This is a genomic window from uncultured Spongiibacter sp., from assembly GCF_964011655.1.
Taxonomy (GTDB): Bacteria; Pseudomonadota; Gammaproteobacteria; order Pseudomonadales; family Spongiibacteraceae; genus Spongiibacter; species Spongiibacter marinus.
The window spans coordinates 1-48,972 of the sequence record NZ_CAXGPO010000021.1 but is presented as its reverse complement, the minus strand read 5'-3'; the positions used below and the strand labels follow the sequence as shown (position 1 = coordinate 48,972).

At 55.4% G+C, this 48,972-nt stretch carries 49 protein-coding genes; 9 read left to right on the top strand and 40 right to left on the bottom strand.

What is annotated here, in order from left to right:
- From ABNS66_RS10650 to gyrA, 8 genes are all read right to left on the bottom strand, one after another.
- Positions 1–636, bottom strand: a 636-nt coding sequence (locus tag ABNS66_RS10650) for a S1 RNA-binding domain-containing protein (protein ID WP_348655319.1), incomplete at its 3' end; no start/stop codon positions are given.
- Positions 637–776: 140 nt separating this feature from the next.
- Positions 777–1,460 carry a (d)CMP kinase gene (cmk, locus tag ABNS66_RS10645; RefSeq protein ID WP_286694890.1) on the bottom strand — a complete coding sequence of 228 codons (684 nt, stop codon included), beginning with the start codon at positions 1,458–1,460 and terminating at the stop codon, positions 777–779.
- Positions 1,457–2,758, bottom strand: coding sequence for a 3-phosphoshikimate 1-carboxyvinyltransferase (gene aroA, locus ABNS66_RS10640; RefSeq protein ID WP_286836912.1), 1,302 nt, complete (start codon positions 2,756–2,758; stop codon positions 1,457–1,459). Before aroA ends, cmk begins: the two co-directional genes overlap by 4 nt.
- A 21-nt stretch (positions 2,759–2,779) precedes the next feature.
- A complete protein-coding gene (locus ABNS66_RS10635; protein ID WP_027872804.1) occupies positions 2,780–3,676 on the bottom strand; it encodes a prephenate dehydrogenase/arogenate dehydrogenase family protein in 897 nt (298 codons plus the stop codon).
- Positions 3,673–4,779, bottom strand: a complete 1,107-nt coding sequence (gene hisC / locus ABNS66_RS10630; RefSeq protein WP_286836914.1) for a histidinol-phosphate transaminase — start codon at positions 4,777–4,779, stop codon at positions 3,673–3,675. The genes ABNS66_RS10635 and hisC overlap by 4 nt, the downstream gene beginning before the upstream one ends.
- A gap of 31 nt (positions 4,780–4,810) precedes the next feature.
- The gene (gene pheA, locus ABNS66_RS10625) at positions 4,811–5,956 is read right to left on the bottom strand and encodes a prephenate dehydratase (protein WP_286836916.1); all 1,146 of its coding nucleotides are present in this window, start codon (positions 5,954–5,956) and stop codon (positions 4,811–4,813) included.
- A gap of 4 nt (positions 5,957–5,960) precedes the next feature.
- Positions 5,961–7,040, bottom strand: coding sequence for a 3-phosphoserine/phosphohydroxythreonine transaminase (gene serC, locus ABNS66_RS10620; protein WP_286836917.1), 1,080 nt, complete (start codon positions 7,038–7,040; stop codon positions 5,961–5,963).
- A 44-nt stretch (positions 7,041–7,084) separates the two neighbouring features.
- Positions 7,085–9,715: a DNA gyrase subunit A gene (gene gyrA / locus ABNS66_RS10615; protein ID WP_286836919.1), complete on the bottom strand. Its 2,631-nt coding sequence runs from the start codon at positions 9,713–9,715 to the stop codon at positions 7,085–7,087.
- Between the two features lie 242 nt (positions 9,716–9,957).
- On the opposite strand from gyrA, the gene ABNS66_RS10610 reads away from it, so the two are divergent.
- Genes ABNS66_RS10610 through ABNS66_RS10595 form a run of 4 tightly spaced genes read left to right on the top strand, consistent with a single transcriptional unit; the run spans position 9,958 to position 13,445 of the window.
- Positions 9,958–11,286 (top strand): TRZ/ATZ family hydrolase, encoded by a 1,329-nt coding sequence (locus tag ABNS66_RS10610; RefSeq protein ID WP_286836920.1) that lies wholly within the window; start codon positions 9,958–9,960, stop codon positions 11,284–11,286.
- Between the two features lies 1 nt (position 11,287).
- A complete protein-coding gene (gene ubiG / locus ABNS66_RS10605) occupies positions 11,288–12,007 on the top strand; it encodes a bifunctional 2-polyprenyl-6-hydroxyphenol methylase/3-demethylubiquinol 3-O-methyltransferase UbiG (protein WP_286836921.1) in 720 nt (239 codons plus the stop codon).
- Positions 12,007–12,669: an HAD family hydrolase gene (locus ABNS66_RS10600; protein ID WP_286836922.1), complete on the top strand. Its 663-nt coding sequence runs from the start codon at positions 12,007–12,009 to the stop codon at positions 12,667–12,669. Before ubiG ends, ABNS66_RS10600 begins: the two co-directional genes overlap by 1 nt.
- 11 nt (positions 12,670–12,680) lie before the next feature.
- A complete protein-coding gene (locus ABNS66_RS10595; RefSeq protein ID WP_027872811.1) occupies positions 12,681–13,445 on the top strand; it encodes a YciK family oxidoreductase in 765 nt (254 codons plus the stop codon).
- A gap of 12 nt (positions 13,446–13,457) precedes the next feature.
- On the opposite strand, the gene ABNS66_RS10590 is transcribed toward ABNS66_RS10595, so the two are convergent.
- The 3 genes from ABNS66_RS10590 to ABNS66_RS10580 form a co-directional block, all read right to left on the bottom strand.
- Positions 13,458–14,303 (bottom strand): HDOD domain-containing protein, encoded by an 846-nt coding sequence (locus ABNS66_RS10590; protein WP_286694880.1) that lies wholly within the window; start codon positions 14,301–14,303, stop codon positions 13,458–13,460.
- A gap of 84 nt (positions 14,304–14,387) precedes the next feature.
- Positions 14,388–15,563, bottom strand: coding sequence for an alanine--glyoxylate aminotransferase family protein (locus ABNS66_RS10585; protein WP_286694879.1), 1,176 nt, complete (start codon positions 15,561–15,563; stop codon positions 14,388–14,390).
- A 98-nt stretch (positions 15,564–15,661) separates the two neighbouring features.
- Positions 15,662–17,047, bottom strand: coding sequence for an exonuclease domain-containing protein (locus tag ABNS66_RS10580; protein ID WP_286836923.1), 1,386 nt, complete (start codon positions 17,045–17,047; stop codon positions 15,662–15,664).
- A 104-nt stretch (positions 17,048–17,151) separates the two neighbouring features.
- Between ABNS66_RS10580 and ABNS66_RS10575 the strand changes: the two genes are divergently transcribed.
- Genes ABNS66_RS10575 through ABNS66_RS10565 form a run of 3 tightly spaced genes read left to right on the top strand, consistent with a single transcriptional unit; the run spans position 17,152 to position 18,932 of the window.
- Positions 17,152–17,295: a hypothetical protein gene (locus tag ABNS66_RS10575; RefSeq protein WP_204997037.1), complete on the top strand. Its 144-nt coding sequence runs from the start codon at positions 17,152–17,154 to the stop codon at positions 17,293–17,295.
- A gap of 12 nt (positions 17,296–17,307) precedes the next feature.
- Entirely contained in the window at positions 17,308–17,886 is a 579-nt protein-coding gene (locus ABNS66_RS10570; RefSeq protein ID WP_286836925.1) for a hypothetical protein, read from the top strand.
- Between the two features lie 20 nt (positions 17,887–17,906).
- Complete coding sequence (locus ABNS66_RS10565) at positions 17,907–18,932, top strand: DUF3080 family protein (RefSeq protein ID WP_286836927.1); 1,026 nt, start codon at positions 17,907–17,909, stop codon at positions 18,930–18,932.
- A 23-nt stretch (positions 18,933–18,955) separates the two neighbouring features.
- On the opposite strand, the gene gspN is transcribed toward ABNS66_RS10565, so the two are convergent.
- The 15 genes from gspN to ABNS66_RS10490 all read right to left on the bottom strand — a co-directional run bounded on the left by gspN (position 18,956) and on the right by ABNS66_RS10490 (position 31,636).
- Positions 18,956–19,675, bottom strand: a complete 720-nt coding sequence (gspN, locus tag ABNS66_RS10560) for a type II secretion system protein N (RefSeq protein ID WP_286836928.1) — start codon at positions 19,673–19,675, stop codon at positions 18,956–18,958.
- A complete protein-coding gene (locus ABNS66_RS10555; RefSeq protein WP_348655318.1) occupies positions 19,672–20,154 on the bottom strand; it encodes a type II secretion system protein M in 483 nt (160 codons plus the stop codon). Before ABNS66_RS10555 ends, gspN begins: the two co-directional genes overlap by 4 nt.
- The gene (gene gspL / locus ABNS66_RS10550; protein ID WP_286837879.1) at positions 20,151–21,332 is read right to left on the bottom strand and encodes a type II secretion system protein GspL; all 1,182 of its coding nucleotides are present in this window, start codon (positions 21,330–21,332) and stop codon (positions 20,151–20,153) included. The genes ABNS66_RS10555 and gspL overlap by 4 nt, the downstream gene beginning before the upstream one ends.
- Positions 21,329–22,309 carry a type II secretion system minor pseudopilin GspK gene (gene gspK, locus ABNS66_RS10545; RefSeq protein WP_204997031.1) on the bottom strand — a complete coding sequence of 327 codons (981 nt, stop codon included), beginning with the start codon at positions 22,307–22,309 and terminating at the stop codon, positions 21,329–21,331. The genes gspL and gspK overlap by 4 nt, the downstream gene beginning before the upstream one ends.
- Positions 22,306–22,914 carry a type II secretion system minor pseudopilin GspJ gene (gene gspJ, locus ABNS66_RS10540; RefSeq protein WP_286837876.1) on the bottom strand — a complete coding sequence of 203 codons (609 nt, stop codon included), beginning with the start codon at positions 22,912–22,914 and terminating at the stop codon, positions 22,306–22,308. The genes gspK and gspJ overlap by 4 nt, the downstream gene beginning before the upstream one ends.
- Positions 22,914–23,276: a type II secretion system minor pseudopilin GspI gene (gene gspI, locus ABNS66_RS10535; RefSeq protein WP_286694872.1), complete on the bottom strand. Its 363-nt coding sequence runs from the start codon at positions 23,274–23,276 to the stop codon at positions 22,914–22,916. Before gspI ends, gspJ begins: the two co-directional genes overlap by 1 nt.
- Positions 23,273–23,779 (bottom strand): type II secretion system minor pseudopilin GspH, encoded by a 507-nt coding sequence (gene gspH / locus ABNS66_RS10530; RefSeq protein WP_286837874.1) that lies wholly within the window; start codon positions 23,777–23,779, stop codon positions 23,273–23,275. The genes gspI and gspH overlap by 4 nt, the downstream gene beginning before the upstream one ends.
- Positions 23,754–24,197, bottom strand: a complete 444-nt coding sequence (gene gspG / locus ABNS66_RS10525; RefSeq protein ID WP_286694871.1) for a type II secretion system major pseudopilin GspG — start codon at positions 24,195–24,197, stop codon at positions 23,754–23,756. Before gspG ends, gspH begins: the two co-directional genes overlap by 26 nt.
- A gap of 9 nt (positions 24,198–24,206) precedes the next feature.
- Positions 24,207–25,424 carry a type II secretion system inner membrane protein GspF gene (gene gspF / locus ABNS66_RS10520; RefSeq protein ID WP_286837872.1) on the bottom strand — a complete coding sequence of 406 codons (1,218 nt, stop codon included), beginning with the start codon at positions 25,422–25,424 and terminating at the stop codon, positions 24,207–24,209.
- Entirely contained in the window at positions 25,411–26,892 is a 1,482-nt protein-coding gene (gene gspE, locus ABNS66_RS10515; protein WP_286837870.1) for a type II secretion system ATPase GspE, read from the bottom strand. The genes gspF and gspE overlap by 14 nt, the downstream gene beginning before the upstream one ends.
- Positions 26,892–29,078, bottom strand: coding sequence for a type II secretion system secretin GspD (gene gspD, locus ABNS66_RS10510; RefSeq protein WP_286837868.1), 2,187 nt, complete (start codon positions 29,076–29,078; stop codon positions 26,892–26,894). The genes gspE and gspD overlap by 1 nt, the downstream gene beginning before the upstream one ends.
- Complete coding sequence (gspC, locus tag ABNS66_RS10505) at positions 29,075–29,953, bottom strand: type II secretion system protein GspC (protein WP_027872825.1); 879 nt, start codon at positions 29,951–29,953, stop codon at positions 29,075–29,077. Before gspC ends, gspD begins: the two co-directional genes overlap by 4 nt.
- A 183-nt stretch (positions 29,954–30,136) precedes the next feature.
- Positions 30,137–30,304 carry a DUF3012 domain-containing protein gene (locus ABNS66_RS10500; RefSeq protein WP_204997026.1) on the bottom strand — a complete coding sequence of 56 codons (168 nt, stop codon included), beginning with the start codon at positions 30,302–30,304 and terminating at the stop codon, positions 30,137–30,139.
- A gap of 160 nt (positions 30,305–30,464) precedes the next feature.
- Positions 30,465–30,638 carry a rubredoxin gene (locus ABNS66_RS10495; RefSeq protein WP_027872826.1) on the bottom strand — a complete coding sequence of 58 codons (174 nt, stop codon included), beginning with the start codon at positions 30,636–30,638 and terminating at the stop codon, positions 30,465–30,467.
- Between the two features lie 137 nt (positions 30,639–30,775).
- On the bottom strand, positions 30,776–31,636 hold the full coding sequence (locus ABNS66_RS10490) for a hypothetical protein (protein ID WP_286837866.1): 861 nt from the start codon (positions 31,634–31,636) through the stop codon (positions 30,776–30,778).
- Between the two features lie 37 nt (positions 31,637–31,673).
- Here ABNS66_RS10490 and ABNS66_RS10485 point away from each other — a divergent pair, with 37 nt between their 5' ends.
- Positions 31,674–32,630, top strand: coding sequence for a tRNA-dihydrouridine synthase (locus ABNS66_RS10485; protein WP_286694867.1), 957 nt, complete (start codon positions 31,674–31,676; stop codon positions 32,628–32,630).
- A 7-nt stretch (positions 32,631–32,637) separates the two neighbouring features.
- Here ABNS66_RS10485 and ABNS66_RS10480 read toward each other — a convergent pair whose 3' ends face one another.
- The 10 genes from ABNS66_RS10480 to ABNS66_RS10435 form a co-directional block, all read right to left on the bottom strand.
- The gene (locus ABNS66_RS10480) at positions 32,638–33,111 is read right to left on the bottom strand and encodes a DUF2505 domain-containing protein (protein ID WP_027872829.1); all 474 of its coding nucleotides are present in this window, start codon (positions 33,109–33,111) and stop codon (positions 32,638–32,640) included.
- Between the two features lie 77 nt (positions 33,112–33,188).
- Positions 33,189–33,599, bottom strand: a complete 411-nt coding sequence (locus tag ABNS66_RS10475; protein ID WP_204997023.1) for a YeeE/YedE family protein — start codon at positions 33,597–33,599, stop codon at positions 33,189–33,191.
- Positions 33,596–34,036 carry a YeeE/YedE thiosulfate transporter family protein gene (locus ABNS66_RS10470; protein WP_286837864.1) on the bottom strand — a complete coding sequence of 147 codons (441 nt, stop codon included), beginning with the start codon at positions 34,034–34,036 and terminating at the stop codon, positions 33,596–33,598. Before ABNS66_RS10470 ends, ABNS66_RS10475 begins: the two co-directional genes overlap by 4 nt.
- Positions 34,037–34,134: 98 nt before the next feature.
- On the bottom strand, positions 34,135–35,637 hold the full coding sequence (locus ABNS66_RS10465; protein WP_286694865.1) for a DUF3336 domain-containing protein: 1,503 nt from the start codon (positions 35,635–35,637) through the stop codon (positions 34,135–34,137).
- Positions 35,638–35,780: 143 nt separating this feature from the next.
- Positions 35,781–37,091, bottom strand: coding sequence for a serine hydrolase domain-containing protein (locus tag ABNS66_RS10460; RefSeq protein ID WP_286837863.1), 1,311 nt, complete (start codon positions 37,089–37,091; stop codon positions 35,781–35,783).
- Positions 37,092–37,250: 159 nt separating this feature from the next.
- On the bottom strand, positions 37,251–38,912 hold the full coding sequence (locus ABNS66_RS10455) for an EAL domain-containing protein (RefSeq protein WP_286837861.1): 1,662 nt from the start codon (positions 38,910–38,912) through the stop codon (positions 37,251–37,253).
- 10 nt (positions 38,913–38,922) lie between these two features.
- Complete coding sequence (locus ABNS66_RS10450; RefSeq protein WP_286837859.1) at positions 38,923–40,116, bottom strand: ATP-binding protein; 1,194 nt, start codon at positions 40,114–40,116, stop codon at positions 38,923–38,925.
- A gap of 2 nt (positions 40,117–40,118) precedes the next feature.
- Entirely contained in the window at positions 40,119–41,102 is a 984-nt protein-coding gene (locus ABNS66_RS10445; protein ID WP_286837856.1) for a DUF3369 domain-containing protein, read from the bottom strand.
- A gap of 4 nt (positions 41,103–41,106) precedes the next feature.
- Complete coding sequence (locus ABNS66_RS10440; RefSeq protein ID WP_286837854.1) at positions 41,107–42,324, bottom strand: HAMP domain-containing sensor histidine kinase; 1,218 nt, start codon at positions 42,322–42,324, stop codon at positions 41,107–41,109.
- 149 nt (positions 42,325–42,473) lie between these two features.
- Positions 42,474–43,796 carry an AarF/UbiB family protein gene (locus ABNS66_RS10435; protein ID WP_286694859.1) on the bottom strand — a complete coding sequence of 441 codons (1,323 nt, stop codon included), beginning with the start codon at positions 43,794–43,796 and terminating at the stop codon, positions 42,474–42,476.
- A gap of 176 nt (positions 43,797–43,972) precedes the next feature.
- On the opposite strand from ABNS66_RS10435, the gene ABNS66_RS10430 reads away from it, so the two are divergent.
- Positions 43,973–44,803: an acetoacetate decarboxylase family protein gene (locus ABNS66_RS10430; protein ID WP_286694858.1), complete on the top strand. Its 831-nt coding sequence runs from the start codon at positions 43,973–43,975 to the stop codon at positions 44,801–44,803.
- Here the strand turns inward: ABNS66_RS10430 and ABNS66_RS10425 are convergent.
- The 4 genes from ABNS66_RS10425 to ABNS66_RS10410 all read right to left on the bottom strand — a co-directional run.
- Positions 44,793–45,452 (bottom strand): MarC family protein, encoded by a 660-nt coding sequence (locus tag ABNS66_RS10425; RefSeq protein ID WP_286837852.1) that lies wholly within the window; start codon positions 45,450–45,452, stop codon positions 44,793–44,795. The genes ABNS66_RS10430 and ABNS66_RS10425 overlap by 11 nt on opposite strands.
- 4 nt (positions 45,453–45,456) lie before the next feature.
- Entirely contained in the window at positions 45,457–46,485 is a 1,029-nt protein-coding gene (locus ABNS66_RS10420) for a quinone-dependent dihydroorotate dehydrogenase (protein ID WP_286694856.1), read from the bottom strand.
- A 69-nt stretch (positions 46,486–46,554) separates the two neighbouring features.
- A complete protein-coding gene (locus ABNS66_RS10415; RefSeq protein ID WP_286694855.1) occupies positions 46,555–47,184 on the bottom strand; it encodes a phosphoadenosine phosphosulfate reductase family protein in 630 nt (209 codons plus the stop codon).
- 133 nt (positions 47,185–47,317) lie between these two features.
- Positions 47,318–48,972, bottom strand: a 1,655-nt coding sequence (locus ABNS66_RS10410) for a DUF3458 domain-containing protein (protein ID WP_348655317.1), incomplete at its 5' end; no start/stop codon positions are given.

Here is a 48,972-nt window from a genome sequence, read left to right as displayed (position 1 = left end):
GCCCAGATCTACGAATGCACCGTAGTCGGTCAGGTTCTTAACGATACCTTTAACAACCATGCCTTCTTGCAGAGATTCCAGCAGTGCTTCGCGCTCTTCGCTGTTAACACTTTCCAGAACCGCACGACGAGAAACAACAACGTTGTTGCGCTTCTGGTCCAGCTTGATCACTTTAAATTCGAGTTCTTTGCCTTCCAGGTGAGCGGTGTCGCGCACGGGGCGTACATCAACCAATGAGCCGGGCAGGAACGCGCGGATGCTGTTGATGTCGACGGTGAAACCACCTTTTACTTTGCCGTTAATGATACCGGTTACTGTTTCTTCCGCCTCGTAGGCAGCTTCCAGTGCGGTCCATGCTTCGGCGCGCTTTGCTTTCTCGCGAGACAGACGGGTTTCACCGAAACCATCTTCAACAGACTCCAGTGCAACCTGCACCTCGTCGCCAATTTGCAGAGAGAAATCGCCGCCTTCAGCAACGAATTGATCGCGAGGGATAACCCCTTCTGACTTCAGACCAGCGTGTACGGTTACCCAGTCGCTGTCGATATCGATAACTACGCCGGTTACGATAGAACCGGGCTTCATATCGATCGTTTTTAAACTTTCTTCAAACAGTTCAGCAAAGCTTTCGCTCATTAGTCATTACCTGAAATTAGCAGTGGTATAACCACCATATCGCCGCATTACCAGCTAACGCGGGTCAGTTTTTTAAAGTCCTTCCGACGACTAGCTGGCTTTAACACCGCCGGAAACACCCTTAGAAACAACTACTGCGCTCAACACGCAGAAAAACGCGCACTCACTTCCGTGAGTACCCGCTCAAAAACTTGCTCGATCCCCAGTGAGCTGCTGTCTATCAGCACCGCATCGTCCGCTGGCTTAAGCGGTGAATGCTCGCGCTCAGAGTCACGCCGATCACGCTCTTGGATCTCTTTTAAAAGGGTCGCGAGGTTAACACTATCGCCCTTGTCTTTCAACTGCTTGTAGCGACGACGTGCGCGCTCCTCGGCACTGGCAGTGAGAAACACCTTCAATGGTGAGTCCGGGAAAACAACGGTTCCCATATCACGGCCATCGGCAACCAGGCCTGGCGCTTGCACAAAGTCACGCTGGCGCTGCAGCAATGCCTGTCGAACAGCGGGCAGCACCGCAACCTTCGACGCCAGCAGTCCAGTGGTTTCAGTACGAAGCTCACCGCTGACATCCACACCCTCTAGCATCACTCGACTCGGCTCACCGGCTTGGCCAGGCAAGAAAGCAACATCTAAATCCGCCGCCAAAGCCGCCACCGCCTGTTCATCGGAAAAATCCAATTGATGTTTATCAGCCGCCATCCCCACCAGGCGATACAACGCGCCACTGTCGAGTAAATGCCAGCCCAACTTGAGTGCCAGCATCTGACAGAGCGTGCCTTTGCCCGAACCACTGGGGCCATCAATACAAATCACGGGAAGGGTCATTTGCACACCTCAATCCGCATACCGACTTGCGTCGCCAACTCAACAAAGTTGGGGAAGGAGGTAGCGACGTTGTCGCAGTCTTCGATATGAATGGTATCGCTTGCTCGCAGCGCAGCGACAGAGAACGACATAGCAATGCGGTGATCGTGATGGCTATTCACGCGGCCACCGCCTATCGGACCGCCATCGATAATGATGCCGTCAGGCGTCGCCTCCGCATTCACACCCAAAGAGACCAAGCCATCGGCCATGACTTGAATGCGGTCACTCTCCTTTACCCGCAACTCTTCCGCGCCACGCAGCACGGTACGCCCCTCGGCGCAGGCCGCGGCGACAAACAGCACGGGGAATTCATCGATGGCTAAAGGCACTTGCTCTTCAGGAATGTCGATGCCCTTGAGCGGTGCGTAGCGAACACGTATATCGGCAACCGGCTCACCGCCTACCTCGCGCTCATTGCTCAGGGTAATGTCGCCGCCCATTTCCCGCAGAATATTAATAATACCGACGCGGGTAGGGTTAATACCCACATGCTGCAGCGTTAAATCTGCACCGGGAGCAATACTGGCCGCCACCATAAAAAAGGCCGCAGAGGAGATATCGGCAGGCACATCTATATGTACCGCCTTCAAGCGATGCCCCCCGCTCAACGTTGCCGTGGCACCGTTGACTGCCACCGGATAACCAAAGCCTTTCAGCATACGCTCGCTGTGATCACGGGTTGGCGCAGGCTCGGTGGTGCGCGTTTCGCCCTCGGCATACATACCGGCAAGCAAGACGCAGGATTTCACCTGGGCGCTGGCCATAGGCAACACATAGTCTATCGCCTTAAGCTGTTGGCCACCGCGCAGGGTTAAGGGCGGACGCCCGCCTTCTGCGGTTTCAACCACCGCACCCATTTCACGCAGCGGCGCCGCCACACGCTCCATCGGTCGTTTACTTAACGACACATCGCCGGTCATCGTCACGTCAAACGGTTGCCCCGCCAGCAGGCCCGCCAATAGGCGCATGGAGGTACCGGAATTACCCATATACAGTTCGCCCGCTGGCGCCTGAAGGCCGTCTCGGCCGACACCGTGGATCGTCACGCGACCGGCATCAGGCCCCTCTATCTCGACACCCATCGCTTGAAAGGCCTTCAACGTCGACAGCGCATCTTCACCCTCAAGAAAGCCTTCAACGGTGGTTGTGCCGTCGGCGATAGCACCGAACATAATGGAGCGATGGGAGATCGATTTATCACCAGGAACCCGAACGGTACCGTTCACCGTACCACCGGGTTGAGCTAGAAATTCCACAAGTATTGTCTCTGCTGTACGTTAAGATTTAGTTTGCTTGCGCCCGACCATGTACTGCCCGAGAAAGTGCTCATCTCGCGCCTGTTTGGCGCGACTAAAGACTTGTTTAATCGCGGGGCCATCCGAGTCCGCAATAAGCTGGCGAACCTCGGTCAAATGATCGGCAAAGGTATCCAGACCGTTAAGAATCGCTTGGCGGTTCGCCAATACAATATCGTGCCACATCGTTGGGTCGCTGGAGGCGATGCGCGTAAAGTCGCGAAATCCCCCGGCGGCGAAACGGAAGATATCGGCGGCGCTGCCACTGGCAGCCAGCGCGTCAACCAGGGTGTAGGCCAATACGTGAGGCAAATGACTGGTCGCCGCCAGCACGGCGTCGTGCTCATCAACCGCCATATCGACAACTTCTGCCCCGGCGTGTTGCCACATTTCGCGAACTGTCGCGACGGCATCAGCATCATTACTGTCCAGCGGCGTGAGAATCACCCGATGATCGACAAAGAGATCCGTCTTTGCCGCCTCTACGCCGCTTTGCTCAGACCCGGCAATCGGGTGAGCCAATACGAAACGCGCCGGCAGCTCACCGAACACTGACTCCGCCGCGCGAAGAATATTTCCTTTCACACTGGCCACATCAGTGACAATGGTGCGCTCGCTGAGCAGCGGCGCGAGGTCGGCCATCACTTGCTCGGCAACCAGCGTAGGTGTAGCAATCAGCACCACATCGGCATCGTGAACCGCCTCGGCTAAATCCAGCGTCCAGTGATCAATCACACCCAAGGCCAAGCCGCGCTCTAATGAGGCAGCGCGCCGCCCTGTTGCCCAAACATGTTCGACAACGCCCTTGGCCTTCAATGCCTTGGCCAACGAGCCGCCCATTAAGCCAAGGCCAATAATGGTTAACTTGCCAATCTTCACGCCGGAGCCAACACCTCTTTCAGGGCACTAATAAAGCGCTGATTTTCTTGCTCTAGGCCGATCGACACCCGCAAGTGCCTCGGCATACCGTAAACACCAATCGGACGCACAATCACGCCCTTCTCAAGCAAGGCCTGGTAGTACGGCATAGCATCGCTGGGCATTTCCACGGTAATGAAATTACCCACCGAAGGAATATAAGGCAGGCCGAGTTCATCAAAAGCGGCAACAAGCTGCTCTCGTCCCGCGGTGTTTACCTGGCGGCTTTGCTGCAGATACTCGTGATCGCGGTAAGCAGCGGCTGCGGCTGCCATTGCCGGCACACTAACATTGAAGGGTGCGCGCACACGGTTCAGTAAATCGGCAATATCGGGGTGACTCATTGCATAACCTACCCGCAATCCGGCCAGCCCGTAGGCCTTTGAAAACGTCCGAGTGACAACCAAATTTGGGTAGTCCGCCAGCATCGCAATGCTATCTGGGTACGCCGCTTCATCCACGTATTCGCAGTAGGCTTCATCCAACACCACCACAACGTTCTCGGGAACCGCTGCCATAAACCCGCGCAGGGCTTGCTCATCAAGCCAAGTGCCTGTCGGATTATTCGGATTGGCGATAAAAACCAGCCGCGTTGTGTTATCGATCAACGCCGCCATCGCGTCAAGGTCGTGCCCCCAGTCTTTGGCAGGCGCAATTCGCGCTTGGGCACCAGCCGCCTGCACCGCAATGGGGTACACAATAAAGGCATACTGCGAAAACACAGCGCTGCTCTCGGCATCCAGAAATACTCTGCCGAGCAGGTCCAACACGTCATTTGAACCGTTGCCCAGGGTCAGCTGCGCGGACTCCACACCGAGGGACTCCGCCAGCAGCGACTTTAAGGCAAAACCGCCGGCATCCGGATAAAGGTGGAGCTGTGCTGCCGCCGCGGCATAGGCAGACAGCGCCGAGCCAGGCGCACCGAGCGGGTTTTCGTTGCTGGCCAACTTTACTACGTCGCTCAGACCGAGCTCGCGCTCCAATTCCTCTATCGGCTTGCCAGGCTGATAGGGCTGTAAACCCTGAATACCTTCGTTGGCCTGGGCAATAAAATCGCAGGTCATGCTAGTGCCTCTGTAAATCGACTGCCAAGGCTTACAAAGCCGCCTTGGGGTATGAGCCAAGAATTTTACACATCACCGTTTGCTGGGCGATGGTATCGAGAATATCGGCCACTTTCGGGTCATTCTGATGGCCTTCAAACTCGATAAAAAAGACGTAAGTCCAGGTCTCCGTCCGCGACGGGCGGGTGTCGATGCGGGTTAACATGACATTAGCCTGCTCGAAGGGTTCGAGCAGTTTGAACAGGGCTCCGGGGCGGTTGTGGGCAGACACCACAATCGACGTTTTATCCCGGCCGCTGGCAGACACATCTTCCTTGCCAATCACCAAGAACCGCGTGGTGTTGTCAGGCTGATCTTCAATATTCACCGCCAGCTTGCTCAGGCCGTATTGTTGCGCCGCCAGGTCGCCAGCTATCGCAGCAATGCCCTTTTGCTCCGCAGCCATTCTTGCGGCTTCGCCATTGCTGCTGACCGCGACCCGTTCAACATTCGGGAAATTTGCATCCAGCCAGCGACGGCTTTGTGCCAATGCCTGCTGGTGCGCACAAATTCGCGTAATCGCTTGTTCGCTGCCACCTTCACCGACCAACAAATTGAGCCGAACCCGCAGTTCCACTTCACCACAAATCTTCAACGGCGAATTCATGAAGGCGTCGAGGGTATGAGACACCATCCCCTCAGTCGAGTTTTCCACAGGGACAACGCCGTAATGGCACTGCCCGGATTCCACCTGTGAAAACACACCGTCAATGGTCGCCTGGGGGACGCTAATTACCGCATGGCCGAAGTGCTTGAGCGCCGCCGCTTGGGTGAACGTGCCTTCCGGCCCCAGATAGGCCACTTCCATGGGTTTTTCTAAGGCCAAACAGGCCGACATAATCTCCCGAAAGATATAGGCAACCGTATCGTCCGCCAGCGGCCCCTGATTTGCTTCCTTAACCCGCGCCAACACCTGCGCCTCGCGCTCGGGCCGATAAAACAGTAGCTGCTGGGCACTGCTGCTGCCCTTGTCTGACTCAAACTGCTTCGCGGCCTCAAACTCACGCTGCTTTACTTCGGCGACTTGTTGCGCGCACCGTGCTCGTCGATTGAGTAAGGCGTGAATTTGACTGTCGATGCTGTCGATGTCTTGACGCAATGAGTTCAGATCAACCGGCTTATCTTCGGGCTTCGTCATGACCTTAGCCGTTCTCTCTGGCGAAATCTTTCATGTAATCGATCAATGCATCAACTGCGGCCTCGGGCACAGCATTGTAGATGCTCGCACGCATACCGCCGACCGAGCGGTGGCCCTTCAGGTTCAGCAAGCCAGCGTCATCTGCACCGGCCAGGAACGCTTTATCGAGGCCACTATCCGCCAGCACAAAAGGCACGTTCATCAACGAGCGACTCGCCACTTCAACGGGGTTACTGTAGAAGCCGCTGCCATCGATATAGCCATAGAGCTTTTCGGCCTTGCGGCGATTCACCGCTTCCATTGCTTCCAAGCCACCCTGTGCCTTGAGCCATTTAAAGACCAGGCCCGACAAGTACCACGCCAGCGTAGGCGGCGTGTTGTACATGGAGTCGTTATCGGCGGCAGTTTGGTAATCCAGCATGGTTGGCGTGATCGCACGTGACTTACCGAGTAAATCTTTGCGCACAATCACAATGGTCAGGCCTGCCGGACCGATGTTCTTTTGCGCCCCGGCATAGATAACACCAAACTGATTCACATCAATGGGACGAGACAGGATGGTCGATGACATATCCGCAACCAGCGGTGCTTGCACCTCAGGCGTCCAGAAGAATTCGACACCGCCAATGGTTTCGTTCGGGGTGTAATGCAGGTATGCCGCGTCGTCGCTGAGCTGCCAACTGTCGAAAGCAGGAATGCTGGCAAAATTATTAGCCTCTGAGCTGGCAACAACATTTACGTTGGCATAACGCTTGGCTTCTTTAATGGCTTTTTTAGACCACTGCCCGGTGTTCACATAGTCAACCGTGGCACCCTCTTCGCAAAGGTTCAGCGGCACTGCTGAAAACTGTGAGCTGGCGCCACCTTGCAGGAATAACACCGCATAGTCGTCGCCGATGCCCATCAGTTCACGCAAATCTGCTTCTGCTTCACTGGCAATAGAGACCATTTCTTCTGAACGGTGACTCATTTCCATCACCGATAAGCCGCGGCCTCTCCAATCCAGCAATTCATCCTTCGCCTGGCTCAACACTGCCTCGGGAATTGCCGCAGGTCCTGCGCAAAAATTATAAACACGCGCCATTGTTTACTTCGCTCCAACCATGTTTAAAAAATGTGTAATCCGCTTTATTCGGCAGCCGGACTGTTGTTGTCGGCGTCATCAGCAGCAGGGGTCTCACCAGCTGGCGCCTCAGCACTGAGTTCAACATCGTCAACGACATCGTCCACGTCTTGCTCTGCGACACGCTGTACGCCGACTAAATGCTCGTCGTCACGCAAACGAATCACCTTCACGCCCTGAGTATTACGACTGAGCAAGGAGATCTCGTCGGTGCGGGTACGCACCAAGGTTCCCTGGTCGGTGATCAGCATCAGATCATCACCATCAAATACCTGTACGGCGCCAACCAGTGCCCCGTTGCGGTCGCTCATCGTCATGGCGATAACGCCGCGATTTCCTCGGCCTTTACAGGGGAAATCCTCTACATCGGTCCGCTTACCGTAACCGTTTTCTGACACCGTCAGCACCCGCCCACCGGCCTTGGGAATGATCATCGCGATGACCTGCTGGTCCTCGTCCATACGCACGCCGCGCACACCGCGCGCGGTACGACCCATGGCCCGTACGTCGCCCTCAGCAAAGCGCGCCGCTTTACCGCCGCTGGTCAGCAACATGACATCGTTGCTGCCGTCGGTGATCTCAGTGCCAATCAGCACATCCCCTTCATCCAGCGCTAGCGCGATCAAACCAACGCTACGCGGGCGGGAAAAGGCCTCTAGAGGCGTTTTCTTTACGGTGCCGTTGGCGGTCGCCATGAAGATAAAGTAGCCCTCGGTATACTCGTGAACCGGGAGGATAGAGGTAATGCGCTCATCCTCACCCAGTGGCAACAGATTGACCATCGGGCGCCCGCGGGAATTGCGGCCTGCAACCGGAATTTGGTAGACCTTCAACCAATACACTTTGCCGATATTACTGAAGCACAAGATAGTGTCGTGGGTATTGGCCACCAATAGGTGCTCGACAAAGTCCTCTTCTTTTACCGCCGTCGCCGACTTACCCATCCCGCCGCGACGCTGCGCCGCGTAGGCATCAAGCGGCTGCGACTTGGCATAACCGCCGTGGGAGATGGTCACCACACGGTCTTCTTCAGGGATCAGATCTTCGTGGGTTAAATCGAGCTGAGAGGCAACAATTTCGGTGCGGCGATCATCGCCAAAATCCGCAACAACTTGCTCTAACTCGCCGCGAATAACGTTCAGCAGCACCTGCGGATCGGCCAAAATACTCAAATACTCGGCAATTTCTGCCAGCTTTTCCTGGTACTCGGCCAACAGTTTTTCATGCTCAAGCCCGGTGAGTTTTTGCAGACGCAGCTCAAGGATGGCTTGAACCTGCGCCGGCGACAGCCAATAGTTGCCATCGCGAACGCCGTACTGCTCTTCCAGCTCATCGGGGCGGCAGGCATCTTCGCCGGCTCGCTCGAGCATGGCACTTACTTCACCGAGCGCCCAACCGCGGGAGATCAGGTTTTCTTTGGCTTCTTGCGTCGTCGCCGACGCCTTGATCGTGGCAATCACCTCGTCGATATTCGAGATCGCTACCGCAAGACCTTCCAATACATGACCGCGCTCACGCGCTTTGCGCAGCAAGTACACAGTGCGCCGCGTTACCACCTCACGGCGGTGGCGAACAAAGTACTCCAGCAACTCCTTGAGGTTGAGAATGCGCGGCTGATTGTCCACCAAGGCGACAATATTGATGCCAAAAACATTCTGCAGCTGCGTTTGTGCATACAGATTATTCAGCACCACCTCACCGCTTTCGCCGCGCTTCATTTCAATCACAACGCGCAGGCCGTCTTTGTCAGACTCGTCGCGCAGCTCGGCGATACCTTCAATTTTTTTGTCTTTTACCAGCTCGGCAATTTTCTCGATCAAGCGCGCCTTGTTGACTTGGTAGGGCAGCTCGGTGATGACGATGGTGTCTTTGTTGGTTTTTTCATTGCTGATTACTTCAGCGCGAGAGCGCACATAAATCCGACCACGACCGGTTCGGTAAGCGTCTACAATGCCGGCTCGACCGTTAATGATCGCCGCCGTTGGGAAGTCCGGCCCTGGAATATGCTCCATCAACTCATCAATCGAGATGTCGGGGTTGTCCAACAGTGCCAAACAGCCGTTAACCACTTCAGTCAGGTTGTGGGGGGGGATATTCGTCGCCATACCAACGGCGATACCCGAGGAACCATTGACCAACAGGCTGGGAATTTTTGTGGGCAATACGGCAGGGATTTGTTCGGTGCCGTCGTAGTTAGGTACCCAGTCGACGGTCTCTTTATCGAGGTCGGCAAGCATCTCATGGGAGATTTTCTGCATGCGAATCTCGGTGTAACGCATTGCAGCCGCGTTATCACCGTCAATCGAGCCGAAGTTACCCTGACCATCTACCAACATGTACCGCATGGAAAATGGCTGTGCCATGCGGACTATCGTGTCGTAGACCGCTGAATCGCCATGGGGGTGATACTTACCAATCACATCACCAACGACACGAGCAGATTTCTTATACGCTTTGTTCCAGTCGTTGTTGAGTTCACTCATCGCGAACAGCACCCGGCGGTGCACCGGCTTGAGCCCGTCGCGCACATCGGGCAGTGCTCGCCCAACAATTACGCTCATTGCATAGTCGAGGTAGGACTGTTTCAGCTCATCCTCGATGTTTACCGGCAGAATTTCATTTGCATTGTCAGCCATGAATAGCAAGCATCCTTATTGTCAGCGACCGTTGAGCGGCAGTAGCGCCGCCCAATGCGCGTTTTTACTGCCCTGCCGCCCAACCAATCTGGCGGTGGCCAAGCGGAAAACAAAGCGAGAATATTAGCATATTCCAAGTACGCATAGACAGCGTATAAAGGCCGAATATCAGCGCCTTATCGTCACAACTGCACACAGGAACAGGTATACTTGCCGCTTTCACGCTAGGAATGTCTTACACCATGAGCCGTGCCGCCCTCGACCGCATTGACACCCTGATCTCCGCTCGCTGGATATTACCCATGAGTGAAGGCTGCCCTCTGCTTGAAAACCACGCACTGGCTATTACCGACGGCTGCATCAGCGGCATTCTCCCAGAGGCCGAGGCACGTGGCCTTTCCGCACATGAACACATTGCGCTCGGCGACCAGCTGCTGATGCCCGGCCTCATTAATGCTCATGGCCACACCGCCATGAGCCTGTTTCGCGGCATGGCGGATGACCAACCCCTTCAGCAGTGGCTCAACGAGCATATATGGCCGGCCGAAGGCCAATGGGTGGGCGAGGAATTTGTTCGTGACGGAACGGCACTGGCAATTGCCGAGATGCTACGCGGCGGGACAACCACGTTTAGCGACATGTACTTTTTTCCTGAAGCCGCCGCCGAAGTCGCACGGCGCGCCGGAATACGCGCGCAACTGTGCTTTCCCATCTTCGACTTCCCCAGCGCCTGGGGTAGCGGCCCCGACGAGTATTTTCGCAAGGGTTTGGCCTTGCGCGACGACTACAAGCACAGCGACCTTATCAACATTGCCTTTGGCCCCCATGCCCCCTACACCGTCGGTGATGAGGCGATGAGCAAGGTGGTGATGTTTGCCGAAGAACTCGACTGCGCTATACAGATCCACCTCCATGAAACACAGCACGAGGTTGACGACGCACTCAAACAAACCGGCCTGAGACCTATCGAAAGGCTGGCCAAATTGGGTCTATTGGGGCCGCGCAGCCAGTGTGTGCACCTCGCCTGCCTCAACGATGACGATATCGCCCTGCTAGCCGAGCACCGCAGCCACGCGATTCATTGCCCCGAGTCCAACCTCAAGTTAGCCAGTGGCTTTTCGCCGGTGGAAAAAATGCGCAATGCCGGCATTAATGTCGCCCTCGGCACCGATGGCGCGGCCAGCAACAACGACCTGGACATGTTCGGCGAATTGCGCACCGCCGCCCTGCTTGGTAAAGCGGTCGCCGCAGATGCCGCTGCAGTGCCGGACCACTACGCTCTGCAAATGGCCACTATCAACGGCGCCCGCGCACTGGGCATCGACCACATTACCGGCAGCCTGGAACTCGGCAAACACGCCGATGTGATCGCAATCGACCTGACCGACCTGCCACAGCAACCCATTTACACACCCGTTTCGCAACTGGTGTACACCAATATTAGCCATTGCGTGCGCCACAGCTGGATCAAAGGCCGACGTATGCTGGATAATGGCGAACTAACCACGCTGGACAGCCGCGAAGTTATCGAAAAAGCGCAGCACTGGCGGCAAAAAATCAGTGGAGAGTAGCATGCAAGCATCATCACAACACAGCAATGTCGATCCATCAGAAATCGCCAAGTTCGAGGAACTGGCTCATCGCTGGTGGGACCGCAACAGTGAGTTTAAGCCACTGCACGACATCAACCCGCTGCGGGTAAACTACATTGATGAACGCTCGCCGCTCGCAGAGCAGCGCGTGATAGACATCGGCTGCGGCGGCGGCATCCTCTCGGAGTCAATGGCCTTGCGTGGCGCCAAAGTCACCGGTATCGATATGGGTGAGGCGCCGCTGAGCGTTGCGCGCTTACATCAACTGGAGTCGGGCGCCAAGGTTGAATACTTCCAGGCCACCGCAGAAGAAATCGCCGAAGACCAGGCCGGCCACTACGACATCGTCACCTGCTTGGAAATGCTTGAACACGTGCCGAACCCAGCATCGGTCATTCGCGCCTGCGCCAAATTATGCAAACCCGGTGGCAACCTCTATTTTTCAACCATAAACCGCAACCCCAAAGCCTTTGCGCTCAGCATTGTCGGCGCTGAGTATATTCTCGGGCTGCTCCCCAAGGGCACCCATGAATACAGCAAGTTCATACGGCCCTCTGAACTGGCCGACTGGCTGAGAGAAAATGATCTTCAGCTACAGCACATGACCGGGCTGACCTACAACCCGCTGTTCAAGCGCTATCGCCTGAATGAAAACGATGTCGATGTGAACTATATGATTCACGTTAAGAAGCCGCTGTAATGCTAAAAGCCGTTTTATTTGACCTCGATGGCACCCTGCTCGACACCGCGGCCGATTTTACCCGCGTTCTCAACGGCCTGTTAGCCGAGCATCAGCGACCGTTGCAAGACTACAATTCAGTGCGGTGCTGCGTCTCTGAAGGCGCGCGCGCGGTGGTACGACTGGGCTTTGGGCTCGAGCCAGAAGACCCGGCTTTTGCACCACTTCTGAACGCCTTTCTAGACCGCTATGAGGCCTCGCTGTCAGAGGAAACCAGCCTTTTTCCCGGCATGGAGGGCCAGCTCCAAAAATTAGAGAGCCGAGGCATCGCCTGGGGCATTGTTACCAACAAGCCCGCGCGCTTTACCACGCCGCTACTGAAACAGCTGGCCTTGACCAGTCGCTGTGCGACCGCAATTTGCCCGGACGATGTGAGCAACCGCAAACCTCATCCAGAGCCGATGTACCTGGCCTGTAAGCACCTCGGTATTCGTCCCTCAGAAGCCATCTATGTCGGCGACCACCGCCGCGATATTGATGCGGGACGCAATGCCGGCATGAAAACGATCGCCTGTCGCTATGGCTATGTCCCTTTGGGAGAGGATATTAGCGACTGGAAGGCCGATATTATTATCGACCACGCCCAACAACTTGATGATGCCCTTCAGCAACTGCAAGCCTAAGAGGACAATCCGTGCCACAACGCCTACCTGTAAATTTCACTGCCGATGCAGAGTGTTTGAAAGATAAAGTTATTTTGGTCACAGGTGCCGGCGACGGCATCGGGCGCGCGGCAGCACTGAGTTTTGCAAAGCACGGCGCCACGGTCATCTTGCTTGGCAGAACCATAGAAAAACTCGAAGCGGTGTACGACGAAATCGAAGCCATGTCGGCGCCACAAGCCGCTATTTACCCCATGCACCTGCGGGGCGCCGCTGCACACGACTACCAGGAGTTGGCCGACACCATAGAGCGGGAGTTCGGCCGCCTCGATGGCCTGCTTCACAATGCCAGCATTCTCGGCCAGCGGCGCTCACTTGCCCAAACCACGCTGGACAGCTGGGAAGAAGTTATGCAGGTCAACGTGAACGCGCAGTTTATGATGACGCAAGCATTGCTACCCGTACTCGCAGCATCGAAAAATGGATCGCTGGTGTTTACCTCATCGAGCGTGGGACGGAAAGGGCGCGCTTTCTGGGGCGCGTACTCGGTTTCAAAATTTGCCACCGAAGCGATGATGCAAATTCTTGCCGACGAGGAATACGACTTAAATGGTACTCGGGTGAATAGTATTAACCCAGGGGCCACGAACACCGAAATGCGCCGCAGCGCCTATCCCGGTGAAAACCCGACCGATAACCCCTCCCCCGAGGCCATTATGCCGCTCTATCTCTATTTGATGAGCGACGACAGCCGCGAGGTGAACGGGCAACAATTCGACGCCCAGCCAAAAGACTAGGCCAAGGTAGCATTAAGCCCTAAGCAGGTCCTGCATTTGCTCGATCTGCTGTTGGTAGCTCTCGTCCATCTCACCGGGATTGACCGGTAGTCCCAAGCGCTCAAAGGCGGCAACGCCCGCCCATTCAACTTGACCAAAGGGGTGCTCTGTACCGGCGTAGGTGTGCAAATTGGCAACCGTGACGAGGTCAGCGTAGTCGGGCCGCTCCAAGTGACGGCTAAAATCCAGGTGCGCCTCGGGGACAATCACCAGCTCGTCGGGAAAGCCCCACGACTCAAGAATGACCCGCCCCAATTCCGGTGTCAGCGCAATCAACACCTGGTCGAGCAACTGCGGATGGTCACGGATCACCCCCCGCCCCACGGCGTAGGAAAGAATAGGCAATGCACCAATCTGGTGGATCACACCGGCAAGCGTGGCAAGTTCTGGTTTCAGGTGACGCTGTGTTTTCGCCAGGGTATGGCAAATGGCGGCAACATCTGCGCTGTGCACCCACACTGCGCGCATCCGCTTGTTCAATGCATCTTTGTTCGACAGGAAGATTTGCTGCATCGCCAGGGTCGTAACCATGGTCGAGGTATAGGCCAGACCGATTCGCGAAATCGCACCCTTCACATCGTAGGTGGGCTCAAGGCCCCTTAGCAATGAGCTATTCGCAACCCGGATAAGACGCGCGGCGATGGAGCTGTCATGCTCGATGATCGCCGCCAGGATCGGAATCTCAACGTCTGGGTCACTGGCCGCTTCACGAATTTCCAGCGCGACCTCGGGAAGCGTAGGCAGGCTTACCGCATCGTCTTCGATGGCGCGGAGCAGATCTGCGCGAATTTGTTCGATAAATTGTCCGCTAGTGCTCAAGCGACAAACTCCTGTAGACCGATTTTTTCACCTCAAGCCTAGCAGAATCTGTGTTGAGCACTATCGGCATAAACCGAGACGAATTTAGGCCTGCGCGCGTGCTGCCGCGAGCGCTGCCTGGGCGTCACAGTCGTAACCCTGGGCTTGCATGGCCTCGGCCAATGACGCCAGCAGCAGTTCGATGTTCTCCATCCGTGCGCTGTAGCCCATCAGGCCAATTCGCCATACTTTGCCTGCAAAGTCACCCAGCCCGGCGCCGATCTCCAGGTTGTGGTCGGCGAGCAATTGCTGACGCACAGCCGCATCATCCACCCCTTCTGGGATGTACACGCTGTTCAGCTGCGGCAAGCGGCTGTCGGCATCCACAACAAAACGCATACCGAGACTCTCCAAGCCCGCAGCGAGTGCATTGTGCATGCGGCGGTGGCGAGCCCACGCGTTCTCCAGCCCCTCTTCCTGCAGCATGACCAATGACTCGTGCAGGCCATACAGCGCATTGACAGGCGCCGTGTGGTGATAGGCGCGCTTACCGCCTTCTCCCCAGTAACCCAGAATCAGGTTCATATCCAGGAACCAGCTCTGCACGGGGTGCTTGCGAGCCTTGATGGCCGCAATGGCAGCGTCACTAAAACTGACTGGGGACAAACCTGGCGTACACGACAGGCACTTCTGGCTGCCGGAATAGATGGCGTCGATTCCCCAGTCGTCAACGCGCAATTCCACGCCGCCGAGAGAGGTAACCGCATCGACAATACTCAGGCAGTCATACTGACGCGCCAGGGCACAAAGTGTTTTGGCATCACTCAGGGCGCCAGTAGACGTTTCCGCGTGAACAAATGCCACGACTTTTGCTTCGGGATGCGCTTTCAGCGCTTCTTCGAGCTGGGCCGGATCAACAGGCTTCCCCCACTCGCCGTCAACGGTTACCGCCGTTGCGCCGATGCGGGTCACGTTCTCGCGCATGCGGGTACCAAATACACCGTTGATACAAACGATAACGGTATCACCTGGCTCTACCAAGTTAACAAAACACGCCTCCATACCGGCAGAACCCGGAGCGGAAATCGGCAAGGTTAATTCGTTTTCGGTGTTAAAAGCGTATTTAAGCAGGCTCTTCAGCTCGTCCATCATTCCGACGAATAATGGATCAAGATGCCCCAGGGTTGGGCGGCCAAGTGCCTCAAGAATGCGTGGGTGAACGTCTGAGGGCCCCGGCCCCATCAACGTGCGCACAGGAGGGTGGAAAGAAGAAATGCTCATAATCGGCCTTTTCAAAGTCAGTCAAAAATTCAGGGGCACCCCAGCGGGGCGACCAAGGCAAAAACATGGCGCTATTGTAGGGCATCCGCGCACGCGCTTCACGGCTTTAGCGACTGCCATGTCAAACGCTGACGAAAAGACTGCAAAATGCGGTAGTGATCGTAGTCAAAGGGCTGAGCCGCGAGCACGCGTTGTTCGCAGTCATCGCTCTCCGGGCGGCAATCGGTGAAAGTACCGAAATAACGCCAGCGATCAACCAGATGCCAGTCGACACGACTATCATCGCTACTCGGCTCAACAATAAGTACGGGGCCGTCGTAGGGCCAACTCTCCACACAACGCAGGGCAAGCTTCTTTTTAAGCAGCGCATTGTATTGCTCTGGCGATTGCTCGCCACAGCAGGCGCCAGCGCAGTGGCCCAGCTGGTATGAAAAGCAGCTGCCGCCTCGCTCCAAGCCCAGGCGCTGTGGGCACAAGCCATCGCTTTTGACAAAGTCACGAAGCAACTGCTGCGCCTGCTTGCGGTGCTTAAAAAGACAGAATTCCGTCTCTGGTAACGGCTGATCTGCGGCTAAAAACTGCAGGCCGATATAACCATCCTCGTCTGGCTGCAGGCTCGCAGCACAGAGCTCACGCTGGCGGCGCAGCTGGCGGTTGTGCAGCGGCATTGTCGTTTTTATCTCTGCACTTTCCTGAAGCAATGCCCCCAGTTCACCTGCTGTCTCGCTACACTCAATGCGGCGCAATTGCTGAGCCATGCGCATGGCCTTGCCTTGACGGCCGCCCGCACTAAAGTGCGATAACACCCGGCTGCGCATAGCGATACTTTTCCCCACATACAGCAGCGCGTCATTTTCGCCAAAGAAGCGGTACACACCTGGCCGATCAGGGATCTCATCCAGCATTTCAGCGGTGATATGCACAGGCAGGGACGGTATTTTTAACTGAGCGTGCACTTCCGCCGTCACCCGCTCCTCCCCCAGGTCGGCGATCGCAAATTCTAAAAATGCCTTCATGGCAAGCACATCTGCCATCGCGCGATGGCGACAGTCCCGCTCGTAGCCAATTTGGCTGCACAACGCATCCAAACCATGCTTCGGCCAATCTGGGTACAAACTGCGGGCCAGCTTCAATGAGCAAAGCACTTTGGGTTTGTAGTCAAAACCCAAGCGTCGAAATGCCTGTTTAAGGAATGCAGCATCAAAGCGCGCGTTGTGGGCTACCAGCACAGCCCCCTCAAGGTATTCCATCAGCTGGGGCGCCAGCGACTCAAAGCTGGGCGCATCGACCAGCATCTCGGGCGTAATGCCAGTGAGTCGCTGGATAAAAGAGGGAATGTCGCGATCAACACGCAGCAGCGATTGCCAGGCATCTTGCTCTTCAGCGTCGCGAATAATCACCGCAATCTCGGTGATTTCATCACGCGAAGCAGACGCACCCGTTGTTTCCAGGTCCAGCATGGCCAGGCGCATGTTTGACAGCATAACCCTCCCCACGGTGATCGGCGGCGCCACCTTACATCGCAATTACACTAACTTCCGTACACCTCTACGTAACAACTCGCAAACCGATAGCAAAGAGGTACACAATGATTAATAGATTATGCGACTATTTTATCCGATTGTGGCAAGCGGCCCAGCCGGTTAAGCCCGCGGTTGTACCGGTGCCAATCAAGTCGCAGACTGCAGCGAAGAACTGCCATCGCAGCATCGACGAAGATGCAGAATTTTAAGGAGCGCGCGATATGCTTGCCTGCCCAGGGAGACTTCTCACTACCATCGTACTGCTGCTGGGCAGCCTAGCGGTGCAGGCCAAGCCCTCCGCAGAGGAACATTGGCAATGCCCGGCCAGCTTGAACAGCGAATTGGCAACACTCGAAGCGGGCACATTGCAACTTTGCGATACGCTTCGTTCTGCAAAGGCGGTCGTCATCGTCAATACCGCCAGTTTGTGCGGCTACACACCTCAATTTAAGGGTCTGGAAGCGCTATACCAGCGCTTCAAAGACCAAGGGCTACTTGTGCTCGGTGTACCAACAGCAGACTTCGGTAATCAGGAATATTCAGACAGCAAACGCACAGCGAAAGTCTGCCACGCAAATTTTGGTGTGAGTTTCCCTGTTTTCCATCGCGGTTGTATACGCTGCGATTCGCCCCACCCGCTGCTAGCGCTCGCGCAGGACAGTAGTGGAATCTCGCCAAGCTGGAACTTCTTCAAGACTGTATTTGACCCGCGAACCGGTATTGGCCAAACCTTCCCGTCGGCCGTGACGCCGCTTTCTGAGGAACTCGTCAATGCCGTCACCGCCATTTTGGATCAATGAGGGCGGTCCTTCGCGGCCTCGTGGCCGCGACCTTTTCTATTGCCGCCGCATGCAGCAGCCACGACGATCCCCATGCCGCCGCATGGCAGCGCTATATTGACGGATTACAGCGAGTGCTTGAGCGAGAGGCTGAGGCGCTTAGCGTTAGTCGCCCTCGCTACCCTCACCCGGCATCGGTAAAGCTGCCGATCAATGGCGACGACATCAACCTGCTGGAGTTTCTGCGTTTACGCCGCTGCGCACTGTCGCAAACGCTAGCTGAACAGAATAGTATTTTGGGTCGACACCGCGATAGCGCCACCGACCTGGTGTTTAGCTTGCGATTTCTCGACGAGGTAGAACCCTGCATTGCCTATCTGAAATCGGAAGACGATAACGACCTCGCCAACACCCTGGCAGCGGTGAGAGATCACAAACAGCAGCAACTCGCCCACCGGCTTGCCAACGCACTGCTCGGCGGCGGTGAATACCGCCAACTATGGAGCAGCTCACCAGACCAGCGCCAGGCTTACCCCGATGCGACTCAGGATCAGGCCACTCGCGCTTTGCAGCGCTGGCAGCAGCTGCAACAGCAATGGTTGAGCGGGCAAGGCTTCGACGCGCACACCGACGTTGTCGCCATACTGGGAACGCTACGCGCCGGGCTCGGCGGTGAAATGCTGCACTTCCAAGCCCAGGCACTGGCCGGCCTGCAACAGGCCAATGCACTCCTTCAGCAGCGTATTGATGGGCGACCACTGTGCTTGCAAAGCTCACCGACGCCGCGCGCTCAGCGCTACGCCGCGGTGCTGCACAGGCAGTTTATCGGCTCGATTCAAGTGCTCGCAGCGCAGAGCTATCGACATCAGAACGCGCTGCTAACGGCAACGCGGGCCATCGAGACCACGCTAGCCGAACATCTTGGCGGCACCGCCCTGCCCGCCGCCTACCGTCAGTGGCAAACCGAGCGCGACGCGCTGCTCAAGGCGGTGACGGCCAGCCACCGTGAGCATGTTTCGCTAAGCTCGCAACTCCTTAACCAATGTGGGCTTTCTGCAAGCGACTAGCCGCCCGCATAACGATCAATCCCTTACAAACGCAGCGTGAAGTCCTTCCCGTTGCGCGGGCGTCCGAACATCTGGCTGAGGCTGCGATAAATATCACTCTGCGGTGGTGGCGTTAAACTAATTTGACCGCGAGGTACGCCGCGCGCATCAAGCGTTACGGTGCCACGTAGGCGGTGAGGATTCGCCTCATCGATGACGATCCGCAGTCTACCGGCATCGCAACTGACCTGGGCCCGAATCTGCCCCAGGCTTTCCAAACCGTCGATATCACCGCTTAGCTGCCCTATTTCCACATTCCCGGTAAGCGACTGACACCCCTGAGCAGTCAGACTTGCCTCAGATGCCTGCGCATTGAATACGCCGTCAAAGCCCATCGCAGGTACCTGAATCGCCTCGAGCACAGGCGCCAAACGCCCTGTGGCAGTCAGCCCCGAAATCAGTAAGGCATCACCCTTCACACCTGCCGTTAACGATACGTTGGCGGGCTCAGCAACAGATAGAGCAAGAGGCTTGCCGGAAAAACTCTGCAGGGGAGACAGCTGCCAACTTACGCCGCGAAGCGTGACACCCTGAACACCGACATGACTGAATTCCCCTCGCCAAAGCGAGCCCTTGGCAACACCCAGCTCAACGCCAGCTAACTGCTCACCCGCTACATCGCTTAGCAGCCAAGCGGGCGCTCGCCAAACAACGCCGACGATAAAAAACAGTATGCAAACAACAATTATCGCTAAGCGCTTCAAGCCTCGCCTCCTAATACCACTCGCAGCGACACTTTACCCGGCACATCTAATCGGCTCATTGAGACGGTGTGCAAGGGCATGCCCGACGCGACCAGAGCATCGATAAAACGCACAATATTGTTGTAGTCGCTATTGCTAACCTGCACCGCATAGCGGCCACCGCTCTGCGGCTCAATGCGGCTGATGGCAACTGTATATTGCCTGGCAGCGCTGGTGATTTGTTGCTGGGTGGAGCCGGTTACCGCTGTGACTTTACGACCACTGCGTTGCGCCGCGCGCACTTTTGCTGCCGCATCTTGCATCCATAAATACGCCTCTCGACGCTGCTCTAATCGCTCAGACGATTGCTGCTTGGCACTGATAAGAGGCTGCCAGACGGCCAGCCAAATAAGCAGTGGAACACCGGCAATCAGCCCCGCCAGCAGAATCGTGCGCTCTCGCTCATTGCGGCTTTCAAACCAATTCATCAACGCATTCATTGCGCTGCCTCCCGCAGTTCAAGCTGCCCACTGATCCCCTTGTCCAACTGCCCAAAGGCGCCCCGCTCCACCTCAAAGCCCTGAGAGGCGAGTGCCGCTACCCAGCGATCGACGCCGTCGTAGCTATCTGCTTCGACGAGTATTTTGATCGCGCTATTGGCATAGGTCATTTGCTGAATACGCAGGGATACATTGCCTTTACTGGCATTGGCAATCCGCTCCAGCCAGGGAAGGAAGTCACTGTCGCTGCGCACGCCCTCCAGAGCATTTAACTGACTGCGCATTTGACTACGCGCGTTCACAACTCGAGCACCGGGGAAAACATCGCGATAAATATCCACCATGCCTTGCTCGTACAGTTCGATCTGGCGACGGTTGTCACGAACGTCCATGGCCAACTGAATAAAATGGGTGAACAGCACCGTTAATAGCAGTAGCACTGGCCAGCGAAATTGCTTCCATTGCGCCGCACTCTCATCGCGCAACGCATAGGCGCCGCTGAACAAGTTAATTGGCCAGGGCTGCCACAATTTGGCAATCATCGCTAAGCGATGCTCAAAGACCTGATGGTCTTGCTCATTCAAACCCTCAGGCAGCTCAGTACCCTGCAGGTGGTATATTTGCGCGGAGGTATCTTGGCCTGCCGCCAGTTGCCACCAGTAGCTGAGGTTATCTTTGGCGATGGCAATTGCCTGCTGCCCAATATGGGCAACTGCTCGCGTGTCATCGATCAGCGCAACATTGGCGGGCAGCGCGGCGTAGTCGGGTACCACCGATTTAATTTTCAAACCGCTGTTGGCTAGCAGGCCGTGCCACAGATCCATGTATTGCCGGTCAACCACCAGCACATCGGTGGATTCATTGGCACGGATAGCACCACAGGCCAGGTGAACGTTTTCCAGGTCACTGCACAGCTGCTCTTCCAGCAAAAATGGTAGCGCCGATAAGCCAACACGGCCCCCTTTTGGCAGCACAACCCGTTGCCAGCTCACCCACTCGCCCGGCACCACGACAAAGCAAGGCAGCGAAGCGAAGCGCTCGGCCAGTGCGGCAAGTGCGCTGGCTTGCGCATCGACAACACCACTGTCGAGCACTTGCTCGGCCTCGGTGTCCCACTGGAGCCATTGCACCGTAGGCTCATGGGGCGCCGGCATTGATAGCAGTAATCGTTCGCTCAAAAAACTTCTCCATATTCCCGCGCATAGGCATAGGCTTTGCCATTGCGAAGTACAAAGCGACTGTATAAGCGCAGTCGGCGCTGCTCGTAAAACACATCGGCCAGCCCGAGAAAATAACTGGACTTCACCCCCAGTCCCGCCTGGAACTCCGCGGCGACCTGTTGCCCCTCTGGAAGACCCAAGCTGGCAATAAAACTCTCAACGGATGCCCAACCTTCTGCAGGACGCTCAGCAATAAGTCGCTGTATCTGCTCGACGGCCAGCAGGTTGCCAATAGCTGCCGCCAATAATGGGGCATCTTCCTCGCCCAGCGTATTAATATTCAAGCGGGTATCAAACTCGGGCAGCGCACATAAAAAGGGCCGCAGCGCCTCCTGCTCCTCCGCGTCAAAATCGGCGAATAAGCCCAGTTCACTCACCGAATCAATGGCCTGATTGGGCGGTAGGTAGGGATAATCCTCACCACTGTAGCTCAAATCTTCCGCCCCAAAAGGGCCCTCGGGCGAGAAGTCGCTATCCACCCAGTCGCTTAAGCGCTGGCCGATATACTCAGCGCGCTGCACATCGACGTCCACATTCAGCAGCAACAACTCAAACACTTGTTGCGCGCCGCTCTTCTGGCCACTCTGTTCGCTGCCATCAGGCCGGTGCAGGCGATTGACATTAAAGCAAGCCTGCTGATCATCGATAAGCCCTGCGATAGAGCCGCCCTCCACGGGGAAGACAACATCGCGGCGCGCCCAATTCTGGTTCAGCGCAATAACGTCCTCACCCGCCACATCTTCCAGCGACTTCGCTGCGATGTACTCGCCGCCCAACGCATACCAATAGGCCTGATCCATGTAGCGTTGATTCAACAGCCGCTGACTGCTGTAGCGCACTGATTCCACCAGGTTCACTGACAACACCAACATAATGGCGACCATCAGCAATACCATTAGCAGCGCCGCACCGCGCTGCGTCGACGGCAGATTCATGGCACCAGCTCCGGCAGCAAAACGTTCATCTCGATGCCTGGCCACGGGCCAACATCTAACTCGACACGCAGACCCTTGGGCTGCAGGGCATTTAACTGCGTGCTGGGCGGCCAGAAATTGGTCCAGCGACTGCCGTCATAAAAACTGACAACAAAGCGATCCACCCCCTCGAGCATCACGCGTTTTTGCCAGGGGCTATTCTGTGTTGGGTCGGCGACGCCCGCGCTGTGGCGCTGCAACTGCCCGTCTTCAAGGCGGTATTGCACGCGCTCCAGAGTGCTGGCTAAACGCTGCCCCGGCAATACACGGCGGCCACCGTGAACAAACTCCAGCTCGCTGTTTTCACCAATCTGTTCAGCGACGATTCTTGCCCCCATCGCGTCACCTTGTTCATCCCGAGGAATCCGCGGCGTAAGTTGCTCCAAATCCCGGCGCATCATCTGCAGGGCCAGTGCCAGGCGCTCCAGCTGGTATTGGCGCTTAGCGACCTGCTCTTGATTCGACAGTGCGCCATTCAGCATGGCGCTGGCCATCGCGCCCAATAAGGCCATGATGCCAATGGCAATCAGTAGCTCGACAAGGGTAAACCCGCCCTGCCTGCGCATTACTGGTCCACCTTTTTCGGCATATAGGCGCTGCGGCTGGCTAAGGTGTCTTCGTCGCCAGAGAGCTGAACACTGATATCCACTCGGCGGATAGCGGGGTCCGGTGTATCACTCAAGCGCCGACGCCAAACAAAATCGTAACCCGCAAGGCTTTTCTCCCCCAGATTACGGTTCCCGTAACCCTCCCGAAGAATGTCTATCAGCAGGTTTTGTGCGAGCAGGTCGGCAAATTGGCGCTTCTCCAACTCGCCGGTGCTCAGGGTCGCTTCGCTCAGGCTCTTGCTCAAGGCCACCGCCGCCGTGGCAAAAATCATCAGCGCGACCATAATCTCAAGCAGTGTAAACCCGCGTTGGTTCCTCACCCCGCCGCCTCCGGTCGCAAGCGGTCATCAACACTGATAGAGCCGCCATCGGCAGATAATAGGCGCCATTGAAATGGACTGGTCTGGCCGTCGCCCAAAAACAGTATCTGGGGTGTCAATACGCGCCGGTCATCACCCTCAGGCAGATTTAATGGCTCGCCTGCTAACAGGATTTCACTGCGCAAGTCGTCGTCTATCTCCAAAGGCTTGGCCAATGGTCCCTGGGTAATGGCGGACCAGCCGTCGGCATTGCGGCTCAGAAAGCGGCCTTTATCGCCATCCCACAACAAGCCCAAACTGCGGCCACTAAACACCGCCTCTGCCCTTGCTGTGCGCAGCGCCAGCAGAATTACCGCGCGATTCTCTCGCAGCAGTTCTTCGCCACCCCTGCTGGGCAGAGTCAGAACGGCAACACCGCTCATCAGGCCAATAATAAAGATAACGACCAACAGCTCCAGCAAAGAGAAGCCGCGTTGACTATTCCTGCCAGTTGACGATGTCACGGGCTAACTCCTCACCGCCCTCTTCACCATCAGCTCCGGTGGAATACAGGTCGTAGGGGCCGTGCTCACCAGGCTGGATGTAATTATAGGGGTTACCCCAGGGGTCCTCAGGCAGGCGCTTAATATAGCCATTGCTGCGATAATTTTTCGGCGAGGGGCCCGTTTCAGGCCGTTTAACCAGCGCCATCAACCCTTGATCGGTGGTTGGGTAAACGTGGTTGTCCAGCTTGTACATATCCAGTGACTGTTCCAACACCGCTATATCCGCGCGGGCCTTCTCCACCATCGCTCGATCCTGGTTTTGCAGTACGTTCGGAGCAACAACGGCCACCAAGAGCCCCAAGATGACGATAACGACCATGATTTCCAACAGTGTGAAACCCTGTTGGCGGCGAGAACTCAATGCACGCGACTCCACGTCGACCTCCTAAAACTGAGTAAGGTTATTCAATTGCAGTATCGGCAGCAGAATTGCCAACACGATCGCTAAGACTACCAGCCCCAAAACCACGATTAACAGGGGTTCAAAAAGGCTGACAAACATTTGCACACGAGCCTGAAGCTCACGCTCCAGGTTGGCGGCGGCGCGCTGAACCATCTGCTCCAACTCGCCACTGGATTCGCCACTGGCGATCATATACACCGCCATTGGGGGCAATTCCGCTTCATCCTGTAAGCACCGGCTAAAGCTCTTGCCCTCGCGCACCTGCTCGCGCACGCGATCCATACTTTGTTTTAAATGCTCATTGCCCAGCGTTGCACAGGCCACTTTCAGCGTTTCCAAAAACGGCACCCCCGACGACAGCAAAATCGCCAGCGTACGCAGCATGCGCGCCGCGTCCAGCTCCAGCATCAGCAGCCCCCAAAGTGGCACCTTCAATACCCAGCGATGAGCTCGCAAGCGCCGTTGCGGATCGCGCATCCATAGATAAACGCCCGACGCGACGGCCGCTATCGCAAGAATCATCACATACCAGTAGCTGGCGAGGCCGTCGCTGATGCTAATCAGTGCCCGTGTTAAAAACGGCAGCGTCTGATCGTAGTGTTCAAACTGCGCGGTGACCTTTGGAACAACATAGGTCATTAGCGCAGTAATGACGCCGATGGCGACAAAACACAATACCACGGGATAGAGCGCCGCCTGCACAATCACACTGCGCAGCTTTTGGCTGTCTTCGGTGTATTCTGCAAGCTGATTTAACACCTCTGCCAAATCACCGGATTTTTCGCCAGAGCTGACCAGTGCGCGGTAAACAGAATTAAACACGTGGGGGTGATCGTTCAGGCCATCGGCGAGCGAGTGCCCCTCCAATACCCGCGAACGCAATTCCAGAATTATGCGCTTGAGTGCCTCTTTGCGACTGTGCTTTGCCGTCGCCGCCAGGGCCTCTTCGACCGGTATTCCGGAATGTATCAGTGTTGCTAAGTGGCGGGTGAACAGCGCCAGATCGGCAATACCGATACGCGGCCGCGACAACGACAGGCCGCCCTTACCGGAAGATCTATCGCGAGTGGCTTTTACCTCTACCGGAAATAACTGCTGATCCCGCAGGGCTTGCCTTGCCATGCGGATCGAATCGGCTTCGACGATGCCCTTGCGACTGGCGCCGCCAGCGTCGAGTGCGCGGTACTCAAAGGCCGGCATCGGCACCCTCGCGAACGCTGCGCAACAATTCGTCGAGGCTCGTTTGGCCTTCGAGCACCAGTCGCCGCCCCTCTGACATCAGCGTTGTCATTCGGGCACTGGCATAGCGCTGAATCTCCTGCTCGCCGGCGCGATTGTGGATCATTTCCGCCAGTTCCCTGTCGATCACCAACAATTCATAGACGCCCTGGCGACCGCGATAACCAGAGTGCTGACACGCTTCGCAGCCACCGGCATTGTAGGCTTGCTGACCCTCTAACTGGGTATCTCCCAGCAGGCGCGCTTCCGTCGCATCCAGCGTTATTGGCTGGCGGCAGGACTGACACAAACGACGCACCAGGCGCTGTGCTAATACGCCTTTTAAGCTCGACGCAATCAAGTACGGCTCTACACCGATGTCGACCAAACGCGTAATGGCGCCAATGGCGGTGTTGGTGTGTAGGGTCGATAACACCATGTGACCGGTTAACGATGCCTGTACGGCAATTTCGGCCGTCTCTTGGTCGCGGATCTCGCCGACCATCACGACATCGGGGTCCTGGCGAAGAATCGCCCGCAGGCCCCTCGCGAAGGTCATACCCACTTTGGCATGCACTTGCGTCTGACCGATTCCTTCAATGTCGTACTCTACCGGGTCTTCCACGGTGAGAATATTCCGCTTGCGGTCGTTCAAGGCCATCAACCCGGCATAAAGCGTGGTGGTTTTACCGGAGCCGGTCGGCCCGGTCACCAGGATAATACCGTTGGGCTGATGCAACAGGTCGGTCAGTTTCGCCAGTGTTCTCTCGGGCATACCGAGATGAGAAAGATCGATTCGCGCAGCCTGTTTATCCAACAGGCGCATCACCACGCGCTCGCCGTAATTCGATGGAATGGTCGACACCCGCACATCCACCGACCGACCGGCGATCCGCAGTGACACACGACCATCCTGGGGCACGCGTTTTTCCGCAATATCGAGGCGAGACATCACCTTAATACGCGACACCAGCAAGGGGGCGAGGCGGCGGTTGGGTGTTAATACTTCTTGCAGAATGCCGTCCACTCGCAAGCGAACTGACATGGTTTTCTCGTAGGTTTCAATATGAATATCGGAAGCGTCACGCTTTAGCGCTTCACCGAACAAGGCATTAATCAGGCGGATAACAGGGGCGTCATCCTGCGCGTCCAAAAGGTCCTGAGACTCGGGAATCTCCTCAGCCAAGCGGTCAAGGTCCACTTCGTCGCTGATATCGCCCATCGCCGACATCGCATCGCCCTGCTGGCGCTGAAAAGCCTCGTTAATCTTCTCTTGCAGCGCGTCCTCATCACATAGCGCCATTGAAAAAGACGTATTCAGTGCGCGCTGAACCTCGGCCAAGGCAGGCGCTGGCGTGGTGCGGCAAACCAACACCTGAGGGCCGTGCTCGCCGTCCTCCACCAACAGGCGATTAGTGCGTGCAAAAGCGTAACTTAAGGGGCGCGACATCAGGCTTGGCCATCCTCAGCGCCGTCGCAGCGGCGCGGCATCTTCGAACCAGCGCGTACCCGGCGACTGCATTCGTCCTTGCGCCACTCTATGGGCTCGGCCGTAACCGGCGCTTCCTCTGCTGGGCTGGCAGCGGCGCCCTGCTGCGCCGGTGGTTGCGGCGCTGGTGAATTCTGCGGTGCGGATTCAGTGTCGGCGGCTGGCGATGCCTTAACCGGCGGCTCAGCCAGGGTTTCGCGGGGCAGCAAATCTACCGGCGAGGGCTCCAGGCCGGACCATTCTGGCAATACCGATAGCTCTGTGAATGGGAACAAGGAAATACCGGATGCGGCTTTAGCCAACTGCTCGGTGCGAATAAAGTTGTACTTTCTGCCACTGAGTTCAGAGAGTGTTGCCTGGTCACGGACGATAGTTGGCCGGATAAACACCATCAAATTGCGCTTAGACATGCTGGTGTTGTCCGCGCGAAACAATCTGCCCAACAGGGGGATATCGCCCAACAAAGGCACCTTCGCGGTCTGCTCATTGACCTGATCATCAATAAGGCCGCCCAGCACGATTGTTGCACCGTCGTTCACCAGTACTGTCGTTTTAATGGTGCGCTTATTGGTAATAACATCGGCGGCATTGGTTGCCGGGCTGAGCGAGGACACCTCCTGCTCAATCGTCATTTGCACAGCATCGCCATCGTTAATCTGCGGCGTCATCAGGAGCTTGGTCCCCACTTCTTGCCGCTCGATGGTCTGGAAAGGGTTGGTATTTGTGGAACTGGCGGTTGAACCAGTGATCACCGGAATTTCCTGCCCCACCAGAATGGATGCCTCTTCATTGTCCAAGGTGAGCAGGCTCGGTGTAGAGAGAATATTTGACTCTGAGTCACTCGCCAACGCCGAGACCAGGGTAGCGAAGCTAAAGCCATCCGACAGTTTCCCAAGACCGATGGCAGCGCCCTTGACCGTCGATGCCGCTGCCGCCGCAGCATCGCTGCCAGCCAACAGGCTAATAATTCCCGGTGTGCCGCTAGTACCCGATGCACCGCCGCCGAAATTAATACCACCTGCGGGTGTGCTGCCCTCTTGAGACCCTCTGAACAACCACTGCACCCCTAACTCTTTGGCCTTGCTGTCAGTCACTTCAATAATGATGGCTTCGACCAGCACCTGTGCACGACGGATATCCAGGTCGCGAATGATTTTTTCCAAGTCAGAGATAATATGTGGGCTACCCGACATGACGATGGAGTTCGTCTGCTCGTGGGCTTCAATGTTAATTGACGAAGATACGCCCGGCGCCGCATTTCGGCCCGCGCTTTGCTCATCTTTAACAATGGTGTCGCTTATGCTTTTTAAGACCTTCGCCAATTCTTCTGCTTTGGCGTACTTCAAATACCTAACGCGAATATTCGACTGGCTAGACACCTCGCTATCGAGGTCAGCAACTAGCCTTCGCAGATAACTACGCGCCTCGTCGTCACCAAATAGAATGAGCGTATTCGTCCGAGGGTCTGCCGCGACAACAGGCTTGGATGATCCCCGTTTGCGCGTTTGTTGCGACAACACTTTGTTTAAAACGCGCTCCACCTCTTCCGCCGACGAATTACGCAACACCACGGTCTCCATCAACTGGGAGTCGACAGAGTTAACGGCTGAGATGATCGACATCAAACGGCGAACATTGGATTCGCGATCGGTAATCAAGATGATATTGGCATCGGAGTAACTGGTGATTACCCCGACTTTATTATCGACGAGGGGCCGCAATGACTTAACTAGCTCGTCGGAATCCGCATTTTGCAGCTGCGCGATGCGGGTAATGATGGACTCACTGCGCCCCACTGCTGCGGAGGACCGCTGAACCTCAATGCCTTCTATTTTCGCCGCCTGATTTGGAATAACTTTGAGCACACCGTCGCCGGCCTCGACCGCAGAGTAACCCTCTACCCCGAGCTGCAACAGGAAGATTTGATACAGCTCATCGGCGTCGAGTTTCCTGTGGCTCTGAACGCTGACCTTGCCCTTCACTCGGCTGTCTACAACAATGGTTTTGCCCGTCAATTTGGCAACCGTGTCGATAAATTCACCGATATCCACATTTTGCATGTCGAGTTCGAAGCGTTCGGCATAAGCGGCTTGCAGCGGCGCGGCCAGTACCACCAGCAGTGATAGGCTCAGGAGAAAAGTTTTCATATATCCAATCTTTTGCTCAAAATCGTATTGTTGCGCTGCACAAGCAGCTCGAAGGATTGCGTGGTTTCCATCAGCTTCATTAATTCGGTAGTCGGCAACTCCGACAACGACTGGCCATTCACCGATAAAACGACATCGCCTGGCTTCAAATCAAGCAGTTTAAAAAGGCGTGGATCGCGCCCCGGCTTCATCTCGTAGCCAATCAGCTGCTCGCCCTCCATTACCGGGCTAGCGGCAAAAAAGCGCGCCAAACGCAGCGGGCTATTTTGAATTGTCTGCCGCGGGTCGCCGATAAGATCGCGAATTTCAGCACGATTCAGGTCGATCACATCGCCGTTCGCCGCTGAGGGAGTGGCTGTTGCGCTAATCCCCTGGCTCACGCGGCGTTTTTGCAGTTCAATTTTTTCCTGCTTGCGGTTGTTCTCAATCACAATGTGGTCAGGCATTACCGCCAACAGTTTCACGGCCCCGGCGACTTCTATCTTTTCTCCGACACCGTAGGCTTTAGTTTTGCTGCCGTGGCGCAGAATCGCCACGCCACTGTCTTTGCTGCCGGCAACAACGCCAAGCACGGTAATTTTCAGACGGCTGCGCTTGATATCCTTCTGGATCGTCTGTTCATCCACCGCCGCCTTGGGTGGCTCGCCAAACAGCGGGACGGCTAGCAAAGACTGGACACTGTAGTCAGGGCCATTGCCTGTCGCAACATCAACCGTGGCAACGCTGGCTGGAGGCAACGTTGGCGTGCGCAAGATGCTGGCGACACTCCAAAATAGCTCGGTCAGCAACACAATCAACAACACTAAAAGCAAGGCGCTGATGGCGGAGCGCAACTGGGAGCTACGCAAAATTTTTACTACCGCCAATTTATCCACAGTTGTACATCATCCCTACCGTTGTAGCTAAGCGACGCATAGTAGAGAAACAGTGTGACATTTTTCTTACCACGAACGACGCCTTTGCAAGGTTTTAGCCGGAGTCAGCCAGGCTTGCAATGCCCTTTTCATCAAACCGTCATCAAAACCGGGCAAAGCTACCCGGCCTGGACAGACTTATCACTATTTAAATACGCAGTGTTTGGTGTAGTCGCTTGCTTCGTTGACGCTCCAATCACCTTTGGGCTTTTCCTTCATCGCCGCGCACCATGCCTCGGAACCCACTTCGGGAGCACAAGCGGCCGCCAACAACAGTGAAGATAATAACAAGGCTTTTTTTATCATTTGCATAGTTACCTCTGGTCTTGGACAGTTGAACGACGCTTTTGCGCCAAATCCGGCCTAGTGTAACAGAGGCAATGTGCGAGGCGCACAGTGGAAGGTAATTTTTGAGGGGTGCTGCACTCTGCTGAAAATCAGCGGCAGAGTGCAGTGTCGGTGATGCAGGTGGCTAAGCCTCAACCATATCGAAGTCGAACTTACTGATACCACAATCGGGGCACTCCCAGTCCTCGGGGACATCGTCCCAGCGTGTGCCAGCGGGAATACCGTCATCGGGAATACCCTCTGCCTCATCATAAATGAAGCCACAGATAACACATTCCCATTTTTTATAGTCGCTCATCGTTCTCTCCGTACAGTGCTGCGGGGCAGCTGAGTCGCCGCTATTGTTTGGCTCAGTATACTACCCGAGAGGCCGACAAAATATTAAGGAAAGTCAATCATTTCGCAAGAAAATGCGCACTGAATTCTGCAAAGCAACTACTCGGCTGCGAGACGAATCATTGCCTGAACGGTCGCTGGCAAGGACACCAATACTATCTTAGTGCTCTGTTGCTTCTGCGCCAGGGTAATGGTGATCGCCTCCACCTCGTCGAGACGCTCATACAAATCGCTCAACGCCTCGCTATCACTCAGCGCAATGCCATTGACGGCGTGCAAGCGATCGCCGCTACGAAGCGGCAGCTGGGAAAAAAGGCGTTCATCTTTGCCCGGGTAAAGGTAGTACTCCCGCTCACCGGAGTCCGACTTCTTACGCTCTACTTTCACCGCCCCGCGCAGCGACAATGGCGAGGTATACAAGCGCTCAAGGTATTCAGCAACCAATGTGGTGACAGCATTGTTGCCACGCAGATCAATGGTCTCCACCCTCGCTGCTGGCTGGGGCCTGCCAGTCGCCAGCGGCTTATAGTGGAAGCCACTGCCGCCAATGGGCAACAACTGGTACGCCCCACAACTGTCCAGCAAGAGGCTCGCGTCCAGAATTTCTGCAACGCGCAGACAGGGCACCGCCAAGGTATCACCCGACCGCACAAAGCGCTCCTGCCCGTCAACCGCAACCAGGGCCTGTTCGCCCCCCTGCGCTTGTTGCACGGCCAAACCCACGACGACTCTGCGGGTCTCGGGCTCCTCACCAAACCACTGCGCGTCGTCGGCGTTAAAGATTTCTGACTCTTCGGCCAGCGCCTCGGGATCCGGCGCTATCGAGTAGGCCTGAACCACAGCCAGCACTACGCCGGCTATAACGGTCAGTAGCAATATCGACAATATGCCGGAACGTTTAGTCACTGCCATGGTAAATTCCCCAAAGATGCCGGCAAGCTCGCTATAATGCGCCGACATTGATCACCTATTTTACGTTTCTCAGAGCATCCACGCCATGCAAATTCATCTTGCCCCGATGGAGGGGGTCGTCAACGCACGCATGCGCGCACTGCTGACCAGCGCAGGCGGCATCGACCGCTGTATTACCGAATTTGTTCGCGTCACCAACCAACTGCTGCCGCCAAGGGTGTTCCATCGCCTCTGCCCTGAACTGCAACACGACGGCAAAACCCCCAGTGGCGTTCCAGTGTACGTTCAACTGCTGGGCAGCGAGCCGTTACCGATGGCCGACAACGCCGCGCGCGCGGCGGAGCTGGGCGCACTGGGCGTCGATCTAAACTTCGGCTGTCCGGCTAAATGCGTCAATCGCCATCGAGGCGGTTCTGTGCTGCTGGACGAGCCCGAGCTGATCCATAACATCGTGGGTGAAATCCGAGCGGCTTTGCCCAAGCACTGTCCTTTGACCGTAAAAATCCGCCTGGGTTACCGCGACCGCAGCCGCTTTTTGGATGTCGTCGCCGCCATTGTGGACGGCGGTGCCCAGCAGCTTACAGTACACGCTCGCACGCGCGACGACGGTTACACGCCGCCCGCCCACTGGCATGAAATCGCCCCGGCAGGCGAGCGTTTCGCAATTCCCATTGTCGCAAACGGTGAAATATGGAGCCCTACAGATGCCGAAAAATGCCTAAAAGACAGTGGTTGCAACGATATTATGCTGGGCAGGGGAATTCTGTCGCGCCCAGACCTCGCCCTGTCGATTAAAGCCGCGCAGACCGGCGATGGCTACCAGGACAAAGACTGGCAGCAGGTATTTCCAATGGTGCGCGAGCTATTTCAGGACAGCCTGGTCAACTGTGCGCCGCGCCATGTTGGCGGGCCCGTGAAGCAGTGGCTGGGATATTTGCGCCGCCACTACCCAGAGGCCGCAGGGCTATTCGAAGAGATTAAACGCCTGCGCGCGCCGCAGGATCTGCAGGCTGCATTACTGGATCACCAGCAAGCAGCCTGAGAAGGCCTCAGCCAAGATCTGACTTGAGGTAGTTCAACTCATCCACCGCACCGCTATCGGTCTGGGACAAGACGAATTTCTCAACTTTACCGCCAACCAGGGGGATCTTTGCCTTGCAGCGATGGCTGACGCGGTATTCACAACCACTACCTTTTGGCTGAAGCGACATTTCTGCAGACAGCACCACTGGCTGGCCATCTACGGTAATCTGAATAGTACCGGACCATCCGTCACCATCGGCCTGCCACTCTTCGACAAATTTGAGCGTTTGCTTCGGGTTAAAAACCTTAGCCAGCACTGACGGCAGCTCCCTCGTCACTTCACGCGTCATATGCACGGTAAGCGTGTCACCGTGATCCTCAATTTCGCAATCGGCGCTGAGTTCACCCAGCGCTAAACTGCGTTCCACACGAAAATCAGGGTCTTGAAGCCGGTTCCATACCGTTTCCAGATCCTGCTCAAATTGCAAACTTACCGTCATGAGCACTCCCATCGCGCTAGGCGCTTATTTTTTTAAGAGCCTGCAGTTTACACTCAATCCGGCACTTTCCACAGGCGCTATCGCGACATAAACTGCCGCTGAAGGATCATGCCGGCAAGCATTGCCAGGGCAAACACAACAAAGTGACCAATACCGCTGAGTATCGCTACCAGTGCCGGAGCGGGACAAAGACCACTCAAGCCCCATCCCATGCCAAACAGCACGGCTCCGGCCACAAGCTTGCGGTCAATATCCTTGCGTTCGGGCAGGTGAAAACGCTCAGCAAATTTCGGTTTACCCGCTTTAAAAACGAAAAAATAGGCGGGTGTTGCAACAACAAGCGCTGCGCCCATAACAAAGGCTAAACTCGGATCCCACACCCCGAAGAGGTCGAGGAAATTCTGTACCTTGGCCGGATTGGCCATGCCAGAAATCGCAATACCGGCGCCAAACAAGGCCCCCGCCAACACTATGACAATATTCTTCACAGGCCTTCTCCCAGTACGTGGCGCATCACAAATACCGTAACAAAGCCGCTCAACATGAATAGGCACGTGGCGACAATCGAGCGCCAGGAAAAACGCGAGATGCCGCATACGCCGTGACCAGAGGTGCAGCCTGAGCCCATAGACGTACCGACACCAACGAGTACGCCTGCGGCAACCAGCACCGGCGTCGACACCAGGGGCTGAATATCGTCTAGTGCCCCACTTAGCGCCGCTGTTGCGCCCGCGCCAATGAATAACCCCAGCAGGAACAGCAGTCGCCAGTTACGCTCCTCACCGTGTTCCAAGGCCGCCCCGGCAACGATTCCGGATATCCCGGCAATACGGCCCACAGACCACATAAGCAAAACGGCTGACAAGCCAATTAAGGCGCCACCAAAAGCTGATATATAGGGGGTAAAGGTTGTAGCTTCGACCATACTACTCTCCGTTGTTAGGCAGGCCTGAGGAGAGCAAATAGTACGAGCAGCCCCGCTGCGGTTCAAGCTCAAGCGGGGCTTAGCGGGAGATTAATTACTTAGGCGCGACGGCTTCGCGGCATCTCTGCGCCGAGGTGGTGTTGATGATTCTTACCCAGTCGCACCATCTCTTCATCTTCATAGCGTTCCAAAATATCTGCCAACTTCCGGCTGATCTTGGTACTGGTACGAATCATTTCAATTTTCGGCCAGGTCGCTCGCTCCCCTTCTTTGATAAAGAAGCGCAATTGATCCTCTGTCAGCTCATTGAGAAGCTTGCGCGGATCAAAAAAGCGGTAGCGCGGGATAATATTAATGTCCCCTGTGTACTCTTGACTGATGACCGCATTGGCCATATTCGCCAGCCGTCGCACCTTTGGTGAGGACTTAAAGTATTTTTGAATCAGGCCGTTGCTAACCTTGTACCACTCTTTAAGGCTACGCATTGTGAAGTGCCGCAGTGACTTAACGACACCCGCCTGATCCGACTTCGCATCGTGCAACATCCACAACACAATGGGATTGGTCTGGCTGACAATAAAGTGGTTCACGCCGTACAGGCGGGATAAACGCTTAGCAGGCAAATCGTCACTGAAGGAACCATCGATCCAACGGCGCGTCGCCAAATAGGGCTGGGGATGTCCGTGGACGTTTTTCGCCTCCAACATCACTGGCGGGAATACGCCGGGTACTGCACACGATGCGAGAACCGCTTTGCGAATATAGACGTTGGGCGAGGCAACCGCATTGAGTAGGCGAGAAGTCTGGTGAACATCAGACGGCGAGACCGAAATGTTAATGTGGCGACCGGTTTTTTCAAAGGCCTCCTGGAAGGTCATATCCGGTACCAGCTTGGCGATCTTCTCCTTGAGCATACGGTGATTGATGCGGGGAGTCGTGCTGGACAGGTCGTTGTTGACCAGCTCCATTTCTAAGCGCAATTCCTGCAACAAGTTATCGGTATCGAGGAAATACCCCAACTCTTCGTCAGTTTTTGTGCCGAGCACGGCAGCGATCAGCGAGCCGGCACTGGCGCCGGAAATAACGTCGGGCAAAAGGTCTTGTTCGATCAGCGCCTTAACCACGCCAACGTGGAAATTGCCCAGTATCGCCCCGCCACTGAGCATCAACGCCGACTTTCCGTAACACTTATTCGCGCGACGGAAAAAGTCCAAGCGCTCCACAAAGCCGGGCTGATCACAGTCCAAATTACTCAGGTGATCCAGGGCATCGACAATGGCATCGACGTAGTCGCCAATCAGCTCCTTGGTGCCAAATTTTGCACGGGAGTACAGCACGGGCTTACCCATGCCACCCATATTGCCGTGTATCCCTTCATTGAGGGTGAACAGCAGTCCAATATTGTCGTTGTTCTCGCGAAAATACCTGAGACGCTCGAGTCGAGAACGAATCGAGGCGTAATCGTACAAGCTAGTCTTGTCGATCTTCTTCCAGTGAGCCCGACCCGAGCTGCGATCGTGTTCCTGAGCCAGCGACTTCCACTCATCAAAGCTGGAGGCTTCCTGCAATTTCTTGTCGAGCTTCTTAATTGTAGAGGGCATGGTCTTCCTGTTTTGGCCGTGTACCAAGGCAATCACACATCACCGTAGCAGCTTGTGTGCGAACCGAGTATCAGCACTGATGCTTAGTTCACTAGTGCCAGTTAGTTATACAATAATAACAGAGTCGGTGAACAATAAAATGACTAGGTGTTCAACGAAAATCGCGGCATTTTACTGTTCAATATCTCCATGTTCTTGCATGGCGCGCAACGCGTGCTGATTCCGTCCACCAAGCCCAGCAAGCTCAGTATATGATTGCCCACAACGGGCTTGCCGGTATTGAGAATAGACACCGCGATATCCCGCTGGGGGTCTGCCCAACAAAGGATATTAGAAAATCCTAAGTGCCCGTAAGCGTAGGGTGTATTACGCCCGTACACGCCAATGTGACGGCCACCTAACATGGCGCCAGCACTATATCGCATGGGAATAATCAGCGAGCGATCAAATTGTGGGCGCGCCGCCTCCCGTGTAAGGCGGTTGACTGTCAGCGGCGATAACACCTGCTTACCCTGCCATTCCCCTTGTTGCACCAGCATTTGGAAAAAACGACTGGCTTCTTCAGCCGTTGCGTACAGGTTGCCCGCTGGGATTTGCGCGTTTAAGAAGTCTGCGGTGTTGGACAAATGCACAACGGAATCGACATCCGTTCCCAGCACCTTCTCTAAATGCCGGCCTACCGGGCCGATATTCGCCATACCACTAATATAATTTTCAGCGACGTGGTGGTGGTCCGCTTCTTCCAGCCCGTAACGGAAAAAGCGCATGCCCATAGGCTTGCGGATCACTTCATCCAGGTAGGTATTAATGTCTTTGCCCGTGCATATCCGAATAAGCTCGGCGAGCACGAAACCACCGGTGATTGCATGGTAGGCAACGACCCTGCCGTCTTCACATAAGGCTGGTTCCGCGCAGATTTTCTCCAGCGCGGCCTGCGGATCAAAAAGAATCTCCGTTGGCGTGCCCGGTGGCACACCCGGAACGCCCGCGCGATGTGCCAATAGCTGGTAAATGGTGATATTCGCCTTCCCGCCCTGAGCAAATTCGGGAATGTAGTGGCTGACCGGATTGAGGAGGTCAATCAGTCCATCTTCAGCAAGCTTGTGGATCAGTACCGCCGTTACCACCTTGGAGGCGGAAAATAAGCACACGGGGGTATCCAGCTCGGCAACCTCTGGTTCGCCGCTTTCCAAGCCGCGCGCGTAGCCAATACTGCGATTAATCAAAAGCTTACCGTTGCGCCGAAGGGTCATGCTAACCATCGGGTGCATACCACTGCGGTGTAAAGCCTCGGCTTTCTGCCATATCGCATCGACATCGCCTGCTTCCATTCCCGTCCCTTCGGGAGAAACTTCAGCGCTATCAATAATCGCTTTACTCGTGGCGAGGTACTCGGCACCCGGCGCACGAAAAATCTTGTTACTCAATGACTTGCATTGCTTGGAAAGCAGCATAACTACACTCTTTGGTCGACACAGCGCCCCGGAAATCAGGTTACTGCACAATAACGCACAGTTATAGCATGCCAAAAGAGTGTGAACTAGAGCCGAAATGGAGTAGAAATCCGGGCATTTGAGCAAACTGTGGCAGGAATTTCAGGCAAACAAGGCTTATCAGGAGTTCGCCTGTGCCCTGCCATCTAACAGCGGCGCAGGGCGACCGTGCAAATACCCCTGACTAAAATCGACACCTAAGTCACGCAGCTTGTCTTGCACTGACTCTCGCTCGACAAACTCAGCGATTGTGCGCTTACCCAGCACATGACTGATGTCATTGATAGATCGAACCATGGCCTCGTGCACGGGGTTGGTGTCCATATCGTGGACAAAGAGCCCATCTATTTTGACAAAATCCACCGGCAGCTCTTGCAGATACCCGAAGGACGACATGCCCGTACCAAAGTCATCGAGTGCGAACTGCCCTCCCAATTCATGCACGCGCTCAATAAAGCGCGTCACTACTGAGTAATTGGTGATCGCAACCGTTTCAGTAATTTCGAAACAAATCAGCCCCGGATCAACATGACCACGGCGAAGTTTTCTATAGACAAACTCAAGGAAGGCCTCCTGACACAGTGACTGCCCGGAGATATTAACCGAAAACATATTTTCGCCAGGCGTTAACTGTGGATTCGCGCGAAGGTACGCAATGGCGGCATTGACAACCCATCGGTCCACCTGCGGCATAAGGCCAAAGCGCTCCGCCGCTGGCATGAATTGCCCCGGGCTGAGCAGCTCGCCTTTGTACTTCATGCGAAGCAACAACTCACTATAGCTTAGCGCTGAGGTGTCATCACCCAGCGATACGATGTGCTCGCGCACCAGACAAAAGTCGTCGTTGCTCAGGGCTTCGTTTATACGATGCACCCAATCCATCTCGTCATGCAGGCGACTAAGGTTCTTATCTTGTACATCGTATATGTGAACGCGATCTCGACCATTATCCTTAGCCGAGTACATCGCCACATCGGCCTGACTCATCACGGTCTGACGTTCCAGGGAATACTGGTCAATAAGGACAACGCCAATACTTACCGATACGCGGTGGCTGATATTGCCCCAGTTGAAATTGATGCGCTTAACGGCCTTAACCAAGCGCGCGGCAATAGCGCGTGCTTCAAACGCGTCAACATTGCTCAACAGCACACCAAACTCATCGCCCCCTAAACGGTAAAGTAGGTCGCCGGTAAACAATTCATCTTGAATACACTCCCCAACCACCTTAATCAGGTTGTCACCCGCGCCATGCCCACTGGTGTCGTTGATCAGCTTAAACTGGTCAATATCGATGTAGAGCAATGCATGAGTGCGGGAGCTGGTGGCAGCATCATTCACCAAGTTATCAATACGGTGCTCGAATTCCTTTCGCCCCTCCAAAGAGGTTAATGGGTCGAGGTGGCTCACCGCACCGGCGTTGTCGAGATTCGACAAGGTATGAGATGCAAGCATGAGACTGTAACCCACCTGCTCTCCCGCCCCATCGTGGACGGGCGACACACCCGCCGCTAGCTCGGCTTCGGGCGCACCGCCATCTGCCAATAAACGCAGTCTCGCCTCATGACCCTGCGAGCACAGGTCTTTCAGCGAGGCCGCCGTTAACATGCCGCCGGCCTCATCCTTTAACCCGAGCGCTTCGCTGACCGGCTTGCCACACACATCGCTACTCTTTACCGCTAATAGCTGCTCAGCCGCGGGGTTGAGATAACAGATATTAACCTCGCTATCCGTGCACAGTATCGCCTGTGAGAGGCCCGAAACGATCCAGTCAGCACGCATCGCTCGCCCCTTACTCGCTCAGAGGGATGGTGAAGTAAAATGTCGACCCCTTGCCGACCTCAGACTCCAACCAGATTTTCCCACCGTGCCAGCGCACGATTTTTTCGCATATCGCCAGCCCCACACCAGATTCCTTGGAGACACCCTCGGTGCTATCGCGATGGAACAGGTTAAACAAGCTACTGTGCTGCTCAGGGCTGATACCTCGACCGGTATCCGTCACCGAAAACAACCAGTTCCGCTCGTGGGTAACGGCATTGATATAAATGTCCGGTGCATGACCTTCTGTGAAGCGAATGGCATTGCTGATCAGGTTCTGAAATAGCTGAACCATTTGCCGGTGGCAGGCGTGAATCGTGGGCAATGCCTCACAGTGGAGATTGGCGCTGCTAGCGCGAAACTCAGCATCGAGATTCACCAACACCTCGTGGATCACCGCATTGCAGTCTACGGTTTCGCGGCTCTCGTTGAAACGCCCAACCGACGTCAGGGCAACGAGCTTATTCAACGCCGATTGCATCGCATAAATATTTTCCCGCATATCCATGACATCCTCGGCAATCGCAGCAGGCAATGCCTCCTGCTTTTGCGAGGACAGGCGACGGATCGTACCGACTACTTCGTTTAAAGGCACCTGTAGGTCTCTTGCAGCCAAGTGAGACAACTGCTCAATTTCATTGACTAAGCCGATAAGCTGGTGACGACTTCGCGCCAGGGAAACCAGGTCGCGATAGGATGACAACGCCGTGTAAATGACCGAGAACAAACGGTCTTGAGTGAGCTCGGTTTTCGCGCGGTAGTCATTGATATCATAGACTTTCAGCACCCGCCTTTCCGGAGCCAGACCAGGCTGCCCGGTTCGCAGTACAATGCGAACAAAATGGTTGCCAAGGTCCTGGCGAATATATTGCGCCACATCCAAACCGGCACTGTCCGTCTCCATCACAACGTCCAGCAAAATAATTGCCACATCGGGATTGTCGCGAACCATGGTCTTCGCTTCAGCACCCGAATAGGCGCTGATAAACTCCAATTGCCGACCGCCGAAGGTAAAGTCATGCAATGCCAAACGCGTCACCACATGGATTTCTTCTTCATCGTCGACAATCAGGATCTTCCACGTTTTTGATGCCTGATTGGGTGTCTGGTTCTCACCCTGTATCGCGGTGTCTGCCGCCAGCATTAGGGGGTCATCGATAGCCACTGTTATCTCCCACTCCCGTCATCGCACTTTCCATCTCGCAGGCTGTCTATTAATTCCACGTTATCGTGCGCGATAGCGACGTTCCTTACAAATAATTCAATCATTTGGATATCGGGAACCGAAAAATTATCTCGCGCGGAAACGTACAATAATTGTTCGGTTCCTGCCTGTGTTTGGTAATAACTCACCCAGTAATTGTCGCCATAGTTATTGGACTTTTTCTCAAACGCTGCACGCAAGCGCTCACGAGTCACCTCATCAAATTCAGTGCAGCTCACTTCGCCTTCAAAATCTGTGAATTTACCTGCCGAGGCCAGTATCTGCAGTTTACGTGCATTTGCTTCGGCTACGATTCCCGACGCACGAATCAGCATCGCATCACGATTTAGGTATAACAAAGCGATCATCTGCTCGAGTACGCCATCATAAAAAGCGTGCATTTGCCTGCGCTCAAAAATTGCCGCAGATGCCTCAATGACCCGCAATAATCCGCGTCGATTATTATCTAACGCGCTGAGGTCCCTGAAGGAGCGCAGGGCGGTATAGACGGTGGAAAATAATTTCTGTCGGGTAAGTTCGGTTTTTTCCTTGTAATCATTGATGTCGTAGCGCGTAATCACCTCGTGCTCAGGCGCCTGTCCCGCTTGCCCCGTACGCAGGATGATTCGCACCAAGTTATTGCCGAGCTCTTCACGAATATAGCGTGCCAACTCCAGCCCGGCATGATCAGTTTCCATGACCACATCCAACAAGATCACGGCGATATCGTCGTGTTGTTGAAGTAGCGTCTGCGCTTCGGCAGCCGAATACGCGCTGATCATCTGCAAACCGCGCCCGCCTAGCTCAAAATCTTCCAGGGCGAGCCGCGTGACTGAGTGCACGACTTTTTCATCGTCCACTACCAGCAACTTCCAGGGGTCACTATGTCTGCTGCTAGCCGCAGGACTATCGGCCGCCAGTTGTAATTTATCGTTTTCTTGCGACACGCTTTTATCCATTTTCAGTTTGCGCTCCCGGGTGGATATTCGCGGGGAAGCGGATTTTCACCTCCACACCACAACCAGGCTCGCTGTGCAATTCAATGCTGCCTAGCAATTGCCCAGTTACCAAATTGTAGACGATATGCATGCCTAAGCCGCTTCCGCCCCTGCCTCGCCGGGTGGTAAAGAATGGTTCAAAGACCTGCCCCAAGTGCTCTGGAGCGATTCCCCGTCCATCATCGCGATAGACCAACTCGACCTCCCCGCCATCGTGGCGAACATCCAGCTGCAGGTGACCCTCCTCCCCTCTTTCATAGCCATGGGTAATGGAGTTCATCACTAAGTTAGTCAGTACCTGAGACAAGGCGCCCGGATAATTAAACACCCGGATATCATCATTAACTGACATGTCGTAGCGCAGCGAGGTGCCCTTAAGCTGGGGGCTCAAACTGCGCCAAACCTCAGACAAATACACCCCCAAATCAAATTCACGCAGATCATCCGCACTCTGATCAACAGCAACCTGTTTAAAGCTGCTGACGAGTTCCGCCGCGCGACTGAGATTACTGAGCAGCAATTCACAGTGCTGCTGGGTATTGTCGAGAAAGTCATTCAGCTCCCGGTGTCCCAGCTCGCCGGCCTGGTATTTATTTCGCACGTCGATGATTCGGCTACTCATACTGGATACTGCCGTAACACCAACACCTACCGGCGTATTGATCTCATGCGCAACGCCCGCAACCAGTCCACCCAAGGACGCCATTTTCTCCGTTGTTACCAGCTGCTCCTGCGCCGCCTTTAAACGCCGCAGCGTCGCCGCCAGTTCAGCATTACTTACCGCAACCTCGCTCACCTTTAGTTCGAGCTCACGCTGCGCAGCAACAAATTTGGCTTCTCTTGAGGCCATCGCGGCAAGCATCGCGCTCAGCCCCTCACCCAGCTCCTTTAACTCGCCCTTGGGGGCCTCCAAGCTAGGTGCCACGCCATTTCCCTGCTCAATATTTCGCAAGGTGTTGGCCAAACGCAGCAACGCAGAGAAATGGGGACGACTCAAAACGTAAAAAGTGGCGTAACCGAGAGCCAAAGAAAGAAGGGAAAAAACGGTGATTTGCGCCAGATCGACATGCTGCTTTGCTAACACGAGCAAAATCGATAGCACGGCGACAGTGACAAGCAGAGCGATTAATGCCGATGCTCTCAACGTGAGGACTGGATAGCCGCGACTCAATCCACATCCTCCCTTCCGTTAACTCGTATGACTGCCCGCAAAGCCTATCTGCTTCGGCCTTTTATGTGACGTAGTTAACAGCGGCGGCGGCGCAAAAAATATCGTGTGTACTACCTACCCGATAATAGCCTTACCGTTAGCTAGCGGCGCTACATGTTGAACATCATATCCACGCGTTCATCGCGAAATAAATCAACACCGGGTGCCAACAACTCCATATATCGATCGAAATACAGGAACTGCTTTAATAGCATCGTAAATGAACGCGGGAAACGAATTCCGTAGTTTCTGGCGATACCACCTAAGTCACTCAACAACGCGTTCACACCATCGCCCGTGTTGTTCTCCAATACCCGCACGGGGTCCAGCGCATTCAGGTTGGTAAATAGCGCGGTAATATCCTGCGTGAGCGCCTCTACATCCACCTCGTCGCGTGTGATACCAACGGCCACCATCGCCTCGGCCATCATTCGGTAGTTCTGCGAGCTTACACCGTTAAATAGCGCAAACATCGCCTGCCATGCCTCCGGCTGGATACGGCCCACCATACCAAAATCAATGAAGCCGACACGGCCGTCGTCAAGCAGCAGTAAATTTCCACTGTGCAGATCGGCGTGGAAGAAGGAACACTGAGTCAAACTGGCAAACCAGGTATTGAGGGCATTAAATAGCCCTTCACTGGGGTCTCTCCCGCCCAGAAGGCCTTGATCGGTTAGCGCACAACCATAAAGCCGTTCCATGGTCAGCACGCGCGCAGAAGATGCCTTCGGATAGGGTTTGGGCGCAGTCACCCGGTCATTGCCTGTTTCTACTAGAAAACGCCGAAAAACGTTAAGGTTCTCCGCTTCCTTGACGAAATCGCATTCATCGATCATCGACTGGTACATCTCTGCAACCAGCCCCGCCACCGCATCGCGATCTGTATTGGGAACAATCAGTTCGAGCACCCGCGTGAGCACATATACCGTATTCATGTCAGTCGTCAGTACAGCCCGAACGCCTGGCTTTTGCACTTTAACAACGACATCTTCGCCCGTTTTCAGGGTTGCCGCATGGACCTGCGCAATGGACGCAGACGCCAGCGCTGTTTCATCAAAACGCTGATAAACCTCCTCCAGCGGGCAACCCAGCTCCTGTTCAACGATCTGCCTGATCTTCGTGAATGGGATCGCCGGGGTTTGATCCAGGCAGGCCTGGAACTCATCGACATAATCTTTCGGGAAAATGGACGGTGAACTCGCAATGAACTGACCAAACTTTATGTACGTAGCGCCCAGCGCTTCGAACAGCTCGCGCAACTCCGCCGGTTTCGGCTGGCGCCACTGAAGCAACCATTTCAGCGCCTGAGGGCACACGGTAGCGACCGTTTGCGCAAACCGCAGTGATCCGCGAAGTCCCAATTCCGCGATACCAATATTGCGGCCAGCGGAAAGCTCGGGAATCAGTGGTTTAAACCGTGGAATTGTAGCCATCAATGCATCCTCTCTACCTGCGTGAGCACAGGATTCTCGGCACTATTATCGCCTATTGCACTGCTGCGGCATAGCGAACAGCCTCCGACAATGTGCCATTACAGCACTGTAATGTCGTAACACTCATCGACTGGCTACAATCTAGCCATCGAAATAACAATAAACTGGGCTAAGACATGCAAGACACCGCTATCCACGCAACCGAACAAGAGGTTGAGGGCAAACACACCGACGATGTATGCAAGCACATTAGCGACGGCTGCTACGACATTGACGGTAAGCAGGTCGACCTGCCTGTGCTGGTTAACGACGCCGCTATGTTGATGAACATCTATACCGTAGACAGCCAAAAAGCGCAGGCATTGATAGCAGATACCGGTTTCAAAGTGGTGGAGCTCTGGCCTGGCAAAGCACTCATGCAGCTTCTTGCCGTGGATTATCGGGAAAACGATCTGGGGGACTACAACGAGGCGGCCATTGTCTTCCCGGTGCTAACGCCAGGAGAGTCGCAGCCACTGCCGGTTTTCGGCGCAATGTGGCGCGTTATGCGCGGCAAACTCGCCAACTACGTCTACAGAATGCCGGTAAACCAAGGCTTTACCACCCATGCTGGGCGCTATATTTGGGGCTTTCCCAAATGGGTTACCGATGTTGATGTGCACTTCAATGAGCACGAGGCACGCGCCCGTTTTAACGACGACGATCAACTGGTCTTCGAAATCAGTGCAAAAGCCGGTGGAAAGAGCAAAGCGCCGGCACAAGAAGCGCCATCGCTAGCCGTGCGCAACGGCAAAGCCTGGAAGACCGTGGGCATTACCGAAGGCGAAGGCCTGCGATTCAGCATGGGGGGAAACCCGCCTAGAATTGGCGAGGAGCACTCATTGGCGAAGACTTTGCGCGCACTGGGCTTACCGAAAAAACCGCTGTGTAGTGTGTCGATGGCACGCGCCAAACTTCGCTTTGAGGGCCCTGAGGCAGTGGCGATCGGCCAGCCTTTCAGCCGCTAATCTGCTGGGGCGCTGACACGGCGCCCAACAGACCACTTTGGGCAATGCCGTCAAATAGAAACTGCATTGCCAAGGCACACAAAAGAACCCCAAACACTCGGCTCACCATGTGCATACCGGTGACGCCAAGCAGTGTTTGCAAACGGCTCGCCAGCAATAGCGCCGCCAGCGTCACCAGTAACACCAATAGTAGCGCGAGCGCCACCGCGCCCTGCTGGAGATAATCTCCCTCGGCGTGGGCCATTAGCAGAATCACCGCGCCAATTGCTCCAGGCCCGGCAATTAATGGTGTTGCCAGGGGGAACACGGCGATATCTGCCTTCGCTTCCGCCTCTTTCCGCTCTTCTCGCGTTGTTGTGGTGGCGCCGCTGCCATTTGCCGCCACCATATCAATACCAATCAGCAGCAATAGCACACCACCGGCAGCCCGCAGCGCGGCAAGAGATATGCCGAGAATACTCAGAATCCACTCACCGAGCAGCGCGAAAAGAAACAAAATGACCGAGGCCACTAACACGCCTCGCATGGCCGTCAGGCGGCGTTCTTTCGCATCCAGATCCCCGGAGAAAATGGCGAACATCGCTGCGACATCAATGGGGCCGATCGTTGCGAAAAAGGTGGTAAACGCAACACTGAATGCTTCTAACACACCACTAGGCACGAGTGATCGCTCGCTTGGCGCCGCTCACCGCATCGCGAATCAATGCGGGGCCGCGGTAGATAAACCCGGTATACACTTGCAGCAGGGACGCACCCGCCGCCACTTTTTCGGCCGCCGACGCATCGTCACTAATACCGCCTACCCCGATGATGGGCAGACGTCCGGCCAACTCGTCGCTTAATATTCTCACCACCGCGGTGGATGCCTCACGCACGGGTGCGCCACTCAAACCACCCGCCTCATCACCGTGGGGCAGCCCAGCCACCCGCTCACGGGCGATCGTGGTGTTTGTGGCGATCACCGCGTCGATGCCCGCTTCAACAAACGCCTTGGCAACATCTCGAACATCACCCTCGGCCATATCCGGTGCGATCTTCACCGCGATCGGCACATAGCGACCGTGCTCCGCTGCCAGCTCAGCTTGCGCGCTCTTTAGCGCCTTCAACAGCTCTCGCAGGGGTTCACCAAATTGAAGGTCTCGCAGACCGGGTGTATTCGGGGACGACAAGTTCACCGTTACATAACTGGCCAATGGATAGACTTTGCGCAGGCAATGCAAATAGTCATCTACCGCTTGCTCGGCAGGCGTATCTTTGTTCTTACCGATATTAATACCGAGCACACCGTCGTAACGGCTGGCCTCGACAGCGTTAACCAGCGCATCGACACCGTCGTTATTAAAGCCCATACGATTGATAATGGCCTGTGCGGCGGGCAAACGAAATAACCTCGGCAAGGGGTTACCGGGCTGGGCACGCGGGGTGACCGTACCCACTTCAATAAAACCAAAGCCCAGTGCCGCCAGTGCGTCGATATGGCGAGCATTTTTATCGAGACCCGCCGCAAGGCCAACCGGGTTGGGGAAGCGAATACCCATAACCTCAACAGGACACGACTCCGGCTTAGCGCTCAGCACCGCTGTAAGACCCAGACGGTGGGCAAGGTCCAACGACTTTAGGGAAAAGTTGTGGGCAGTCTCCGCTGACAGGCGGAACAACAGGGGGCGAATCAACGAATACATGTGGGGGCCCTTATAAAATTTGGCGCCAGCATAGCGAAATGCGGCGCCGGGAAAAAGCCCGAGCCTCGATCACGCCGAGGTATGCAAACCACACTCGCGGTTTTCCGCGACCTTGGTGGGGTCAAAATAATGCTTGCAGCTGGGCAGCTGGTGCTCGGCCATATAGGCCTGAACGTCGTCTTCTGTCCAATAAAAAATTGGCGCCACTTTCAAGATGCCCCGCCCGTCCCAGGACAAAACGTCCAAACTTTGACGAAACGCCGTCTCTTCTTTTCGAATTCCGGTGAGCCAAATTTTCGGTTTAATCTCTTCGAAAGCACGATTAAACGGTTCAAGCTTCACCTGTCGCGTAAATTCGCGATGTAGCTCGGGGTTATCGTCCGGGTGTGGAATGCCCCCCATCAAGGCGTTGCGACGCTCTGCCGTCATTTCAGGGATATACACCTTCAAGTTGGGCTTTAGCAGCTTGATCAATTTTTCCGCCACGCGGTAGGTGTCCGGCACGTTGTAGCCACTGTCGGCCCACACAATCGGCATACTCGGATCCACATCAGTGATCAGCTTCAGCATCACAGCGGCATTCGGCGAGAAGCTCGTAGACGACATCGCCGGCTGCCCCAGCGATACCGCCCAGCGGATAATCTCTTCCGCGGGCCTGTCGCGCAGCTCTGCATTCAATGTGTCTATATCAATGTCCATGATCGTCTTCACTGCCAATATTACGGTTGGCAACTTTACCACATGATTGCAGAAAAACAATAAAAAGCTATAAAAATCAGTCAGTTATAACAAATGCGAATATTGTTATAACAAAATCAATTTTTATAGCGCACTAGTCTTTCAGGCTTTTAGACACAACCTCATAGACATCGCTGCTCAGTTCCGGCTCCGCCAGAATACGCTCCAGCTGGCCCCTCATACGTTGTTGTACCTCAGGCGTATATTTCCGCCACTTGCTCAGTGGCCCCAATAACCGCGAGGCGATCTGTGGGTTACGTTGATTGAGCTCGATGACTCTGTCGGCGAGAAAGGCATAGCCTGCGCCATCTTCGCTGTGGAAATTCACCGCATTTTGACCACAGAACGCCCCCACCAATGCCCGCACTTTATTGGGATTGGCGGCATCGTAGGCGGGGTGTGACATCAATTCGACTACCCGCTCAAGGGTGCCGGGCAGGCGGCACATCGCCTGTACCTGGAACCACTGATTAATCACCAAGGGCTCGTGCTGCCAGTCTTGATAAAAGCGCTGCAAGGCGTCTGACTTGTAGGGCATATCGCTGTTTACAATCGCATTTAATGCCGCACTTCGGTCGGTCATATTACGACTGGTTTCAAATTGCTCGCGCGCCATTTCTGGCCCATGCGAGGTATACATCAAATAGGACAGCGCTGCATTTTTCAGGCTTCGGCGAGCAATTTGCTCAGCACTTGGTCGATAGGCCTCATCACTTGCACAACGGCGATAGGCCGCCTGCAGCGGTTCAACAAGCGCGGTAGCAATACCCTTGCGCAAGGCTTCACGGGCCTGGTGGATAGCATGCACATCGACCGGCGAAATCAACTCTGCCAAGTACGCTTCCGAGGGCAACTGCAACATCAGAGCTACCATTGCGGGGTCGAGCTGTGCGTCCTCTAAAAGTTGCTGGCAGGCATCCAGGTAATCTTGCGCAACCTCAGCGGCCTCTCCAGCAGCTTGCGCCGCAAGGGCATTGCGAATTTCCGCCAACCCGAGCTGCTGGCTGGCGTCCCAACGACAAAAACCATCGCTGTCGCTCTGCATGATACGCAACAGGTCAGCACGCTGATAATTCATGCTTAACTTCACTGGCGCCGAGAAACCGCGCAATAAACTGGCAACCGGCGACTCGATGACATTCTCAAAGACAAACTGCTGTTTGGCCTCGGTAACATCGAGCACCATCTCGGTGTTGTCCGCCGTCTCAGTATCTTGTGGCTGCCCCTTAAGCTGCAGAGGAAGCTGCCCCGCTTCGCCGAGTAAGGCCACTTTAAGAGGGATATGAAAAGGCGCCTTTTCCGCCTGCCCGGGCGTGGCAGGGCAGGACTGCGTAACGCTGAGCGTGTAGCGTTGGGCCTGCGCATCATAGTCGCCCTGCACTGAAAGCTGGGGAGTACCCGCCTGGGAATACCAAAGGCGGAATTGGCTTAGGTCCACGCCACTGGCATCTTCCATTGCCTTAACAAAGTCTTCGCAGGTAACCGCCTGGCCGTCGTGGCGCGCAAAATACAAATCACTACCCGCGCGGAAGCGCTCAGGTCCCAGCAAGGTATGAATCATGCGAACGACTTCGGCACCCTTCTCGTAGACGGTGACCGTGTAGAAATTGGAGATTTCAATAAAGGAGTCGGGGCGCACGGGGTGGGCCATCGGGCCCGCATCCTCGGCAAACTGGGCGGTACGCAGCAGCGTAACGTCTTCGACGCGTTTTACGGTCGGCGATCCCATGTCAGCGGAAAATTCTGCAT

Bases quoted from the DNA above. Each gene is read 5' to 3' on its own strand.
- cmk (WP_286694890.1), bottom strand. From the start codon at position 1,460: ATGACCCTTCCCGTGATTTGTATTGATGGCCCCAGTGGTTCGGGCAAA.
- hisC (WP_286836914.1), bottom strand. From the start codon at position 4,779: ATGACCTGCGATTTTATTGCCCAGGCCAACGAAGGTATTCAGGGTTTA.
- pheA (WP_286836916.1), bottom strand. From the start codon at position 5,956: ATGACGAAGCCCGAAGATAAGCCGGTTGATCTGAACTCATTGCGTCAA.
- serC (WP_286836917.1), bottom strand. From the start codon at position 7,040: ATGGCGCGTGTTTATAATTTTTGCGCAGGACCTGCGGCAATTCCCGAG.
- gyrA (WP_286836919.1), bottom strand. From the start codon at position 9,715: ATGGCTGACAATGCAAATGAAATTCTGCCGGTAAACATCGAGGATGAG.
- ABNS66_RS10610 (WP_286836920.1), top strand. From the start codon at position 9,958: ATGAGCCGTGCCGCCCTCGACCGCATTGACACCCTGATCTCCGCTCGC.
- ubiG (WP_286836921.1), top strand. From the start codon at position 11,288: ATGCAAGCATCATCACAACACAGCAATGTCGATCCATCAGAAATCGCC.
- ABNS66_RS10600 (WP_286836922.1), top strand. From the start codon at position 12,007: ATGCTAAAAGCCGTTTTATTTGACCTCGATGGCACCCTGCTCGACACC.
- ABNS66_RS10585 (WP_286694879.1), bottom strand. From the start codon at position 15,563: ATGAGCATTTCTTCTTTCCACCCTCCTGTGCGCACGTTGATGGGGCCG.
- ABNS66_RS10580 (WP_286836923.1), bottom strand. From the start codon at position 17,047: ATGCTGTCAAACATGCGCCTGGCCATGCTGGACCTGGAAACAACGGGT.
- ABNS66_RS10575 (WP_204997037.1), top strand. From the start codon at position 17,152: ATGATTAATAGATTATGCGACTATTTTATCCGATTGTGGCAAGCGGCC.
- ABNS66_RS10570 (WP_286836925.1), top strand. From the start codon at position 17,308: ATGCTTGCCTGCCCAGGGAGACTTCTCACTACCATCGTACTGCTGCTG.
- ABNS66_RS10555 (WP_348655318.1), bottom strand. From the start codon at position 20,154: ATGAATGCGTTGATGAATTGGTTTGAAAGCCGCAATGAGCGAGAGCGC.
- gspK (WP_204997031.1), bottom strand. From the start codon at position 22,309: ATGAATCTGCCGTCGACGCAGCGCGGTGCGGCGCTGCTAATGGTATTG.
- gspJ (WP_286837876.1), bottom strand. From the start codon at position 22,914: ATGCGCAGGCAGGGCGGGTTTACCCTTGTCGAGCTACTGATTGCCATT.
- gspF (WP_286837872.1), bottom strand. From the start codon at position 25,424: ATGCCGGCCTTTGAGTACCGCGCACTCGACGCTGGCGGCGCCAGTCGC.
- gspE (WP_286837870.1), bottom strand. From the start codon at position 26,892: ATGTCGCGCCCCTTAAGTTACGCTTTTGCACGCACTAATCGCCTGTTG.
- gspD (WP_286837868.1), bottom strand. From the start codon at position 29,078: ATGAAAACTTTTCTCCTGAGCCTATCACTGCTGGTGGTACTGGCCGCG.
- ABNS66_RS10500 (WP_204997026.1), bottom strand. From the start codon at position 30,304: ATGCAAATGATAAAAAAAGCCTTGTTATTATCTTCACTGTTGTTGGCG.
- ABNS66_RS10495 (WP_027872826.1), bottom strand. From the start codon at position 30,638: ATGAGCGACTATAAAAAATGGGAATGTGTTATCTGTGGCTTCATTTAT.
- ABNS66_RS10490 (WP_286837866.1), bottom strand. From the start codon at position 31,636: ATGTCGGCGCATTATAGCGAGCTTGCCGGCATCTTTGGGGAATTTACC.
- ABNS66_RS10485 (WP_286694867.1), top strand. From the start codon at position 31,674: ATGCAAATTCATCTTGCCCCGATGGAGGGGGTCGTCAACGCACGCATG.
- ABNS66_RS10480 (WP_027872829.1), bottom strand. From the start codon at position 33,111: ATGACGGTAAGTTTGCAATTTGAGCAGGATCTGGAAACGGTATGGAAC.
- ABNS66_RS10470 (WP_286837864.1), bottom strand. From the start codon at position 34,036: ATGGTCGAAGCTACAACCTTTACCCCCTATATATCAGCTTTTGGTGGC.
- ABNS66_RS10465 (WP_286694865.1), bottom strand. From the start codon at position 35,637: ATGCCCTCTACAATTAAGAAGCTCGACAAGAAATTGCAGGAAGCCTCC.
- ABNS66_RS10460 (WP_286837863.1), bottom strand. From the start codon at position 37,091: ATGCTGCTTTCCAAGCAATGCAAGTCATTGAGTAACAAGATTTTTCGT.
- ABNS66_RS10455 (WP_286837861.1), bottom strand. From the start codon at position 38,912: ATGCGTGCTGACTGGATCGTTTCGGGCCTCTCACAGGCGATACTGTGC.
- ABNS66_RS10435 (WP_286694859.1), bottom strand. From the start codon at position 43,796: ATGGCTACAATTCCACGGTTTAAACCACTGATTCCCGAGCTTTCCGCT.
- ABNS66_RS10430 (WP_286694858.1), top strand. From the start codon at position 43,973: ATGCAAGACACCGCTATCCACGCAACCGAACAAGAGGTTGAGGGCAAA.
- ABNS66_RS10420 (WP_286694856.1), bottom strand. From the start codon at position 46,485: ATGTATTCGTTGATTCGCCCCCTGTTGTTCCGCCTGTCAGCGGAGACT.
- ABNS66_RS10415 (WP_286694855.1), bottom strand. From the start codon at position 47,184: ATGGACATTGATATAGACACATTGAATGCAGAGCTGCGCGACAGGCCC.